Origin of the sequence: Trinickia sp. Y13, from assembly GCF_029522115.1 — a bacterium.
Taxonomy (GTDB): Bacteria; Pseudomonadota; Gammaproteobacteria; order Burkholderiales; family Burkholderiaceae; genus Trinickia.
The window spans coordinates 57,672-115,342 of the sequence record NZ_JAKWFK010000001.1 but is presented as its reverse complement, the minus strand read 5'-3'; the positions used below and the strand labels follow the sequence as shown (position 1 = coordinate 115,342).

The 57,671-nt window shown below is 65.3% G+C and carries 42 protein-coding genes and 1 riboswitch (2 of these 43 cut by a window edge); of the genes, 20 read left to right on the top strand and 22 right to left on the bottom strand.

Annotated features, from left to right (window positions below; genetic code table 11):
- Together MMB74_RS27390 and MMB74_RS00445 are read left to right on the top strand one after the other, a co-directional pair.
- A protein-coding gene (locus tag MMB74_RS27390; protein ID WP_346780656.1) for an ABC transporter ATP-binding protein crosses the window boundary here: on the top strand, positions 1-477 show its 3' portion. The gene continues 567 nt to the left of window position 1, outside the view; the window shows 477 of its 1,044 coding nt (coding positions 568-1,044); its start codon lies beyond the left edge, outside the window; its stop codon occupies positions 475-477.
- Positions 478-519: 42 nt separating this feature from the next.
- A complete protein-coding gene (locus MMB74_RS00445) occupies positions 520-1,347 on the top strand; it encodes a phosphodiesterase (RefSeq protein ID WP_277426626.1) in 828 nt (275 codons plus the stop codon).
- 8 nt (positions 1,348-1,355) lie between these two features.
- Here MMB74_RS00445 and MMB74_RS00440 read toward each other — a convergent pair whose 3' ends face one another.
- Positions 1,356-2,180, bottom strand: a complete 825-nt coding sequence (locus MMB74_RS00440; RefSeq protein WP_277426625.1) for a DUF4397 domain-containing protein — start codon at positions 2,178-2,180, stop codon at positions 1,356-1,358.
- A gap of 218 nt (positions 2,181-2,398) precedes the next feature.
- Between MMB74_RS00440 and MMB74_RS00435 the strand changes: the two genes are divergently transcribed.
- Entirely contained in the window at positions 2,399-4,423 is a 2,025-nt protein-coding gene (locus tag MMB74_RS00435) for an NADPH-dependent 2,4-dienoyl-CoA reductase (protein ID WP_277426624.1), read from the top strand.
- 6 nt (positions 4,424-4,429) lie between these two features.
- Here MMB74_RS00435 and MMB74_RS00430 read toward each other — a convergent pair whose 3' ends face one another.
- A complete protein-coding gene (locus MMB74_RS00430) occupies positions 4,430-5,344 on the bottom strand; it encodes an EamA family transporter (protein WP_277426623.1) in 915 nt (304 codons plus the stop codon).
- A gap of 343 nt (positions 5,345-5,687) precedes the next feature.
- Positions 5,688-5,801: riboswitch (TPP riboswitch) on the top strand.
- 65 nt (positions 5,802-5,866) lie between these two features.
- On the opposite strand from MMB74_RS00430, the gene thiC reads away from it, so the two are divergent.
- The 3 genes from thiC (at position 5,867) to MMB74_RS00415 (ending at position 10,649) form a co-directional block, all read left to right on the top strand.
- A complete protein-coding gene (gene thiC, locus MMB74_RS00425; RefSeq protein WP_277426622.1) occupies positions 5,867-7,798 on the top strand; it encodes a phosphomethylpyrimidine synthase ThiC in 1,932 nt (643 codons plus the stop codon).
- Positions 7,799-8,035: 237 nt separating this feature from the next.
- A complete protein-coding gene (locus MMB74_RS00420; RefSeq protein ID WP_277426621.1) occupies positions 8,036-8,959 on the top strand; it encodes a DMT family transporter in 924 nt (307 codons plus the stop codon).
- A gap of 415 nt (positions 8,960-9,374) precedes the next feature.
- Positions 9,375-10,649 (top strand): EAL domain-containing protein, encoded by a 1,275-nt coding sequence (locus MMB74_RS00415; RefSeq protein ID WP_277427106.1) that lies wholly within the window; start codon positions 9,375-9,377, stop codon positions 10,647-10,649.
- Between the two features lie 99 nt (positions 10,650-10,748).
- Here the strand turns inward: MMB74_RS00415 and arfB are convergent, their stop codons facing one another.
- From arfB to recC, 4 genes are read right to left on the bottom strand one after another with little or no spacing between them, the layout of a single operon-like run.
- Positions 10,749-11,153: an alternative ribosome rescue aminoacyl-tRNA hydrolase ArfB gene (gene arfB, locus MMB74_RS00410; RefSeq protein WP_277426620.1), complete on the bottom strand. Its 405-nt coding sequence runs from the start codon at positions 11,151-11,153 to the stop codon at positions 10,749-10,751.
- Entirely contained in the window at positions 11,150-13,414 is a 2,265-nt protein-coding gene (locus tag MMB74_RS00405; protein WP_277426619.1) for an AAA family ATPase, read from the bottom strand. The genes arfB and MMB74_RS00405 overlap by 4 nt, the downstream gene beginning before the upstream one ends.
- 25 nt (positions 13,415-13,439) lie before the next feature.
- On the bottom strand, positions 13,440-17,210 hold the full coding sequence (recB, locus tag MMB74_RS00400; protein ID WP_277426618.1) for an exodeoxyribonuclease V subunit beta: 3,771 nt from the start codon (positions 17,208-17,210) through the stop codon (positions 13,440-13,442).
- On the bottom strand, positions 17,207-20,710 hold the full coding sequence (gene recC, locus MMB74_RS00395) for an exodeoxyribonuclease V subunit gamma (protein WP_277426617.1): 3,504 nt from the start codon (positions 20,708-20,710) through the stop codon (positions 17,207-17,209). The genes recB and recC overlap by 4 nt, the downstream gene beginning before the upstream one ends.
- 234 nt (positions 20,711-20,944) lie before the next feature.
- Here recC and MMB74_RS00390 point away from each other — a divergent pair, with 234 nt between their 5' ends.
- The gene (locus tag MMB74_RS00390) at positions 20,945-23,248 is read left to right on the top strand and encodes an FUSC family membrane protein (RefSeq protein WP_277426616.1); all 2,304 of its coding nucleotides are present in this window, start codon (positions 20,945-20,947) and stop codon (positions 23,246-23,248) included.
- An 85-nt stretch (positions 23,249-23,333) separates the two neighbouring features.
- On the opposite strand, the gene MMB74_RS00385 is transcribed toward MMB74_RS00390, so the two are convergent.
- A complete protein-coding gene (locus tag MMB74_RS00385) occupies positions 23,334-23,555 on the bottom strand; it encodes a hypothetical protein (RefSeq protein ID WP_277426615.1) in 222 nt (73 codons plus the stop codon).
- 116 nt (positions 23,556-23,671) lie between these two features.
- Positions 23,672-24,124, bottom strand: coding sequence for an Lrp/AsnC family transcriptional regulator (locus MMB74_RS00380; protein WP_277427105.1), 453 nt, complete (start codon positions 24,122-24,124; stop codon positions 23,672-23,674).
- 235 nt (positions 24,125-24,359) lie between these two features.
- Here MMB74_RS00380 and MMB74_RS00375 point away from each other — a divergent pair, with 235 nt between their 5' ends.
- Complete coding sequence (locus MMB74_RS00375; protein WP_277426614.1) at positions 24,360-24,938, top strand: cysteine dioxygenase family protein; 579 nt, start codon at positions 24,360-24,362, stop codon at positions 24,936-24,938.
- Positions 24,939-24,975: 37 nt separating this feature from the next.
- Here the strand turns inward: MMB74_RS00375 and MMB74_RS00370 are convergent, their stop codons facing one another.
- Together MMB74_RS00370 and MMB74_RS00365 are read right to left on the bottom strand one after the other, a co-directional pair.
- Positions 24,976-25,623, bottom strand: coding sequence for an NAD(P)H-binding protein (locus MMB74_RS00370; RefSeq protein WP_277426613.1), 648 nt, complete (start codon positions 25,621-25,623; stop codon positions 24,976-24,978).
- A gap of 150 nt (positions 25,624-25,773) precedes the next feature.
- Positions 25,774-26,214 (bottom strand): Rrf2 family transcriptional regulator, encoded by a 441-nt coding sequence (locus MMB74_RS00365; protein WP_277426612.1) that lies wholly within the window; start codon positions 26,212-26,214, stop codon positions 25,774-25,776.
- Between the two features lie 242 nt (positions 26,215-26,456).
- Between MMB74_RS00365 and MMB74_RS00360 the strand changes: the two genes are divergently transcribed.
- Positions 26,457-27,038: a DJ-1/PfpI family protein gene (locus MMB74_RS00360; protein ID WP_277426611.1), complete on the top strand. Its 582-nt coding sequence runs from the start codon at positions 26,457-26,459 to the stop codon at positions 27,036-27,038.
- 78 nt (positions 27,039-27,116) lie between these two features.
- Here MMB74_RS00360 and MMB74_RS00355 read toward each other — a convergent pair whose 3' ends face one another.
- From MMB74_RS00355 to MMB74_RS00340, 4 genes are all read right to left on the bottom strand, one after another.
- Entirely contained in the window at positions 27,117-27,563 is a 447-nt protein-coding gene (locus tag MMB74_RS00355) for a response regulator (RefSeq protein ID WP_277427104.1), read from the bottom strand.
- A 56-nt stretch (positions 27,564-27,619) separates the two neighbouring features.
- On the bottom strand, positions 27,620-29,221 hold the full coding sequence (locus MMB74_RS00350) for a sensor histidine kinase (protein WP_277426610.1): 1,602 nt from the start codon (positions 29,219-29,221) through the stop codon (positions 27,620-27,622).
- A gap of 90 nt (positions 29,222-29,311) precedes the next feature.
- Entirely contained in the window at positions 29,312-30,073 is a 762-nt protein-coding gene (locus tag MMB74_RS00345) for an ABC transporter permease (protein WP_277426609.1), read from the bottom strand.
- Entirely contained in the window at positions 30,070-31,011 is a 942-nt protein-coding gene (locus MMB74_RS00340) for an ABC transporter ATP-binding protein (protein WP_277426608.1), read from the bottom strand. The genes MMB74_RS00345 and MMB74_RS00340 overlap by 4 nt, the downstream gene beginning before the upstream one ends.
- A gap of 512 nt (positions 31,012-31,523) precedes the next feature.
- On the opposite strand from MMB74_RS00340, the gene MMB74_RS00335 reads away from it, so the two are divergent.
- The 6 genes from MMB74_RS00335 to MMB74_RS00310 all read left to right on the top strand — a co-directional run bounded on the left by MMB74_RS00335 (position 31,524) and on the right by MMB74_RS00310 (position 41,474).
- Complete coding sequence (locus MMB74_RS00335) at positions 31,524-32,360, top strand: IclR family transcriptional regulator (RefSeq protein WP_277426607.1); 837 nt, start codon at positions 31,524-31,526, stop codon at positions 32,358-32,360.
- 245 nt (positions 32,361-32,605) lie between these two features.
- Positions 32,606-33,988 (top strand): MdtA/MuxA family multidrug efflux RND transporter periplasmic adaptor subunit, encoded by a 1,383-nt coding sequence (locus tag MMB74_RS00330; RefSeq protein WP_277426606.1) that lies wholly within the window; start codon positions 32,606-32,608, stop codon positions 33,986-33,988.
- Between the two features lie 18 nt (positions 33,989-34,006).
- On the top strand, positions 34,007-37,141 hold the full coding sequence (locus MMB74_RS00325; protein WP_277426605.1) for an MdtB/MuxB family multidrug efflux RND transporter permease subunit: 3,135 nt from the start codon (positions 34,007-34,009) through the stop codon (positions 37,139-37,141).
- Between the two features lie 52 nt (positions 37,142-37,193).
- Entirely contained in the window at positions 37,194-40,466 is a 3,273-nt protein-coding gene (locus MMB74_RS00320; protein ID WP_277426604.1) for an efflux RND transporter permease subunit, read from the top strand.
- Positions 40,467-40,630: 164 nt separating this feature from the next.
- Entirely contained in the window at positions 40,631-40,954 is a 324-nt protein-coding gene (locus MMB74_RS00315) for a hypothetical protein (RefSeq protein ID WP_277427103.1), read from the top strand.
- 91 nt (positions 40,955-41,045) lie between these two features.
- On the top strand, positions 41,046-41,474 hold the full coding sequence (locus MMB74_RS00310) for a hypothetical protein (protein ID WP_277427102.1): 429 nt from the start codon (positions 41,046-41,048) through the stop codon (positions 41,472-41,474).
- 25 nt (positions 41,475-41,499) lie between these two features.
- Here MMB74_RS00310 and MMB74_RS00305 read toward each other — a convergent pair whose 3' ends face one another.
- Positions 41,500-42,063, bottom strand: a complete 564-nt coding sequence (locus tag MMB74_RS00305; RefSeq protein WP_277426603.1) for a peroxiredoxin — start codon at positions 42,061-42,063, stop codon at positions 41,500-41,502.
- Positions 42,064-42,185: 122 nt separating this feature from the next.
- Positions 42,186-43,505: an EAL domain-containing protein gene (locus MMB74_RS00300; protein WP_277426602.1), complete on the bottom strand. Its 1,320-nt coding sequence runs from the start codon at positions 43,503-43,505 to the stop codon at positions 42,186-42,188.
- A gap of 293 nt (positions 43,506-43,798) precedes the next feature.
- Here MMB74_RS00300 and MMB74_RS00295 point away from each other — a divergent pair, with 293 nt between their 5' ends.
- Positions 43,799-45,640 carry a sensor domain-containing phosphodiesterase gene (locus tag MMB74_RS00295; protein WP_277426601.1) on the top strand — a complete coding sequence of 614 codons (1,842 nt, stop codon included), beginning with the start codon at positions 43,799-43,801 and terminating at the stop codon, positions 45,638-45,640.
- Positions 45,641-45,703: 63 nt separating this feature from the next.
- Entirely contained in the window at positions 45,704-47,164 is a 1,461-nt protein-coding gene (locus MMB74_RS00290) for an HDOD domain-containing protein (RefSeq protein WP_277426600.1), read from the top strand.
- A 74-nt stretch (positions 47,165-47,238) separates the two neighbouring features.
- Here the strand turns inward: MMB74_RS00290 and MMB74_RS00285 are convergent, their stop codons facing one another.
- The 3 genes from MMB74_RS00285 to MMB74_RS00275 all read right to left on the bottom strand — a co-directional run bounded on the left by MMB74_RS00285 (position 47,239) and on the right by MMB74_RS00275 (position 50,525).
- Entirely contained in the window at positions 47,239-48,624 is a 1,386-nt protein-coding gene (locus MMB74_RS00285; RefSeq protein ID WP_277426599.1) for an EAL domain-containing protein, read from the bottom strand.
- A gap of 176 nt (positions 48,625-48,800) precedes the next feature.
- Positions 48,801-49,601, bottom strand: coding sequence for an ABC transporter substrate-binding protein (locus tag MMB74_RS00280; protein WP_277426598.1), 801 nt, complete (start codon positions 49,599-49,601; stop codon positions 48,801-48,803).
- 288 nt (positions 49,602-49,889) lie between these two features.
- Positions 49,890-50,525: an NAD(P)H-dependent oxidoreductase gene (locus MMB74_RS00275; RefSeq protein WP_277426597.1), complete on the bottom strand. Its 636-nt coding sequence runs from the start codon at positions 50,523-50,525 to the stop codon at positions 49,890-49,892.
- A gap of 125 nt (positions 50,526-50,650) precedes the next feature.
- Here MMB74_RS00275 and MMB74_RS00270 point away from each other — a divergent pair, with 125 nt between their 5' ends.
- The 3 genes from MMB74_RS00270 (at position 50,651) to MMB74_RS00255 (ending at position 54,278) form a co-directional block, all read left to right on the top strand.
- Positions 50,651-51,490, top strand: a complete 840-nt coding sequence (locus MMB74_RS00270) for a LysR family transcriptional regulator (RefSeq protein WP_277426596.1) — start codon at positions 50,651-50,653, stop codon at positions 51,488-51,490.
- Between the two features lie 145 nt (positions 51,491-51,635).
- Positions 51,636-52,841 (top strand): MFS transporter, encoded by a 1,206-nt coding sequence (locus MMB74_RS00265; protein WP_277427101.1) that lies wholly within the window; start codon positions 51,636-51,638, stop codon positions 52,839-52,841.
- A gap of 612 nt (positions 52,842-53,453) precedes the next feature.
- Entirely contained in the window at positions 53,454-54,278 is an 825-nt protein-coding gene (locus MMB74_RS00255; protein ID WP_277426594.1) for a hypothetical protein, read from the top strand.
- Positions 54,279-54,377: 99 nt separating this feature from the next.
- Here MMB74_RS00255 and astE read toward each other — a convergent pair whose 3' ends face one another.
- The 3 genes in view from astE to astD are tightly spaced (at most 20 nt apart) and all read right to left on the bottom strand, a layout consistent with a single transcriptional unit that may run on beyond the window.
- Complete coding sequence (gene astE / locus MMB74_RS00250; RefSeq protein WP_277426593.1) at positions 54,378-55,433, bottom strand: succinylglutamate desuccinylase; 1,056 nt, start codon at positions 55,431-55,433, stop codon at positions 54,378-54,380.
- Entirely contained in the window at positions 55,417-56,757 is a 1,341-nt protein-coding gene (gene astB, locus MMB74_RS00245) for an N-succinylarginine dihydrolase (RefSeq protein WP_277426592.1), read from the bottom strand. Before astB ends, astE begins: the two co-directional genes overlap by 17 nt.
- Positions 56,758-56,777: 20 nt before the next feature.
- Positions 56,778-57,671: the 3' portion of a succinylglutamate-semialdehyde dehydrogenase gene (gene astD / locus MMB74_RS00240; RefSeq protein WP_277427100.1), read on the bottom strand. The gene runs 570 nt beyond the window's last position; 894 of the gene's 1,464 nt are visible here — the last part of the coding sequence; its start codon lies beyond the right edge, outside the window; it ends in the stop codon at positions 56,778-56,780.

The window sequence follows — 57,671 nt, the reverse complement described above, 5'->3', positions numbered from 1 at the left end:
ATCACGACGGTCTACGTGACGCACGACCAAGCCGAAGCGATGGAGCTGGGCGATCGAATCGTCGTGATGAGCGCGGGCCGTATCGAGCAGATCGGCACGCCACGCGAGATCTACTACCGGCCAGCGAACCGCGCCGTCGCGCAATTCGTCGGCACGATCAACCGGCTCGCGGGACAATGGCAAGAGAACGCGCTCGCCACGGCAGGAGGATGCATCCACACGCCTGAGGGGTTCGCGCACGACGGCCCGCCCGAGTTGTTCTTCCGCCCAGAGGATGCACGGCTAGTCGCGCCCGAGCGCGCCTCGCTGCGCGGCGTGGTCGAAACGGTTTCGTTTTTGGGCGAGCGCACCCGCGTGACGGTGACGGGGGCAGCCCCCGAAGCGCTCGTCATCGACGTGGCGGGACGCAGTCAATGGGCGCCCGGCTCGGCAGTCGGCATCGAGATCGCGGCGGAGGGTCTAATCGCACTGCCGTAAAGAAACGCGGTGCCGCTGCGCAAAAAATAGGAGGAACCCCACATGCTGCTCGCCCAAATCAGCGATTTGCACATCAAACGCCCCGGTGCGCTGGCGTATCGCCGTGTCGACACATCGGCCTATCTGCAACGCTGCGTCGCACGCTTGAACGCGATGGAGCCCCGACCGGACGCCGTGGTCGTGACGGGAGATCTCGTCGATTTAGGCAGCCTAGTGGAGTACGAGGCGCTCAAAAGGCTACTGGCCCCGCTCACCATGCCGGTCTATTTGCTCGTCGGCAATCACGACGATCGGGCTGCGCTGCGCGAAGTGTTCGACGGACATGCCTACCTGCGCGGCGAGGGCGAATTCGTCCAATACGCGGTGGACGTCGGCGCACTGCGTCTCATCGCGCTCGATTCGCAAACGCCGCGGCAAAGCGGCGGGCAGTTGTGCGACGCGCGTCTCGCTTGGCTCGAAGCGCAACTGACCGCTTGCGCAGGCAAACCGGTCGTCGTCGCGCTGCATCATCCGCCATTCGTGTGCGGCATCGGCCATATGGATCGTCAGCGGCTCGAGCCCGAATCCGCGCGGCGGCTGGCCGAGGTCATCGGCCGCTTCCCGAACGTCGAACGCGTGATCTGCGGCCACGTGCACCGGCCGATTTTCACGCGTTTCGCGGGCACCATCGCGTCGGCCGTGCCCGCTCCCGCGCATCAGGTCGCGCTCGATCTGCGGCCCAATGCGCCCTCGGCGTTCCGGCTCGAGCCCCCCGCCTTCGCTGTGCATCAGTACGCGGCCGACACGGGTGTCGTCACGCACCACGCTTACGTCGACGAAGGCGAAGGGCCCTATCCTTTCCACGAAACGGACGGCACGCTCATCGATTGAGCCGCGCGTCAGTGGCCTGTCAGCGCATTGGACAATTCGAGCGCCGGTTGCGTCGTGTTGCCGCCTTGCGCGACCAGCAAGTGGATCTGCCCCGGTTGCAAGGCGCTCGCCACGCCGCCCGCGGGAACGACCGAGATCAGCCAGTCGGCGTTGTTGTCGAGGTTAAATTGTGCCGATTCGTAGATCGGCGTCGCGGTGCCCGCCGGCGTCACGATCGCCATATAGCTGCCACCCGAAAGATAGAGCGAATCTTGCCCCGAGGCCGGTACCGCATTGCCGTACGAGATGCCTGCCATCGTCGGGCTCCTGCCGGACAGGCTCGTCGTGCCGGGAGGCACGATGTAGAGGTCGACGTCGCTCGCATTCGGCGCGGCGTTGAACGCGCGCACACGCGCATCGTTGGACAGCAGGCCCTTGTCGAAGGGATCGTCGATCAAGCCTATGCCGTAGCCGTTGCTGGCCGTGATGCTCGGCAACGCGATGACGGTGTACTCATGCCCGCTCGCGACATTCGGAAACGTTCCGCTTGCCAGCGCCGAGCTCGCGCTCGTGCCGGTTAGGCCATAGCCGACCGACGTGCTACCCGTGTTGATGTTGGCGAAATTGGTCACGCCTTTGTACGGGACGTTCGTTTGCCCCGACAAAGTCGAACCGTTGACGAAGAGGTCGAGGTTCGGCGCCGCGGACCCGTTCGGTGCGATCGGCACCGCGTTGACGAAATGAATCTCGGGGTTCTGCAGGCCCACTTCCTTGCCCACGTCGCCCGAGCCGCCGCAAGCGGCCAATAGCAACGCAGCGCTCGCGCACGCAGCGAATTGACGAACTGTTTTCATCACGACCTCCCATCCAAACCTCTGATAAATACGAGCTGCGAGACTCGCGCTCGCGCCTTTCGGGGAGCAAAGGGTATGCCGTTCGCATTCGCCGCGATGGGCTGCGCTGCGCACGGCCGCGGCAAGGCAGCCCATCGCGGTTAGAGCCAAACCTCCAGCGCATAACGGACGACGCGCGCTATCGTTCGCTCGCACTGACTTTTACAAAACGCGCCCTCATGCCCTACCGACATTTGCTCTCCGAACTGGATCTCGGCTTCACGAAGCTTAGGAATCGCGTCGTCATGGGCTCGATGCATACGGGCCTCGAGGACCGCTTTTGGCACTATCCGGCGCTCGCCGAGTACTACCGCGAGCGTGCAAAAGGCGGCGTGGGTCTGATCATCACGGGCGGCATTTCGCCGAACCGCGAAGGATGGCTGCTGCCATTCGGCGGCACGCTCAATAGCGTCTTCGATCTGCACAATCATCGCCGTCTGACGAAAGCCGTGCATGACGAAGGCGGCAAGATTGCCTTGCAGATCCTGCATGCGGGCCGCTACGGTTACCACCCGTTCGTGGTTTCGGCATCGGCCATTCGCTCGCCCATTTCGAAGTTCACACCGAAAGCGCTGACCGAAGCGGGCATCGAGCGCACCGTGGGCGCTTACGCGAAGACCGCGCGGCTCGCTCAGCGCGCCGGCTACGACGGCGTCGAGATCATGGGCAGCGAAGGCTATCTGCTCAACCAGTTCCTTTGTTTGCGCACGAACCATCGCACCGATCGCTACGGCGGCAGCATCGCTAACCGGATGCGCTTGGCGCTCGCCGTGGTGCGCCGCGTGCGCGAGGCCTGCGGCGATCGGTTCATCGTCATCTATCGCCTTTCGCTGATCGATCTCGTCGAAGGCGGCAATACCTGGGACGAAACCATCCAAGTCGCCGGCGCGCTCGAAGCCGCGGGCGTCACACTGATCAACACCGGCATCGGCTGGCACGAGGCGCGCGTGCCGACGATCGTGACTTCCGTGCCACGCGCCGCGTTCGCCCCGCTGACGGCGCGTTTGCGCGCCGCCGTGACGATTCCCGTGATCGCATCGAACCGGATCAACACGCCGGAGTTGGCCGAGACGCTCATAGCGCAAGGCAGCGCGGATCTCGTGTCAATGGCGCGGCCCCTCTTGGCCGACCCGCAGTTCGTCGTCAAAGCCAGCGAAGGGCGCGCCGACGAGATCAATACATGCATCGCCTGCAACCAGGCCTGTCTCGATCACACCTTCCGCAACGAACGCGCGAGCTGCCTCGTCAATCCTCGCGCGGCGCGCGAAACGGAACTCGTCTATCGGCCCACGCGCCGCGCGCTTGCGCTCGCCGTCGTCGGCGCGGGACCGGCCGGACTGTCGGCCGCGTGCGTGGCGGCCGCACGCGGTCATCGCGTCACGCTGTTCGATGCGAACTCAACGATCGGCGGCCAATTCAATCTCGCCAAGCGCATCCCGGGGAAAGAGGAATTCGCCGAAACGCTGCGCTATTTCAGCGCGCAGTTGCGCAAATACGGCGTCGACGTTCGCCTTTGCACACGTGTCGACGCAGCGCGGCTCGACAAGGAACGCTTCGACGAAATCATCGTAGCCACGGGCATCGTCCCGCGGCGGCCGTCGATCCCAGGCATCGACGGCGCCAACGTCCTCTCTTACGTCGACGTGTTGCACGGGGCGCCGGTCGGCCGCACCGTCGCGGTCATCGGCGCGGGCGGCATCGGCTTCGACATCAGCGAGTTTTTGCTGCACCGCGCAGGCGATCCGCTGCCGCAACCGCGCGACGCGTGGCTCGATGCGTGGCGCGTCGACTTAACCGTTGCCGCACCGGGCGGCCTTGCCCCTGCCGCTCCCGCGCCGCAGCCGGAGCGCCGGATTTGGCTGCTGCAGCGCAAGAAGGGCAAGCTCGGGGCGGGGCTGGGCAAGACCTCGGGCTGGGTCCATCGCGCGACGCTCGTGCGTCACGGCGTGAAGATGCTCGACGGCGTCACCTATCTCGAGATCGGACGGGGCGGACTGAAGATCGAACGCGACGGGCTGCAGCAATGGCTCGAGGTCGATACGATCGTCGTGTGCGCGGGGCAGGAATCGCTGCGCGATCTCGTGCCGACGACGCCCCGCTTGGGCGGGCCGCGGTTTCATGTGATCGGCGGCGCGGCCCTCGCGACCGAGCTCGACGCGGAGCGCGCCATTCGCGAAGGCGCCGAACTGGCCGCCAAGCTCTAGCGCTCGTCAAGCGGCGCGCCGCCGGTCGAACCAGAACGACAGCGCGACGCTGGCAAGGATCACGCCGGTCGCGATCAACGTCGAGCCCGTTACCGGTTCGCCCAACATCATCGCGCCGAGCGCCACGGCGACGATGGGGTTCACGTACATGCAGCTACTCGCCACGATCGGACTCGTGTGCCGAATCAAGAAACCGTAGGCGACGTACGCGGCCATCGTCGCGACCACCATCAGGTACACGAACGCGAATAACGAGCCGAAGCTGAGTGCGGCGACGCGCTCGCCGCCTGCCACCGCGATCACCGTCGAAATCGCGCCACCAAGCCCGATCTGCAGCGCAGTCGACAAAAACAGATCGGCAGGCAGCGCGAGACGGCTCGCGAGATGGGCGCCGCCAGCCCAAAACAACGCAGCGCACAGGATGACGATGCTGCCGCTCGTCGACGAATTGGAGGAATCGCCGTGGTTGAGGATGAAAATGCCGGCCAGACCCAGCGCCACGGCGGCCCACTCCCCCTTTGCGATCGGCCGGCCCGCCACGGCCGAGATGATCGTCGCGAACAGCGGCACGGTCGCCACCATGACTGCCGCGGTACCGGTGCCTACGCTGCGCATGCCGAACGCCAGCAAGCCGCTCGAAAAACCCACGAGCATCGTGCCGACGATGCCCGCGTTGCGCGCTTGGATCAGCGTCGGCCACGCGCTCGCACGTCGCACCGCGAATAGGAACAGGCCAATGCCCGCGATCAAGTTGCGCAGACCGGACAACAATAAGGGCGGAAACGCTTCCAGCGCGACGTGCACGGCCAGATAGGCCGAACCCCAAGCGAGGTAAACGACGGCCAGCGCAAGCGCGATGCGCCCCCCGTGACTGCGCGGCGGCCCGATCCACTTGGTGAAGGCAGATAGTGCGAGCGGCATCAACCGGCGCCTCGAGGCAAGGCCCGCCGGCGCACGGCGGCGCCGCACGGCAGGTGCGGCGCGATGCGCAAGCCGCGCAGCGCTGCAAAGTCGATCCGGGCAATGCAGGGCGGCATTCTTGTCGGTACGCTTGGGAGTGAACGGGTGCGCCGGTCGATCGGCGCGCAAACCACGCCATTATGCAACGGCGCGCCATCAAAGCGGCGTAGCCACACGGCGCAGAGGGCCTCCCCGGCGGTGTGCTCCGGCCACGCAGGCCCCCGCCGCCGCGCCAACGAGCGAGCGGCGGCGCGGCCTTGTCATGGCCGGTTGCCAAAGCCCGGCTGCGCGTGTATCTTCTGCGATGCTAACGCGGGGGTCCTGCGTCGTACCGTCGCACTCGGTACGCGCGGGTGAGAAATACCCTTTGAACCTGATCTGGATAATGCCAGCGCAGGGAAGCGTGGGAGCTTCTCGGCTCCGCGCATTTCTCTCATCCGCCCTCTCGTCTCCTGCATTAGCGCCCTAAGTCAGGAGAATCGCATGAGTGCCAATCCGAAATTCATTTCATCCGAAGCGCGCGTGGACGCCGCGGCCGTCGCTCCGCTGCCCAATTCGCAAAAGATCTACGTGACGGGCTCGCGTCCGGATATCCGCGTGCCGATGCGCGAAATCACGCAAGCCGATACGCCTACGGCCTTCGGCGGCGAGAAAAACCCGCCGATCTACGTCTACGATACTTCGGGGCCTTATACCGACCCGCAAGCGGCGATCGACATCCGTTCGGGCCTGCCCGCGTTGCGCCAGCGTTGGATCGAAGAGCGCGGCGACACCGAAGCGCTGCCCGGCCTCACGAGCCAATACGGTCTCGAACGCGCAGCCGATCCGGCCACGGCCTCGCTGCGCTTTCCCGGCCTGCATCGCACGCCGCGCCGCGCCAAAGCCGGCGCGAACGTCACGCAGATGCACTACGCGCGCCGCGGCATCATTACGCCCGAGATGGAGTTCATCGCGATTCGCGAGAACCAGCGCCGCGCCGAATACCTCGAGAGCCTGCGCGCGAGCGGGCCGAACGGCGCGAAGCTGGCCGACATGATGGGCCGCCAGCACCCCGGCCAAGCCTTCGGCGCCGCCGCCTTCGGCGCGAACGCCGCACGCGAAATCACGCCGGAATTCGTGCGCGAGGAAGTAGCGCGCGGCCGCGCGATCATTCCCGCGAACATCAACCACCCGGAAAGCGAGCCGATGATCATCGGCCGCAATTTCCTCGTGAAGATCAATGCGAACATCGGCAACTCGGCCGTGACCTCGTCGATCGGCGAAGAAGTCGACAAGATGACGTGGGCCATCCGCTGGGGCGGCGACACGGTCATGGATCTGTCGACGGGCAAGCATATTCACGAGACGCGCGAGTGGATCATCCGCAACAGCCCGGTGCCGATCGGCACGGTGCCGATCTATCAAGCGCTCGAAAAGGTCAACGGCAAAGCCGAGGATCTGACCTGGGAGATTTTCCGCGACACGCTCATCGAGCAAGCCGAGCAAGGCGTCGATTACTTCACGATCCATGCGGGCGTGCTGCTGCGCTACGTGCCGCTCACGGCCAATCGCATGACGGGCATCGTCTCGCGCGGCGGCTCGATCATGGCCAAGTGGTGCCTCGCGCATCACAAGGAAAGTTTCCTCTACGAACACTTCGAGGAAATCTGCGAAATCATGAAGGCCTATGACGTCAGCTTCTCGCTTGGCGATGGGCTGCGTCCCGGCTCGATCTACGATGCCAACGACGAAGCACAGCTCGGCGAGCTCAAGACGCTCGGCGAACTGACGCAAACGGCGTGGAAGCACGATGTGCAGGTCATGATCGAAGGCCCCGGCCACGTTCCGATGCAGCTCATCAAAGAGAACATGGACCTGCAATTGGAATGGTGCGACGAAGCGCCGTTCTACACGCTCGGACCGCTCACGACCGACATCGCACCGGGCTACGATCACATCACCTCGGGCATCGGCGCGGCCATGATCGGTTGGTTCGGCACCGCGATGCTCTGCTACGTCACGCCGAAAGAGCACCTGGGCCTGCCGAACAAGGACGACGTCAAGGAAGGCATCATCACCTACAAGCTCGCGGCGCACGCGGCCGATCTGGCCAAGGGGCATCCGGGCGCGCAAGTGCGCGACAACGCCTTGTCGAAGGCGCGCTTCGAGTTCCGCTGGGAAGACCAGTTCAACCTCGGTCTCGATCCCGACAAGGCGCGCGAATTCCACGACGAAACGCTGCCGAAGGATTCGGCGAAAGTCGCCCACTTCTGCTCGATGTGCGGCCCCCACTTCTGTTCGATGAAGATCACGCAGGACGTGCGCGACTTCGCCGCCGCCCAAGGCATGTCGGACGAAACGGCGCTCAAGAAGGGGATGGAGGAAAAGGCCGTCGAATTCGTCAAGAGCGGCGCGCAGATCTATCAGCGGCAGTAACGCCGCGAAGCACCTTCTAGCGTTGCCCAAAGGGGCGCAGTCTCTCGACTGCGCCCCTTTTTCGTCTCCAGCGCATTGCATGCACTCGGTCCGCCGCACCTTCTTTTTCTGCCGTTCGGCACGCACTTTTGTCGATTTTTGCTGTTTCATCTCGCGCTGAAATATCGAACGACGGGGCGGTGATACCATGCCTTTCGTTCAGCAGAGACAAGACGAAAACAAGCCTCGAGACCCCTCATGAAACCCAGCCATCTCCTTCAACTGCTCGTGCTCGCCGCCCTATGGGGCGCATCGTTCCTATTCATTCGCGTAGGGGTAGTGGAGTTCGGCGTCGCGCCGCTCATGGCCCTGCGTGTGTCGATCGGCGCCGCTGTGCTCATCGTCATGCTGGCGCTGCGCGGCACGCCGCGCGCTTCGTTTGCGACGCTGCGCTCGCGCGCGCTGCCGTTGTTCGTGGTCGGCGTGCTCAACTCCGCCGCGCCGTTCTGCTTGTTCGCATTTGCCGAACTCACGCTATCGGCGGGCTTGACTTCAGTCATCAACGCCACCACACCGCTGTGGGGCGCGCTCATCGCGTTCGTCTGGCTCAAGGACCGGCTCACCGCCTTGCGCACGCTCGGCATGCTGATCGGTTTTGGAGGCGTGGTATCACTCGTCTGGGGCCAGATTGCGGCGCCCCATGGCGCGCTTGCGCCGTCGGCGTTCGCGACGGCGCTGGCCGCGCTCGCCGCGACCGGCGCCGCGCTCCTCTACGGCATCGCCGCCAATTACACGAAACGCTATTTGACCGGCGTCGATTCCCTGACGATCGCCACCGGCAGCATGATCGGCGGCAGCATCGCGCTGATCCCGTTCGCCATCGCGACGTGGCCCGCGGGTCCGGTCTCGTTGCACGCCTGGGGCGCGGTCCTGAGCCTCGGCGTGGCGTGCACGGGCGTGGCCTACTTGATCTTCTTCCATCTCATCAACGTCGCGGGACCGGCGCGCGCCATCACCGTCACGTTCGTGATTCCGGTATTCGGCATTTTGTGGGGCACGCTGTTCCTCGACGAAGCGCTCACCGCGAACATGGTGCAAGGCTGCGCGATCGTGCTCGTGGGCACCGCGCTCGCCACAGGGGTGATCAAGCGCATCCCCGGCATGCGGCAGCGCCACGCGTAGCCTATCGCTCGGCGCACGACCGCCGCGGGCGCCACTTCGGCGCCCGCCTTTTCGAGCGTCCCCGCCTCCTTCGCGCGCCTGCCTCCTTCGCTTCCCGCCTGTCTCCCTTTCTCGCCAGTGTCGGCTCTCCCGCGTTCGGCGCCGCACGCGCGGCGATGACCGCGTCCGCCTTTCCATGCCAATCGTCTGCAACCGCACGCTCGAAGGCGCCGGGGCCGCCTTAGGCTGGTCGCATTCTTTGGGTTCACGCTTTGCTACACTGCCCGTTGGTTACATGGATACCGTTCGATATGCCAGCTCCTTTCGTCCGCTCCCGCTCGGACGGCTCACTGCGCGCACGCGGCACGAGATCTTCCCGCATCTGGCGCGGCGGCCGTCGCGCGCAGCTACGGCGCGCGGACGCGCGTCGCTCGGCATGTCGTCGCGACGCGAGCTGACGCTTGCGGGCATCCTGCCGCATCTCGCCCGCGATGAGGCCGGTTGGCACATCGCGTTTCAAGGCGTGACGCTGCGCAGCGCCTTCCAAGCGGTCGTGTCGATCACGCACAAGCGCATCGTCGGCTACGAGGCGCTCTTGCGCGCGACCGATGCCAAAGGCCGCACGATCACCCCCGATCAGTTGTTTGCGCGCGCCAAGGCCACGGGCCCTGCGCTCGCGCTCGAACGACTGACACGCTGTGTCCATTTCGCCAACTTCGCGGAGCAGAACGCGCAATCGGGCTGGCTCTTCGTCAACGCGCTGCCCCAGTTGCTGCGTATCGGGCCGAGCCATCAGGCCTTCACCGACGACCTGTGCGCTCACTTCGGCATCGCGCCGCATCGCGTGGTGTTCGAGATGATCGAGCAACCGAGCACGGACGAGCCGCAATTCGAGCGCATCGTCGATGCGCTGCGCGAGCGCGATCTGCTGATCGCCATCGACGATTTCGGCACGGGGTTTTCCAACTTCGATCGCATCTGGCGCATGCGCCCGGACATCGTCAAGCTCGATCGCTCGCTCGTCGCCCGCATCGCCGCGCCGGGCGCCGATCATCAATTCGCCACCCAACTCGTGACGATGCTGCACCGCGCCGGCACCATGGTGCTCGGCGAGGGGATCGAATCCGAGGATGAACTGATGACCTTGATGGAGGCCGATGTCGATTTCGTCCAGGGCTTTTGGCTCGGCACACCGCAGCCGTCGGTCACCCGTGCGGGCGAGGACGCCCCGAGCCGCATCGAATCGATGTGGCAACGCTTTCACGCGCGCGCTTGGGCCTCCCCCGGCAAGCCTGTCGAATTTGCCAGCCTCGAAGAAACCGTCCTCGCAGGCGCACGCGCTTACGCCTCGACCGGCGATCTCGCATTCGCCGCACAGCAGGCGTTCCGCGCACCGTGGGCACGGCGCGTGTTCGTCGTCGACCGGCATGGCGACCAGCACCGGCCGTCGATCGCCTCCCAAACGCAACCGCAGTCCCCTCGTCTGGCGCCACTGTTTCCCGATACCGCGAGCAATTGGTCGCGGCGCGCCTACTTCAAACGCGCATTGGCGTCGCCCGGACGCGTCGCCGTCATGGGGCCGCACTATTCCCTCACCGAAGGCAAGGACTGCTACACGGCCGCCGTCACGGTCGAGACGCACGGGCAAATCGAAGTGTTTTGTGTCGACTTCGTCGCGAGCCTGGAAGCGCCCGCGATCGACCGCGATTGACCGCGACGGAGAAAGCGGCTCGCGATGAAATGGCGAGCGGCCGTAAGCGAGCGGCTCAGGCGCGCCCCCCTCGCCCGCTGAACCGACGGACGAGAGGCCTTATTCTTCAACGCGGCCACGCCCGGCCTTCACACTCGAGCGGCGCGTCTTGCTTTCGAGTCGACGTACGGTGGACGCGCGCGTGGGCCGCGTCGGAATCCGCGGGCGGCGCGTAACGCTGACGCTCGCGATCAGTTCTTCGAGCCGCGCCAGCGCGGCGGCGCGATTCATCTCCTGCGTGCGGTATTCCTGCGCTTTGATGACGATCACCCCTTCGCGCGTGATGCGCCGGTCTTCCAAGGCGAGCAACCGCATCTTCAAGACATCGGGCAGCGAGGAGGCGCGGATATCGAAACGCAGGTGGATCGCGCTCGAGACTTTATTGACGTTCTGGCCACCCGCGCCTTGCGCGCGCACGGCCGTCAACTCGACTTCTTCCGGTACCACGTGAAAACGCAGCGTCATGTTTGCATCTCCTGCATTCGAGCCAGCAGCCCCGAGTCGCGGCGCGTCGGCGCAGCGATCGCCTCGGCCAGCACCTCGCGTGCGCCGACGACACGAACGGTCTTGCGCGCACGCGTCACTGCCGTATAGACGAGTTCGCGCGTGAGGACACGGCTCGTCGATGCCGGCAACACGAGCGCCGCATGATCGAACTCCGAGCCCTGCGACTTGTGGACCGTCAGCGCAAAGGCCGTATCGTGCGGCGGCAACGCGGCTGGCGCAACACCGCGCACGCTGCCGTCGGCCGTGCGGAAGAACACGCGCAGCGGGCCCTCCGGCGTAGGCAGCGCGATGCCGATGTCGCCGTTGAACAGCCCCAGGGCGTAATCGTTGCGCGCCACCATGACCGCGCGGCCCGCGAACCAGCTCGAGCCGATCGCGAGCGGTACGCGCGCGGCGCGCCGCACGTGCTCGGCCATTTGCGCATTCAGGGCTTGCACGCCGCGTGGCCCGAGCCGCGTCGCACACAAAATACGGAATGCGTTGAGCGCGTCGAACAACGATGCGCAATCGGGCCGCGGTGCAGCCAGCGCCGCCGTCAGCGCCTCGACGTACGGCGCGAAGCCCTGTGCCAGGCGCTGCAAGGTGCTCGCGCGCAGCACCGGGCCGTTGTCTTCGTCCAGTTGCGCCGGCGCCGTGCCGTGCTCGCCAAGCGCGTCCGATTGCGCGAACAAGTCGCTCTGGGGCGAAGCGTTCCGAGTCACGCCAAGGGCATCGAACGCGGCCTGCACGTCGCCGCGCCGGATGGCCACCGATAGGCGGCCGATGGCCGAGTCCAGCCCGAAACGGTAGTTGCGCTCGAGCCAAACGACGCAATCGACGAGCGGCGCGCGCTCGGAGAATGCGGCGACCGGCGCGGTGTGAGATGCTGATTGAGCGGCCGCCATCGTCCGCTCGGACGCGGCACCCGGCACTTCGCCCTGCGGCCAATCGGGGGGCGCGTCCGCGGCCGCATCCGCCCCGGCGCCCTCCCCGCCAATCGCGATATCGGGTTCTTCGAGCCCCGTCCACCCCCAACCGTCCTCGAGCGAGCCGAGCGGTTCCAGCAAATCCAAACCATCGTCGCTCGAGAACGTGTCGACTTCGGATCGATCCGCGTCAAGCGCCGCATCGCCGTCCGACTCCCACCGCGGCAGCGCCGCGCGCACGCGCGCTTCATCCACGTCCGTCGCCCGTGCGATACGCGCGATGCCGGCCGCGCTGAAGCTCGGGCGGGCGCTCAATTCGGCGAAGACGGCCCCCGCTTCCACGGCAGCCAGCTGATCCTTATCGCCAAGCAGCACGAGCCGCGTGTGGGGAGCCAGCGCGTCGAACAGTTGCGCTGCGAGCGTCAGGTCGATCATCGACGCTTCGTCGACCACCAGGACATCGTAAGGCAGCGGGTTGTCGCGGCCGTAGCGTGCTCGCATCCCTTGGCTCAAGCCCAGCAGCCGGTGCAGCGTCTGCGAAACGCGCGGCAGCCGCTCGGCGATCGAAGCCGGAAGGCTAGCGGCGCGCGCAAGCAAGGCCTCTTGCATGCGTTGCGCCGCCTTGCCCGTCGGCGCGGCGAGCGCGATCGTCAAAGACGGATCGGCGTCGATCAGGCACGCGAGCATGCCGACGACCGTCGTCGTCTTGCCGGTGCCCGGCCCGCCGCTCACGACCGTCAACCGGCTCGACAAGGACAACGCGGCGCACGCTCGCTGCCAATCGACGTCACTCGAATCCGGCGGGCCGAAAAAGCGCGTGAGCCGCGCCGCCAGCCCCGACTCATCGGTGTCGCGCGCGCTCGCCCCCGCTATGTCCGCGACGGCGGCGCCAGCGTCACGAGCGCCGAGCGCCGGCGCATGCGCGATCACAGCCGCCGCAAGCCGCCGTTCGTCTTCGTAGTAGCGCCCCAGGTAAAGACGGCCCGCCGCATCGAGCACGAGCGGCCGCAGCGCCGCGGCGTCTTGCGTCCCATCCGAAACGATCCCGCTTGCGCGCAGCGCCGCAGCGGCTTCGTCGAGCGTTTCGCCATAGCGTCTTGCGAGGCGTTCGAGCGACAGGCACACATGGCCCGCGCTCGTCGCGCGGCTGACGGCGAATGCCGCGCGACGCGCCCATCGCGCCGCGGCGGGATTCGCCCCCACTCGCCCCGCCAAGGCGCCCATACGGTATGCGAAACCCGCCGCGAGCGCCGCGCCGAACTCGCCGCCCTCGCGCTGCGGCGCCGGTCGAAACGATTGCGCCGTCGAACTCATCCTGCCCCCCGGTCGTTCATTGCGCTCATGACGCAAGCTCCCTGCTCATCGAGGCATCGAGCGCCTCGATCAACTCGCGCGCCGGCAAGCGCGCGCATACCCCGGCCTGGGCCGTTCCGTCGCGCCATTGCGGGCGCATGCCACGCACGAACAAATACGCGTATCCGCCCATATGCAGGTCGTAGTCATAGCGCGGCAGGCGCATCTTCAAGTAACGATGCAGCGCGACCGTGTAAAGGAGCGCCTGCAAATGGTAGGCATGGTGCGCCATCGCGGCTTCGAGCGCGTCGCTCCCGTAATCGGCCGGCGTCGTCCCAAGGTGATTCGACTTCCAGTCGATGATCCAAAAACGACCTTCGCCTTCGACCACCAGATCGACGAACCCTTTGACGTAGCCGGCCAGCGCGGACGGATCGAGCAGCACGTCCGGGTAGCCATGCCGTGCGAGCAATCCTCGCAACTCGCGCGGCTCGAGCGCCGGGGCAGAAAAAACGAACGGCCACTCGGTCAATCGGCGGGCCGGGTTCAGCGCCGCCAGCGTCAGCCCGGGCGCCCATGGCGTGGCCGTGACGTCTTCGATCAACCGCGTCATCATGGCCGGCAGACGCGCTGCCGTCTCGGCGTCGGCCGAGACCGGCCGCTCGATCAGCGCACGTTCGATCGCCGCGGGCCACGTCGCAGGCGCGGAAAAGTCGGCCAGCTCGAACATCCGGTGCAGGCATTCGCCGGCAGCGGCGCCGCGCGGAAACGCAAGGATGTCGTTATCGGCCAGCAGTTCGGCGTGCGTGCGCGCGGGCAGCGCGAGCACAGGCGGCCACGCCGCCTCCACCGCCTGCGCGTCCTGCGGGGCGGGGACCAGGGCGTCGTGATCGGGCCGCGGCTCATCGTCCACCGTCGCGCTCGGCTGGCGCGCACCCGCCGTCAGGGAGCTGAAACTCGCCATGCGCCACGTCTCTTTCAACGCGCGATGCAACACCCGCGCAACGAAATGCCTGCTCGGCCCCGTCTCGCGGGCAAGCGGCACGCGGCGCGCTGGCGCGGGCAGCGGCGCCAGCGCGATCGGGCCGCCCGCCAAGGCCACCCAGGCCAGATCGAGCGCGCTCTGCTCCGGCGGATCGTCGAACCAATCCTCGAACGCACGCCCATCTCCCGCGACGAGCCAATTGAGCACGCTGCGCCGAGCTTCTTTCGTCGAGCGCGCCATGAGATAAGCGCCGCAGACGAGATAGCAACGGTACACCGCGCGGGTCAGCGCCACGTAGACGAGCCGCGCACGCTCGGCGGCCTCCTCGCGCGCAGCCTCGCGTTCGGCGCGCTCGGCTTCGCTTCCCTCGCAACCGTAATGCAGCACCGCGCGCGCGCCTGCTTGCGCATCGTCGTGGTACTCCCGCGCCTCGGGCAGACCGCTCGACGAACTTGCCATACGCGCACCGTCGCCGAGGAACGGACAAAACACGACGGCGTATTCGAGCCCCTTCGATTTATGAACTGTGACGATCTGCACGAGATCGCGATCCGATTCGAGCCGCAACTGCGCTTCCTCGCCGCCGCCTCGCGCACGCTCGGCGGCGAGCCAGCGCAAGGTCGGCGCAATGCCCGGATGGACGGCTGCGCGGGCCGAAGCCAGTTCTGCCAAATGATGCACGTCCGTGAGCCGCCGCTCGCCGTCGCGGCCGGCGAGGAGACGCTCGCCGATCTCGAGTTCGCGCATCATCGTGCGCCACATCGTGGCAAAGCCGCGTTCGAGCCACAGCGAGCGGTAACGCGAAAACCGTTCGACCCAAGCCGTCGCCTCGTCGGCATGCGCCTGCGCCGGCGCATCGGCAAGCTGCGCGAGGCGCGCGAGCGCGCGTGCATCGAGGCCGAACCAATCGGCGGCGAGCGCCGCGCGCAACCGCCTCAGATCGCCCGGCGCTTCGACTGCCCCCATCACGCGCTCGAGTTGCTCGGCATCGAGCGTCGCGAACACCGACGACTGCGCGAGCTCGACACTGCCGACGCCCCAAGCGGCCAGCACGCGTTTCATCAAGCTGCCCTGCTTGTGCGTGCGCACGAGCACGGCGATATCGGCCGGCGCGAGCGTCGCTTCCCCCAGCGCAACGCTGCCCTCGCGCGCGCCGCGCAGCAAGCGCACGATTTCAGCCGCGCATGCTTCGGCGGCTTGCCGCTGCGCCTCTCGCTTGGTCAGCGCCGCCTCGCCCGAAGGCAGCGTCCAGACGCGCAGCGCAGCATCCGCGCGCTGCGGATCGGCGTCGTCGACGAACGGCGCACGCGCACGACCGGCCGCTTGCACCGGCATATAGTCGAGCCCGTCGAGCACGAACGCGTGCGGGTTGGCCCCGAAGATGCGATTGCAGGCTTGCACGAGCGGCGCGGTCGAACGCTGGTTGACGGCCAGCGTATAGCGCGCCGTCGCCGCATGCCGCGCGGCCAAATAAGTGTGCAGATCGGCGGCTCGGAAGCTGTAAATCGCTTGCTTGGGATCGCCGACGAGAAAGAGCGGCCCGACCACGCCGTCCTTGCCCGCCCCCGCGAAAATGCGCTCGAAGATGGCGAACTGCAGCGGGTCCGTATCTTGGAACTCGTCGATGAGCGCAGCCGGATAGCGCGCGCGCAACGTATCGGCGAGCCACGGATGTTCGAGCAACGCGCCGTGGAGATTGGCGAGCAAGTCGTCGAACGAGGCCAAGCGGCGCGTGCGCTTCATCGCCGCGAGCATCTCCGGCGCTTGTTCGAGCCATACCGCGAGCAAGCCGAGCCAGCGGGCCCGATGGATTGCCTCAGCCGTTTCCGACGCCTTGGCGAGCGTGTCGGCCAACGAGAAGAACGGGTGCTCGGGCGCTGGTAACTTGACCTTCGTCGCTTTGCCGAGCGCTGTCGCCGTCAGCTTGAGCGCCTCCCGTGGAGGCGGCGCGTGGCAGTCGCCTTCGGCGAAGTAACGGTCCCACGCAACCAGCGCCGCGCGCACCGCTTCGCCCTTATGAGTGGTTTGCTTCAGCGCGGCCTGCGCCTCGTCGAGCAACCGCGCGATCGTCTCCCGCTGCTCGCGCCAGAGTGCGCAAGCCTCGTCGAAGCGCTCTCTCGCATCGTCCCCGTCCCGCGTGCCGAGCGCGGGCGGCGTTGCCCCCGATGCGCCCCAGCGCAATTGCGCGAGCGGCTTCTTCAGCCGCCGCGCGAGCTGCGCATCGAGCGCAAGCGGCGTTGCGCCTTTGGCCACCAGCCAAGCGGCGAATGCCGGGTAGACGGCGGCGACGGGCTCGACCCGCTCACGCCAAAATTGCGCGGCGAGTTCGAAGCGCAGCGAAGCGTCGTCTGCCTCCATCTCGAACGCGAACGGCATGGCGGCCGCGAAAGGCGCCTCCTGCAGCGCGCGCTGACAAAATGCGTGAATCGTATGAATGGCCGCCTGATCGAACGTCGAGAGCGCGCGCCGAATCCGCTTGCCGGCCAACTCTCGATCGAGCCCGCCGGGACCGAGCGTCGTCGCGAGCAACTGCGCGACGAAAGGATCCCTGCCGTCGTCGTCGATTTCGATGGCCCGTGCGAGCTCGGCAAGCCGACCGCGAATCCGCTCGTGCAACTCCGCCGTGGCCGCTTTCGTGAACGTAACGACGAGAATTTGGTCGGCGTTCAGGTCCCGTTCGAGCAACAACCTCACGTACAGCGCGCAAATGTTCCAGGTCTTGCCCGTGCCCGCCGAGGCCTCGATTTGGTTGACGCCGGCAAGCACACAACTGAAGACGTCTAGGGGCTCGGCCGGCGGCGGATCGAGCGGACGGCGATCGAGTTCGCTCATGCGTCGTCTCCGGTCAGATGAGCAAGCAGCGGCTCGAAAACGATGCGCGAGAGTGCGCCGAAGGATTCATCGAGCGTCAGGTCGACGCCGCGCCAAGCGATCTCGAGCGCCGAGTCGTCGGATTCGCCGCGCACGCGGTCGCTGATCCACACGCCGAGCGCGTCCGAATCGCCGCCGTTCGCCTTGGCCCACGCGCTCTTCGGAAAGAAGCGCAACGGCAAGCGGCGCCCGGCCAGGAAGAGCGCGACGAGCGGCCCGAGGTGCGCGAGCGGCGCATCGACGCGCGAAAACGCAAAGCGCTCGGCGGCGCCGTACCACACCGTGCGGCAAGGCCCGTCCGGTTGCGCCGCACAGTACGCGAGGTGGGTCAACCACGCGCTCAAGTACTCACGTGCATTGGGGCTCGAATAACGATAGAGGACAAGCCCCGCTTCGGTGGCATTGTTCAACGCGCCATACAGTTGCACGGGGGCCGCATCGGACAGCGCCTCGCGCAACGCCGCATCGTGCTCGCCGAAGAGCGCGACGCCGTTCGTGTCGGGCCAGCGCGCAACCACCGGCAGCGCGAATTGCAAGCGCGCGCTGCCAGCCGCGAGCGCCGCGCGCACGTCGCCCGCAAGGCGCGCAAGCGCACCGAGCTCGCGCCGCTTCAACACATCGCCGGTCGCGCCCGAGGGCAACTCGGGGCTCGTCTGCGCGACTCGCCATGCGCGCGCGGCCTCGCCGTCGCGCTCGATCAAACGCGGCAGCAACCGATCGGCCAATGCGTCGCGCCCCGCGAAGTCGAGCTCGAAAGGCTCCACTTCGAGCAACTCGCCTCGCGTCTTTTCGAGCACGACGCCCAAGCGCTCGCGCAACAATGCGCGCGCCGGATGCTGCCAAAACCGTTGGAAGTCGACGAATGCGATCGGCTGCGCAGGCTCCGGCGGCAACGGCCCGGCAAAGAACGCGGGCGCAACGGGATCGGCGTCCTCGGCCAGCCGCTGTGCGAGGCGCGCGCGCTCGGCATCGTAAGTGAAGAGCCGGGACGCACCCTCGAAATAAGCCGCGGCGAACGGCTGCAGCGGATGCTCGACGACGAAGGCGCGGCGCGCCTTATCGAGCGCCGCCGGCGCCGCATCGGGACCGGCCTTCGCGCGCGCCAAATGGTCGAGCAATTCGTCGACGAGCGCAGCCGGGGGCAGCGGCGCATTGTCTCGAATGCTGCGCCCCGTATAGCTGATGAAGAATCGATCGCGCGCCGCCAGCAACAGATCGAGGAACAAGTTGCGTTCGTCGGCGCGCCGTTGACGGTCGCCCAACTGCGGCAACGCCGCCATCAAATCGAACTCGTCTGCGCGCGCAAGACTGGGCAAGACGCCATCGTCCATGCCGATGAGACAGATGGCGCGGTAGGGCAAACCGCGCAGGCTAGTCAGCGACGAGAACGTGACCCCGCCCCAGGGCACGCCGCCATGCGCCGCATCGTCCAAGGCGACGGTGAGCGCCGCGCGCATGACGGCGGCCGGCGCCTGCGCTTCGCGCGCGCCGTCGCGCATCGCCTCCAAAGCCTTTTCGATCGCGTCGCGCACGCTCGCGAGCGCATCGGCGAATGGCGGCGAAGGATCGAACAAGCGCGCGAGCGCGTCGGCCAAAAGCGCTGCCCAGCCGTCGCAGTTCAGCGGCTCGCGCGATCGCCGGACGAATCCGTACAAATCGTCGATGAAGCAAGCGAGCCGCCCGAGCAGTTCCGCATCGGCCCCGCGCGGACCCGCCACCGGCAACCAAGCGTCGAGCGGATCGGCGTCGTCGGGCATGGCGTAGCCCAGAAAAAGCCGCGTCAACGCATCGGCGAAGGTGTGGCGCGAGCCAGCCACGGCCTGCGAGGCAGGCTCGCCCTCGCCCGCTGCCGGCGCCTCGTGCGCAAGGCCGCGCCGCGCGCCCGCTTGCGCGAGCCAGCCTTGCACGATGTCCAGCGATGCGGCGTCGATGCCGTAGCGCGCCGCCACCGCTTCCACGCGCAACCATTCGACCACTTCGGGCGCGGTCACGCCGCGCTCGGCGAGCGCGAGCCAATCGAGCAGCACGCGCGCCACGGGATTCGCTTGCGAGGGCGGCAGGCCCGTGATGCGATACGGGATGCGGCCGCGCGCATCGTTTTGCGTCGTGCCGAACACCGCGTCGATGAGCGGCGCGGCCGCTGCCAGATCGGGACACACGACGAGCACATCGGAGGGCCGCAGCCCCGGCAGCGCATCGTGCGCGCTCGACTGCGCCTCGTCGAACCAACTAAGGAGCCGATCGTGCAACACTTCGAGCTGGCGCGACAAGCTATGGCAGACGTGGACTTCGATGCCGTCGGTCTCGTGCGCACGCTCGGCGAGGGGCCTCTCCGGCGTCAAATCGAGCATCGCGTTTTGCACGCGAGCGAGCCAATTGTCCGCCTCGTTCTCGCCAAAGCGCGTCGCCTCGCCCGCGGCCGCGCCTTCCGTCAGTTCGTGCAGCAGATGCAGGTGCGCCTGCGTTTGCCGGCCCCATTGAGCGAGCAGCGGATGGCCAACCTCGTGATAGTCGAGTGCGTCGGCGGCTTCGAGAGCGAGCGCCCTGCCTTCGGTCACGATGTCGAACCAGAACTCCCGGCACGGATTCACCACGTACAGCCGGACGTCGATCCAGCGCGAGAGCTCGCGCAGCAACGCGATATAGAGCGGCGCGATGGTCGGCAGCGCGAAGATGCTGACCGACGCCGGCCACTCCGCGCGCATGACCGCATCGAGATCGAGCGTGCGCGCGAGTTCGAGAAAGCGGTGGGCGGGCGGCGTCGCATCGGCCGCGCCCCCCACGCCGTCCACGGCGCCAAGCTCAGCCAGCAACTGCCGCCACAGCTCGGCCTGCCAGCGCTCGTCTTCGCGCAGCGTGTCATTGGCGTTCGCTGCGCGCCCCGGTGCGACCGCGCCGGGGCCGGGGCCGGGGCCGGGGCCGGGGCCGGGATCGAAGATCGAAAGCCCCTGCTGCCAGCGCGCCAGCCATTCGGGGCGGTAGGTCAGATAGTGATCGAAGACCGTGGCCACCCGCCGTGACAATTCATAGCGCATCGGCGCATCGGCCGCATCGAGGTAGGTGCGAAGCCGCGGCGACTCGAGCCACGCGGCGGCAGTGCCGGACGCCGAGTGGAGCGTGCGAGCCTGTCCCTCCCCCGCTTGCTCGCCGCCGAATGCGTCAAACGCGCCGAACAAGCGATAGCAGCGCCAAGCGAGCCGTTCGACCGCCAGCGGCGAGTGCGTCGGCACATCGATCACGCCGCCGATCTGCGTCCACAGCCACTGCGCGAGAAAGCTGAAGTTGACGTTCGCGCAGATGCCTCGGCGCGAGGCGAGTTCGAGCTCGAGATGGCGACGCACGGCCGCGCTTGGCACGACGATCTCTTCGCGCGCCCATGGGTCGGACGGCATGGAGGCGAGATCTTCCGTGAGCGCTTGAACGAGCGTTTCGTAGCGATTCGAATAGAAAAGCTGGAGCATGAACCCTTGACGGTTGAGAGCGGCTTCGCGGCCATAGGCAGGCGGCGAAATGCATCAGCATAGCAAACGCATCGGCCGCCGCGACGTTGCGGCCCGGTTGCGGGTATGCGCCATCGGCCATATGCGGGGGGCGCCCAAACACGCGCCGCACGCCGCGCCCGTCGCGTGCGAAATACGTTAGACTCGACGCCAATCCCCTTCCCGACCCCGCTAGGCGCTGCCGCCTCGAGATCGATGCGCTATTCGAAAGAAATCGAAAAATTTCTCTACGGCCAGTATTTTTTCGGGGGACTGCGCATGGCCGTCGGCGTTTCGCTGCCGGCCGTCCTGTGCCTCGTCGTGTTTCACCAGGCCGATCTCGGTTTCACCATCGCGACAGGGGCGCTCGGCGCCTGCGTCGTCGATATGCCCGGCCCGCTCAAATACAAGCACAACGAGATGCTGATTTGCAGCGTGCTCGGCTTCGCGTCCGCGCTCGCGACCGGGCTTGCGACGTTCGACGTGTTCGCACTCTGGGCCACCGTCGTTGCGTTGACGTTCGCGCTGTCGCTCACGGTCGTGTACGGCAATCGCTGGCCGCAAATCAGCTTCGCGACGCTGTTCATGATGGTGATGACGCTCGAGCAGCATTTCACACCGCTGCGTGCGCTCACCAATGCCGCGTGGATTCTGGCGGGCGGCCTTTGGTACACCTACTGGGCGACGTTCGTCTCCCAATGGCAGGCGCATCGGATCGAGAAGCAGGCGCTCGCGGAAAACGTCTTCGCCTGCGTCGATTATCTGCTTGCGCGCGCCGCCTTCTACGACGTCGACGCGAACCTCGACGATTGCTACCGCAACCTCGTCGACAAACAAACGACGGCCGTGGAAATGCAGGACGCCGCGCGTGCGATCGTCTTGCGCAATCTGCCCAAGTTGCGGCGCGGCCAGCTCGACGCGAGCCGCGTGACGCTGTTCAATCTGTTCATCAACACCGTCGATCTGCATGAATTGTTCGTCGGCGCGCACACCGATTACCCGCTCATGCGCGCCACGTTCGGCAACGCCGACGTCATGCTTTTCTTTCGCGATCTGATCCGCAAGGCCGCGAGCGATCTCGAGGAAGTCGGCTTGGCGGTCCTGCAGAACCGGCGGCCCGCGGCGCGCGTCAATATGAAGGCCGAAATGCGCGCAATCGAATACGAGATCGAGCTGATGCGCAAGCAGGGCCTGCCGGAGCGCCAACCCGAGGCGTATGCCGCGGCCTCGGCCACGTTCAGGCGCATCTGGAGCGGCGTGCGGCTCATAGACAAGATGAAGAAGCATTTGGCGAGCGACACGCCCGGCGCGCGCACCGAGTTGCGCATCGACCATACGTTGATGCGCTTCTTGTCGAACCGCCGCGTGCCGCTGCGTCAGATTTTTTCGAATCTGACGATGGCCTCGCCGAGCTTTCGCCACGCGCTGCGCGTGACGCTCGCGGTGGCCGTCGGCTTTTGGCTCGGACGCCTGTTGCCGCTCACGAACGCGTATTGGATCGTGATGACGACGCTCATCATCATGAAGCCCGGCTATTCGCTCACCAAACAGCGCAACACGCAGCGTATCGTCGGCACGACGATCGGCTGTGCAGCCAGCATCGCACTGATCTGGTTCGTGAAGGCACCGGCCGTGCTGCTCGTATTCATGTTCGCATCGATGGTGATGAGCTACAGCCTGCTGCTCTTCAACTACACCGCGAGCGTCGTGTTCACGTCCTCGTACGTCTTGCTGCTGTTTCATCTGCTCGCGCCGGGCAGCATGCGCATCATCGGCGAGCGCGCGATCGACACCGTCATCGGCTGCGCGCTCGCGATCGGGGCGAGCCGTCTATTTCCATACTGGGAATACCGGCTGATGGGCAAGCTCGTCACGGAGATGCTGGGCGCCACACGGCAATACCTGGAAAGCGCCTGGTGGCGAGGCAATGCGCCCGAGGCTGCCGCGGGTCCCCTGCCTGGGGCGGCCGCCGCGGCCGCCGCCACGGTTTCGGCCGTTGCAGGCGGATCGTCCCGCGATGCGGCCGCATCGGACGAGCGCGACTTCCGCTACCGGCTCGCGCGCAAGAACGTCCATATTGCGTTCGCCAACCTGGCGCAAGCGTTCCGCCGCATGATGCTCGAGCCCAAGGCGCATCAACGGTTCGTGCCGGAGTTGAACGACCTGCTCGTGCAAAGCCACGGACTGGCCGCGCACATCACGGCTGCCGCTCCGCTGTTGCGCAGCGTGGCCCAGCACGAGTCCGACGGCGCGCTCGCCTTGCAGCGCGCGCTCTCGGCCGTGCGCGAGAATCTCACGCGCGCTCAGGCGGGCGAGGCGCCGCCAGCGGATCAGGCCGAAACGGCCAAGCTCATCAAGCGCGACCTCGACACGATGGTGGTCGAGATCGAGCGGGCCGGCACGCATACCCCCGAGTTCGTCGGCGAACTGAAGCTACTGGCCCTGCAGTGCAAGCAGATGCTCGCCGCCTCGCAGCTGATTCGCAAAGACGCTGGCGCGATTCGCTTGCCCCAGCCATAAACGAAGCCCCGCGGGGCAGCCCCGGCCGGAACGTCCGCAGTGCGCGGGCGCCCGCACGGGAGAACGGCCGCGAGCGCCGGCTCGCTTACTGCGAAGCCGCGGGTGCACTCGCGGCGGCGACGCCGCTCGTGATCTCAACGGCTGGGGTCGACGCAGCCGACGCGCCGGCGGTCTGCTCGTCGTATTCGCGTTTGCCCTTGATCGCGTTGAAAAAGAACGTGCCGATCACAATCAGCACGAGAACGACGACGAGCACGGCGACGCGCGTCGTCGGATTCGATTTGTTAGGTTGGCGCGGATTGTTCATAGAAAAGGTGTGTACGGCGGGAAAATGCGGGCCGAGGAAAGGGAGAGTCGAGCAGCCGGCATTCTACGCGCATCGCGCCGCGCCCACTGCGCGTGCGCCGTCCGGCCCCGCTGCGATCAACGCACCGGCAGCGCGGTCGAATACTTGATTTGCTCCATCGCGAAGCTCGAGCTCACGTCGAACAAGGGCACCGCGCGGATCAATTGCTTATAGACGCGATCGTAGTCGTCGATATCGGACACGACGACGCGCAGCAAATAGTCTGTCTCGCCACTCATCCGGTACGCCTCCACCACCTCCGGAATGTCGCGCACGGCCGTCACGAACTGGCGCGCCCAATCCTCCGTATGCTGATTCGTGCGCACGGCGACGAACACGGTCGTGCCGACGCCCAGCTTGCGTGGGTCGCACAGCGCCACTTGAGCTCGGATGACGCCTTCCTCCTTGAGCCGCTGCACGCGCTTCCAACACGGCGTTTGCGAAAGGTTGACGCGGCTTGCGAGCTCGGCGATCGGCAGCGTCGCATCGGCTTGAAGGAACTCGACGAGCCTTTTATCGATAGCGTCCATTCCCATAACGACCTCGTATTAGAAAAAAATTCTATGTTTATGCGAAACGAGGAAATTATACGGAAACTCTTTTTATCGATAAAACGATATAAATGGGCCATCGATCACTCCGACGCTCGCCAGGCACGGCGCGTCCCGTCAAAACGCCATGGACCAAATTTCGAAATCGACGCCACTCGCGACCGCAGCACCGTTCAACGCGCCCCGGGTGGTCGGCGCGCAACGCGCGTCGTCAATGTCGAAAAGCGAAAGCGCGGCCGCTGTGGCGCGCTTGCGCGAGGCCCTGGACGCGGCGTTCGCCGCCGTTCCCGCGGATGCGGATCCCTCGGCCGCCGGCAGCGCGCAGTTTGGGCAATTGATGCGCGCGGCGCTTGCGCAAGCGGCGGCCGAGGACGCCCTGCTCACGCCCGCGCAACGCGAGGGCGCGGCCGACTGCTACCGGCGTCATTTGGTCGTTGCCGATCCGCACGGCCGCTATACTGCGGCCGCGCTCGTCTGGCAGCCGGGCCAAGCGAGCCCCGTCCACGGGCATCACACCTGGTGCGGGTACACCGTGCTCGAGGGCGCCCTGCATGAAACCCTCTACGAGTGGGACGGCGACACCCATTGCGCAGCGCCTGTGCGGGAGCATGCGCGCGAAGCGGGCGCCGTTTCGTACGTGCGCGCCGGCTTGACGGCGATCCACCGGCTGGCGAATACGAGCTCTCGGCCCGCCCTATCGCTCCATGTGTATGGCGTGCATGGCGAGCAGATCGCCACGCACGTCAACCGCCTCGTGGCGGCTGCGGCAGAGCCATCGTTGCACGGACGTTGATAGCGGCTCAGGACCGCGCCCGCTGGCCGTCACGCCGTCAATAAGCCACCGTTGCAATGCGTCGCACGAAGCGGCCCGCCTCGATTTCGTCGACGAACGCAATCGCGTAATCCTCAGCCGAAATCTTGCTCTCTCCATTGGCGTCCACGATCAGCGCATCGGCGCCCGTGCGGAAAGCGCCGGTCTCGACGCCCGGCGCGATGATCGCGGCGGGCGCAAAAAAGGTCCAATCGAGGTCGGTCGCCGTTCGATAAATCGACAGCCCCTCGCGATGCGCGAGCGCGACCGCTTTGTAGGCGGCGGGAAAGCCGTCGGTGTCGACCAACTGCTTGCCGGGGGCGACCTCGAGCGAGCCCGCGCCTCCCACGGCCACCAGCCGCTTGACCCCAGCCTCCCGTGCCACGGAAATCAGTGCGCGCGTCGCGTCCGCGACCTTCGAGGCGTCCTCGCGCGCGGGGCCATAGGCGCTGGCGATGACGTCCAAGCCCCTGACCTGCTGCGCGCTCGCCGCCGTGTCGAACAGATCCGCCGCCACCACCCGCAGTGCGGGCAAGCCTTCGATAGGCCGAACCTGGCGCACGAGCGCCGTCACTTCGTGCCCTCGCGCCAGCGCGCGCGCCGCAATGCGCGATCCGATCATGCCGGTCGCCCCGAACAGGGCGATTTTCAAACGTCGTTGCATCATGCCGCTCCAGATGTTTATGTAATCACGTTGATTACATTTTTAGGTTTAAAAAAGAGAGGCAGCGCCTCTCGCTTGGACTTCATGACCGGCGCCGCACGCTCGGCGCGGACACCGCCGCCCGGCGGCCCACAAGCCGCCAGAACGAATGGCTTACGTGCTGCCTGCCGCATTTTCTGCCTCGATCACGCCGGCTGTCACGTCGGCCAGCGTGCGCGAGCCCAGCGAGGCCTCCATGGCCCGCTGCGCGTCGTCGATGATGCCGACGAGCACCTGCTGAATGTGCCGGCCCACGAGGCACGCCGGATTCGGCGCCTCGCGATGAAGCCCGAATAAAGGCGCTTCGTCCACGGCGCGATACACGTCGATCAGCGCGATCGCTTTCGGCGCCCGCGCCAGTAACGCACCGCCGCCCGCGCCAAGCTGGGACGTGGTGAGACCGGCACGCGCGAGCATCGACAGCAACTTGCGAATCAGCGCGGGATTCGTATTGACGCTGCCCGCGATGATCTCCGAGGACAAAGGCTCGCCCCGCTGCAGCGACAGCAACGCCAGGATATGAACGGCATAGGCGAAGCGACTGCTGGTATTCATGGCTATGGGCGGGCCCGACAAAGTGTATCCATCTTAATTACAATTTCGCTCGAATGCAACCGTCGCGCTTCACGGCTCAGCTTCACCGCTCATGCTCGGGTCTCGCCGCCCCGATCGCCGTTCGCCCCGCTCGAGCACATATCGGTCATGGACGAGGAGTACACTGCCTCTTCCCACAGCATCTCGTTCCGATTCACTCAGCTTCATCCACGTTTGTCCGCTCACCTCGAAAGGAGAAGGTCATGGCCGCGAAGAAAATTTTGTTTCTGACGGGCGATTTCGCCGAGGACTACGAGACGATGGTGCCATTCCAAGCGCTGCAGGCGGTCGGTCATACGGTCGATGCAGTGTGCCCCGGCAAGCATGCCGGTCAGAAGGTGAAAACGGCCATCCACGATTTCGAGGGCGATCAGACCTACACCGAAAAACCGGGCCACCAATTCGCACTGAACGCGAGCTTCGACGAAGTGGACGCGAACACCTACGACGCGCTCGCCATCGCAGGGGGACGCGCGCCCGAGTACCTGCGCTTGGACCCGAAGGTCATCGAACTGGTCCGCCATTTCGCCCAAAAGAACAAGCCGATCGCCGCCATCTGCCACGCAGCGCAATTGCTGGCGGCGGCTGACGTGATTCGCGGCAAGCGGATTTCCTGCTATCCGGCTTGTTCGCCCGAAGTGCGCTTGGCTGGCGGCGAATATGCCGACATTCCCGTGGATGCCGCCGTGACCGACGCGCCGTTCGTCACCGCCCCGGCCTGGCCCGCGCATCCCGAGTGGCTGCGACAGTTCTTGGCGTTGCTCGGCACGCGCATCGAGCTATAGCCACTCGGCCGCCTCGCGCAGCCGGTGGCGCCGTTCAGATATCCCTTCGTCGTCCTCGATCGAGAGCGCACGGGGGGGTCATCTCGCCGCCGCGGGGAGCTTCACCACCTGCAGGAAAAACCCGAGGCGCCTCACCGCTTCGATGAACGCATCGTATTCGACGGGCTTGGTGACATACACGTTGCAGCCCAACTCATAACAGCGTTCGATTTCGCGCGGATCGTCGGTCGTCGTCAGCACGATCACGGGCAGCGACGCCGTGCGCCGGTCGGCCTTGAGCCGGCGTAGCACTTCCAAGCCGTCGATGCGCGGCATCTTCAGGTCGAGCAGGATCACGGAAGGCGGCAAGTCCTCGCGCGCGTGCGCCGGCTCGTCGCTGAAGAAATAGTCGAGCGCCTGCTGTCCGTCGGAAAAGCGCGTGAAGCCATTTGTCAACCCCGCTCGCCTCAAGTTGCGCTCGATCAATGTGGCATGTCCGTCGTCGTCTTCGATCAGGATGATGCTGACCGATTGTCCGGGCGGCAGCGTGCCGCTCTGGCCCGCAGGCCCTGTGGTGTTGTGCATGGTGCCTCCCCTGTTCGTTATGCGGCGACAACCTGTTTGGCCGCTTCCGGCAGCGATAGATAGAACGTGGTGCCTTCACCCTCCGTCGACTCGGCCCAAACGCGCCCGCCGTGACGCTCGACCATTCGGCGCACGAGTGCGAGGCCGATGCCCTCGCCTGCGGCGACATTGCCGTGCAGCCGCTGGAACGCGTTGAATAGACGCGGCATCGCGCCGGCCGGGATCCCGAGGCCATTGTCCTTCACGTAGAAGATGCGCAGCGAATGCACGCCGGGGGGCGAAGGTAGCGCGCCGATCTCGATGCGGCCCGATCGCTGTGGATCGAGATAGTTGATCGCGTTGCCGATCAGATTGGCGAAGATCTGCTCGAGCGCCGTGGGATCGCCCCAAACCGGCGGGAGTTCCTCGACGACGATCTGCGCATGGCAATTGCGAATCGATGCCTGCATCGCATCGAGCACGTGACGCACGACCGCGCCGACATCGACTTGCTGGCGCCGGTACTCGACGCGGCCGACGCGAGACAGGCGCAGCAGCGAATCGATGATGTGCGCCGCGCGCAGCACTGCGCTTTGCAGAAAGCGCAAGGCTTCGCCGATGTCTTCGTCGATGAGCCGTTCGATGCGCTCGCGCTCCTCGGGCGCGAGCGAGGAAGCCCGCACGCCCGCGCGCAGATCGTCGCACGCGTGCGTGAGCTCCTTCGAAAAACCTTGCAGGTTCACGAGCGGGGCGCGCAAATCGTGCGACACGCTGTAGATGAACATTTCGTTTTCCTGCGTCTGCTGATGCAGCGTTTCATTGGTGCGCGTGAGCTCGTCGGCGCGCCGTGCCAGATCGTTCTGGAATCGGGCACGCAGCCGCTCGGATTCGAGCAGGCGCCGGCTCGTATCGTGCAGGATCTCGTCGAGCTCGGCGATTTCGTCGTCTCCGGCGGAAGGCGGGCCGAGCGGCGCGCTTTCCGCCAAGCGCTCGGCATTGTCGGACAGCCGGGCGAGCCGCCCGCGCAAGCCGCGCGTAAACAAAAACACGGCGAGCGCGGTCATGACGAGCGCGCCCGCGACGACGGCTGCCGTCAGTTGCTGTTGCTGCGCGAGCGCCTCGGCCGCTTGCGCCGAACGGATCGCATCGGTGCGCAGTTCCTCGTTCTGGAACGCCGCCAGTTGAGCGCGGAAGCGATCGACCACGTCGACACTCGCCTGATTGCGAAACCGATCGAGGACGTCCTCACGCCGGCCCGTGCGCAACAAATCCTGCACGCGATCGGACCATTGCCTATAGGCCTGGACCGTCTGGCGAATCTGCGCCGCGCGCTCGACTTGGACAGGGTTGTCGGCGACCAGATCGACGAGCCGGTCGATGCGGCGGTCCAAGTCGATCCAGAGGGTAACCGGCGTGATCGACGTGCGCTCGTTCTTGAGCACGGCGCCGCGCATGCGCACGGACTCGATCAGCACCGGCTCGAGAATGGCGCTCGTCTGACGCAATACGTCCTTGCTGCGCAGCGACCATTGCTCGGCCTGCTCGGCGTCGTTTTGCGCTTTCACGAGCCCCGAAAGCAGCGCGACTTCGACCAACGTCGGAATAGCGATCAGCAACAGCCCTTTGGTTGTCAGTCTCATGCGCGATCAAAGCGAGTCGGGGAACCGGCCAGTCGAGCGCCGGCAACTGACGCATTATGTCGACGTTTTAAGAGAATGACAAAGAGCGCGTCAGTTCTTCAATCGGTAACCGGTTTTGAATATCCAGGCCAGGATGCCAGTGAAAATCGCCAGAAATACCGCCGTCATGACAAGACTCACGCCCACGTGCACATCGGCGATACCGTAAAAACTCCAACGGAAGCCGCTGATCAAATAGACGACAGGGTTCGCGAGCGCGATCGTGCGCCACAAGGGCGGCAAAATGCCGATCGAATAGAAACTGCCGCCAAGGAATGTGAGCGGGGTGACGATCAAGAGCGGGACCACTTGCAGTTTCTCGAAACCGTCGGCCCAAATTCCGATCACGAATCCGAACAGGCTGAACGTGATCGAAGTGAGCACCAGAAAGAGCAGCATCCAAAATGGGTGCTCGATGCGCAACGGCACGAAAAACGCCGCCGTGATCATGATGATGAGCCCGAGCATGATCGATTTGGTTGCGGCCGCCCCGACGAAGCCCACCACGAGCTCGAAGTACGACACCGGCGCCGTCAGCAGCTCATAGATGGTGCCCGTAAATTTCGGGAAATAGATGCCGAAAGACGCGTTGCTGATGCTTTGCGTGAGCAGCGACAACATGACGAGCCCGGGCACGATGAAAGCGCCGTAGCTGATGCCGTCGATCTCGCGGATGCGCGAGCCGATCGCCGCGCCGAAGACGACGAAATAAAGCGATGTGGAAATCACGGGCGAGATGACGCTTTGCATCAGCGTGCGCCAGGTGCGGGCCATCTCGAAGCGATAGATGGCGCGCATCGCATGGTAGTTCATGGGCGGTCCTTGTCCTTGTTTTTGACCAGATCGACGAAGATATCTTCGAGCGAACTTTGCGTCGTCTGCAGATCCTTGAAGCGCACCTGCGCATCGCCCAGATCCCGCAGCAGCGTGACGATGCCCGCGCGCTCGGATTGCGTATCGTCGTAGGTGTACGTGAGCGAGGCGCCGTCGGCCGACAACTCGAGCCGGTAGCCGGCCAGCGCGGCCGGCACTTGCGCGAGCGGCGCCTCCAGTTGCAACGTCAGTTGTTTTTTGCCGAGCTTGCGCAACAGGTGCGTCTTTTCCTCCACAAGAACGATTTCACCGCGATTGATGATGCCGATGCGATCGGCCATTTCTTCGGCTTCGTCGATGTAGTGCGTGGTGAGGATGATCGTGACGCCCGTATCCTTCAAGCCACGCATGAGTTGCCACATGTCGCGGCGCAACTCCACGTCCACCCCTGCAGTGGGCTCGTCGAGAAACAGCACGGCCGGTTCATGCCCGAGCGCCTTGGCGATGAGCACGCGCCGCTTCATGCCGCCCGAGAGCGTCATGATCGGATTGTTGCGCTTGTCCCACAACGATAAAGCGCGCAACACCTTTTCCAAATGTACCGGGTCGGGCGATTTGCCGAATAGGCCCCGCGTGAACGAAACGGTGTCCCATACCGTTTCGAACGCGTTGGTCGTCAATTCTTGCGGCACGAGCCCGATGACCGAGCGCGCGCGGCGGTAGTCCTTGACGATGTCGTGACCGTCGACGCTGATCTGTCCTTCGCTCGGGTTGACGAGACCGCAGACGGTGCCGATCAAGGTCGTTTTGCCCGCCCCGTTCGGGCCGAGCAGCGCGAAGATCTCGCCGCGCCGGATTTCGAGATTGACGCGTTTGAGCGCCTGGAAGCCCGACGCGTAGGTCTTCGACAGATTTGAGATGGTGAGGATCGTTTGCATCGGGCGACGATAGCAGAAGCGCGCCGACATTGCCGTCAAACCGCGCGAAATGCATAGCTGCGAGGAACCGGAGGCCCGCGGCGCGATTCGTCGTCCCACGCCGATCGCCGCGCCGGCCCCCGCGCGCCAGGAGCGCGCCCTGCCGGGCGCACAAAAAAAAAGGCGCCACGTTGCCGTGGCGCCTTAAAGAAGTTCTAGCCATTCCGAGGGCCGTGCTAGAACCTGAGAGACGGTATTCCGGGGTACAGAACCGGTGCAGCGGCTGAGCCGCCACAGCGATCTGCGCATCGCTCGCGACGCGCCGTTCCGAAATCAGATTCCATTCTTTAGCTTTCCGCTGACGAAGTCAAGATAATTTTTTCCGAAAAGTTAACAGGTAGGGCGGAAACGGAAACGATTTCACAATAAGAGATAGGTATTTTTTACCTGATTCGGTGCTCGCGCCAGTGGAGTAGACTGGTGGCAAACTTCATACTTGAAATCTCATTTCAAAAAACTGTCACGAGCGCCCCGTGCCGAATTCCACCCGCCCTCCCGCCCGAAGCCGCGCCGACAAGCCCAAGGACAGCTCCGGCGACGAAATCATCGCCCTGGCACGCGGCTTGACGCTGCTGCGGCGCGTGGCGTCCGCCGACGCTCCCATCAGCAATCGCGAGTTGGCCGAACTGACCGGAATCCCGAAGCCGACCGTCTCGCGCATCACCGCTACCCTCGTGGGCGCCGGATTTCTGTTTCAGTTGCCTGACAGCGAACGGTTCGTCCTGACCGCTTCGGTGTTGGAACTGAGCAACGGCTTCCTGCGCAATTTCGATATCCGCGCGCGCGCCCGGCCGTTCTTGACCGACTTGGCCGAACGCACTTCTCTGTCCGTCCACCTTGGTGCACGCGACCGGCTCGATATGGTGGTGATCGACGCGATCCGCCCGCGCTCGGCCATCCTCGTTTCCCGGCTCGAGGTCGGTTCACGCATGGATCTGACCCGCACCGCGGTGGGCCGAGCCTATCTGGCCGTACTCGCCGAGCCCGAGCGCGCCGCCCTGATGGCCGGGTTGCAAGCGGCCTCGGGCGATGACTGGCCGCACATTCATGCGCGGCTTGCAGCCTCGCTCGAAGAAACGCGCGCCCTCGGTTTCGCGATCGCCACGGGCGAGTGGTACGCCGACCTCAATGCCATAGCGGCAGGGTTCATCGGCCCGTCGGGCGAACGCTACGCGATCAATTGCGGAGGCGCGGCCCATCTTTGCCCGCGCGAATGGCTCATCGAGCACGCCGCGCCGGCGCTGACCGAATGCGTCGCGCGCATCGTCCGCGAAATCGGCGGCGCGCCCAATCAACGGCTGCGCGATTGACGCTCGAGTCGGCACACCGCACGCGGCGCGTGCGCATGCGTGCCGTATGCCAGTCCCTCGGTATGTAACCCGCGTAAACAACCGAAAGATGCAAAACTGGACTGGCCGGGACACCGGGACGTAGCATCATGCATCTTTGCGCCCGGCCCATGGGGCCGCCCGGACAGCGCAGGCTATGCCGCCCGGCGCTTGCGCCGCGCAGCGCTTGCCCTTCTCCGATTTCGCACCGCCGCTTACCTATATCGATGGCCGAACAAGAACACCGCTCCCCCACGACTGAAAACGGCGCGCCTGCTACGCCCCCTAGCGCCGACGCCGGGTCGCGCGAGGGCCGACGCGCGCGCGCCCGGCCCCGCGTGATCGCGGCCCTGATCGTGGTTGCTCTGGCGCTGGCCGCGCTGCTGTGGTGGCATCCATGGCGCGGCGCGGGTCCGGCCGCGGGCTCGCCGCACACCGCGGGAGGCCGCCGCGCGCTGGCCAACATGCCGCAGCCCGTCCATGTCGCCACTGCGACGAGTGGCGAGATGCCGATCGTGTTGACGGCGCTCGGCACCGTCACCCCGCTCGCCACGGTCACGGTCAAAACCCAACTATCGGGCACGCTGCAAAGCGTCGCCTTCCGCGAAGGTCAACTCGTCAAAGCCGGCGACGTCCTGGCGCAGATCGATCCTCGGCCCTATCAAATTTCGCTTCAGAACGCCGAAGGCGCGCTCGCCAAGGACAGCGCGCTCCTGCAAACGGCGCGCCTGGACTTGCAGCGCTACCAGGCCCTGCTCGCGCAAGATTCCATCGCGCGCCAGCAAGTCGACACGCAAGCTTCGCTCGTCAAGCAGTACGAGGGCCAGGTGCAATCGGATCGCGCGAATGTCGATACCTACAAGCTCGATCTCACCTATGCGCGCATCACGGCGCCCGTGTCGGGGCGTGTCGGCCTGCGCCAGGTCGATCCCGGCAACTACGTGACGCCTTCTGATGCGAACGGCATCGTCGTGATCACGCAACTGCAACCGATCAGCGTGGTGTTCACGACGTCGGAAGACAATCTCCCGGCCATCCTCGCGCGCATGCATGCAGGCGCGAAATTGTCGACGACCGCTTACGACCGCAACAACACGATCGTGCTCGAATCGGGGTATCTCGAGACGCTCGACAATCAAATCGATACGGCGACTGGCACCGTCAAGCTGCGCGCGATGTTCGCAAACGCGAACCAAATGCTGTTTCCGAATCAGTTCGTCAACGCGCGCCTGTTGATCGACACGTTGCGCAATGCCGTCATCGTGCCGAGCTCGGCTGTCCTGAACGGCGCCAACGGGCCGTTCGTCTATGTCGTCAAGGCCGACAACACCGTCACCGTGCGCCAAGTCAAGGTCGGACCGGTCGACGCCGAGCGCACGAGCATCGCCTCCGGGCTGGCGGTGGGCGAGCGCGTCGTGGTCGACGGCTCCGACCGTCTGCGCGAGGGTGCCAAGATCACGGTCGCGCCCGACGCGGCAAGCGTCATGCATGGCGCGTCGGGTTCGCATGCCCGCGGCGCTTCGGGCGCCTCCGCTGGCCCGGCCGCTTCCGGCGCGCACGCTCACCATCGTCGAGCCGCCTCCGGCGCCGCCAGCGACGGCGCGCAATAACGGCGCGCGGCCACTCGCATGAACCCGTCTCGCGCCTTTATCCTGCGCCCCGTCGGCACGGCCTTGCTGATGGCGGCCATCATGCTCGTCGGCCTGGTCGCGCTGCGTTTCTTGCCGATCTCGGCGCTGCCCGAGGTCGACTACCCGACGATCCAAGTCCAAACGTTCTACCCGGGCGCCAGCCCCGAGGTCATGACCTCGTCGGTCACCGCCCCGCTCGAGCGGCAGTTCGGGCAGATGCCCTCGCTCAATCAGATGGCCTCGCAAAGCTCGGCCGGCGCATCGGTGATCACGCTGCAGTTCAGCCTCGATCTGCCGCTCGACATTGCGGAGCAGGAGGTGCAGGCCGCGATCAACGCGGCGGGCAATTTGTTGCCTGCCGATCTGCCCGCGCCGCCGATCTATGCCAAGGTCAATCCGGCCGACGCGCCGATCCTCACGCTCGCGATCACGTCGAAGACCACCCCGCTCACCGATATCGAGGATCTGGCCGACACGCGCCTTGCCGAAAAGATTTCTCAAGTGGCGGGCGTCGGCCTCGTGAGCATCGGCGGCGGGCAGAGGCCCGCGGTGCGGATTCAAGCGAACCCGCTCGCCCTGGCTTCCTACGGGCTCAACCTCGACGATCTGCGCACGACCGTCTCGAACCTGAACGTCAATACGCCAAAGGGCAACTTCGACGGCCCGACGCGCAACTTCACGATCAATGCCAACGATCAGCTCACCGATGCCCGCGCCTACAACGACGCGATCGTCGCCTACAAGAACGGGCGGCCCGTGATGCTGACCGACGTCGCCACGGTCGTGGCCGGCGCGCAGAACACCAAGCTCGGCGCGTGGGTGGGTGCGCACGGCACGGTAACCCCGGCAATCCTGCTCAACATCCAGCGTCAACCGGGCGCGAACGTGATCCAGGTCGTCGATAGCGTCAAAGCGCTGTTGCCGCAGTTGCAAGCGTCCCTGCCGGCTTCGATCGACGTCGCGGTCGTCACCGACCGCACGACCACGATCCGCGCCTCCGTGCGCGACGTCCAGTTCGAGCTGGCGATGTCGGTCGTGCTCGTCGTGCTCGTGATGTATCTATTTCTGGCCAACGTCTATGCGACCGTAATCCCGAGCCTATCGGTGCCGCTCTCGCTGATCGGCACGCTGGCCGTGATGTATCTGTGCGGCTTCTCGCTCGACAACCTATCGCTGATGGCGCTGACGATCGCAACGGGCTTCGTGGTCGACGACGCCATCGTCATGATCGAAAACATCGCGCGCTACGTCGAGCAAGGCGACACGGCCCTCGACGCGGCCCTCAAAGGCTCCCGGCAGATCGGCTTCACGATCATTTCGCTGACGGTGTCCCTGATCGCCGTGCTGATCCCGCTGCTGTTCATGGGCGATGTGGTCGGCCGGCTGTTCCATGAATTCGCGATCACGCTCGCCGTCACGATCGTGATTTCAGCGGTCGTCTCGCTCACGCTCGTGCCGATGATGTGCGCCAAGCTGCTCCGGCACTCGCCGCCGCCCGAGAGTCATCGTTTCGAGGCCAAAGCGCACGCCGCCATCGACGCCGTGATCGCCCGCTATGCCGTGGCCTTGCGCTGGGTGCTCGAACGCGAGCGCGCCACGCTCGTCGTCGCCGTCCTGACACTCGCGCTCACGGCGCTGCTCTACGTGCTGATCCCGAAGGGTTTCTTCCCCGTGCAGGACACCGGCGTCGTTCAGGCCATCACGCAGGCGCCGCAGTCGATCTCTTACGGCGCGATGGCCGCGCGCCAAGAAGCGCTCGCCGCCGCGATCCTGAAGGATCCGAATGTGGAAAGCCTGACCTCGTTCATCGGCGTGGACGGCACCAACATCACGCTCAACAGCGGCCGCATGCTGATCAACTTGAAGCCGCACAGCGAGCGCGACAAGAGCGCGACCGAGATCATTCGCGATTTGACGAGCGAAACGGCGAACGTGGCAGGCATTTCGCTGTATCTGCAGCCCGTGCAGGATTTGACTATCAATTCGACCGTCAGCGCGACGCAATATCAATTCATGCTGACCGATCCGAATCCCGACGAATTCTCGACTTGGGTTCCGAAGCTCGTCGACCGGCTCAAGCAAGCGCCGCAATTGGCCGACGTCGCCACTGATCTGCAAGAAAGCGGCGCATCGGTCTTCGTGCAGATCGACCGTGCGACGGCCGCGCGCTTCGGCATCACGCCCGCCACCGTCGACAACGCGCTTTACGACGCGTTCGGCCAGCGCATCATTTCGACGATCTTCACGCAGTCGAACCAGTACCGCGTGATTCTCGAAACCGACCCGCGCATGCAGCACTACAGCGACGCCTTGAAGTCGATTTATTTGCCGTCCTCCCAAGGCACGGGCCAACAAGTGCCTTTGAGTTCGATCGCGAAATTCATCGAGCGGCCCGCGCCGCTGCTCGTCTCGCATCTTGGGCAGTTTCCATCGACGACCGTCTCGTTCAACCTCGCTCCGGGCGCATCGCTCGGCGCGGCGGTCAAGGCGATCGAGCAAGCACAGCGCGAGGTCGGCCTGCCCGCCTCGTTCCAGACTCGCTTCCAAGGCGCGGCGCTCGCGTTCCAAGCCTCGCTGTCGAACGAGCTGTTTTTGATCCTCGCGGCCGTCGTGACGATGTATATCGTGCTGGGCGTGCTCTACGAGAGCTTCATCCATCCGATCACGATCCTCTCGACGCTGCCCTCCGCCGGCGTCGGCGCATTGCTTGCGCTGATGTTGTCGGGGCACGACCTCGACATCATCGGCATCATCGGCATCGTGCTGTTGATCGGCATCGTCAAGAAGAACGCGATCATGATGATCGACTTCGCGCTCGAAGCCGAACGCGAGCAAGGCAAGAGCCCGCGCGATGCGATTTATCAAGCGTGCCTGCTGCGCTTCAGGCCGATTCTGATGACGACGCTCGCGGCGTTGCTCGGCGCGTTGCCGCTGATGCTCGGCACGGGTGTGGGCTCGGAGCTGCGTCATCCGCTCGGCATCGCGATCGCCGGCGGGCTCATCGTCAGCCAGTTGCTGACGCTGTTCACGACGCCGGTCATCTATCTGGGCTTCGATTCGCTCGCGCGCCGCGTGCGGGCGCGCTTCGGCCACGGTAGCCGCGAAGCCGGCGCCGGCGACGCGGGAGCATGACGATGGCGCAGCGCTGCCTTGCCATGGCTTCGCCGCACGCGGGAGCGGCGCCGTGAATCCGTCGCGCCCTTTCATCTCGCGCCCCGTCGCGACCACACTGCTCGCGATCGGTGTGGCGCTGGCCGGCATCTTCGCCTTCGTCAGGCTGCCCGTCGCGCCGCTGCCGCAAGTCGACTTTCCGACGATTTCCGTGCAGGCTCAATTGCCCGGCGCGAGCCCCGAGACGGTGGCGACGAGCGTCGCGAGCCCGCTCGAGCGCCATCTCGGTCAGATCGCCGACGTCACCGAGATGACGTCGATGAGCGGCGTCGGCCAGACGCGCATTACGCTGCAGTTCGGCCTGAACCGCGACATCGACGGCGCGGCGCGCGACGTCCAAGCCGCGATCAACGCCGCGCGCGCCGATCTGCCGACGAGCCTGCGCAGCAACCCGACCTACCATAAGGTCAATCCGGCCGACGCTCCGATCCTCGTGCTCTCGCTGACATCGAAGACGATGCGGCCGGGCCAGTTGTACGACGCGGCATCCACCGTCTTGCAACAAGCGCTTTCGCAAGTCAAAGGCATCGGCGAAGTCGATGTAAGCGGTTCGGCCAATCCCGCCGTGCGCGTCGAACTCGAACCGCAGGCGCTGTTCCACTACGGCATCGGCCTCGAGGACGTGCGCGCCGCGCTCGCGGCGGCCAACGCCAACAGCCCCAAGGGCTCGATCGACTTCGGCGAGAACCGCGTTCAACTCTATACGAACGATCAGGCCAAGGCGGCCTCGCAATACAAGGATCTGGTCATCGCCTATCGCAACGGCGCGGCCGTGAAGCTGTCCGACGTCGCCCAGGTCGAGGATTCCGTGGAAGACCTGCGCAACCTCGGCTTGATGAACGGGCAACGCTCGGTGCTCGTGATCCTCTACCGGCAGCCCGGCGCGAACATCGTCGCAACCATCGATCGGGTGTTGGCGATGCTGCCGCAATTGCAGGCGTCGGTGCCGGCAGCGATCGACATCACGCCCGTGGCCGATCGCTCGACGACGATCCGCGCCTCGCTCAGGGATACGGAGCGCACGCTGATCGTTGCCGTGCTGCTCGTCGTCACGGTGGTATTCCTGTTCCTACGCAATTGGCGGGCAACGCTGATTCCGAGCGTGGCGGTGCCGATTTCGATCGTCGGCACGTTCGCGGCGATGTATCTGCTGCACTACTCGATCGACAATCTTTCGCTGATGGCGCTGATCGTGGCGACCGGATTCGTCGTGGACGATGCGATCGTCGTGCTCGAAAACATTTCCCGCCATATCGAGGAAGGCGTGCCGCGCATGCAGGCCGCGATCATCGGGGCGCGCGAAGTGGGCTTCACCGTCACCTCGATCAGCCTCTCGCTCGTCGCGGTATTTTTGCCGATCCTGCTGATGGGCGGCATCGTCGGCCGGCTCTTTCGCGAGTTCGCCGTCACGCTCTCGCTTGCAATCGCGGTCTCGCTCGCCGTTTCGCTGACGGTCACGCCGATGATGTGCTCGCGCTTGCTCGCCGATGCGGCGCACAAGCCCAAGGAGGGACCGCTCGGAAAGTGGCTCGAGCGAGGGTTCGCGAGGCTGCAGGGCGGCTACGCGCGCACGCTCGGCTGGGCGTTGTCGCATCCGCTCATCATCGTCGCGACCCTCGTCGCGACGATCGCCCTGAACGGCTATCTCTACTTCGTCATCCCGAAGGGCTTCTTTCCGCAACAGGACACGGGGCGCTTGGTCGGCGGCATTCGGGCCGATCAGGCGACGTCGTTCCAGGCGATGAAGATCAAGTTCTCGGAAATGATGTCGATCGTGCAGCACAACCCGAACGTGCAGAATGTCATCGGCTTCACGGGCGGGCGCCAGACGAATTCGGGCTTCATGTTCGTCACGCTCAAGCCCAAAACCACGCGCAAGGCGTCGGCCGACCAAGTCATCGCGCAGTTGCGCGGACCGCTGTCGCACGTCGCAGGCGCGCAGACTTTCTTGCAGGCCGTACAGGACATCCGCATGGGCGGACGGCAATCGAATGCGCAGTATCAGTACACGCTGCTCGGCGATTCGAGCGCCGAAGTGTACAAGTGGGCGCCGCTGCTGGCCGAAGCGCTCAAGCGCCGTCCCGAGCTCGCCGACGTCAACTCCGATCAACAGCAGGGCGGGCTCGAAGCGTATGTGACGGTCAACCGCCAAAGCGCCGCGCGACTCAAAATCACGCCGTCGCAGATCGACAACACGCTCTACGATGCGTTCGGGCAACGACAGGTGTCGACGATCTACAACCCGCTCAATCAATACCACGTGATCATGGAAGTCGCGCCGCGCTACTGGCAAGACCCCGCGATGCTCAATCAGATTTACGTGAGCACATCGGGCGGCAGCGCAGGCGGCTCGCAATCGACGAACGCCGTGGCCGGCACCTTCACGATGCCGGCCGCGGCTACGAGCGCCGCGGCGATCGCCACGGACGCCGCACGCAATCTGGCGACCAACTCGATCGCGCAACGCGGCAAAACGAGCACATCGACGGGGGCCGCCGTCTCGACCGCGAAGGAGACGATGATCCCCTTGTCGGCCATCGCCTCGTTCGGACCGGGCAGCACGCCGATCGCGGTCAATCACCAAGGCCCGTTCGTCGCATCGACGATCTCGTTTAACTTGCCGCTCGGCCGATCGCTGTCGGATGCGACGCGCGCGATCAACGAGACGACGGCCGAGATCGGCATGCCCGCGACCATTCACGGCAACTTCTCCGGCACCGCGCAAGCGTTCCAGCAATCGAATCGCGACATACCGCTCTTGATTCTGGCGGCGCTTGCGGCCGTCTACATCGTGCTCGGCATCCTCTACGAGAGCTACATCCACCCCGTGACGATCCTCTCGACGCTGCCTTCGGCCGGTGTCGGCGCACTGCTGGCGCTGCTGCTGTTCCGCTCGGAGTTCAGCATCATCGCCTTCATCGCGGTCATCTTGTTGATCGGCATCGTCAAAAAGAACGCGATCATGATGGTCGACTTCGCCATCGAAGCGTCGCGACAAGGCATGTCCTCGCTCGAGGCAATCCGCCGCGCCTGCTTGCTGCGTTTTCGTCCGATCATGATGACTACCTGCGCGGCGATGCTCGGCGCGCTGCCGCTCGCCTTCGGTCACGGGGAAGGAGCGGAGTTGCGCTCGCCGCTCGGCATTTCGATCGTCGGGGGCCTGCTCGTCAGTCAGGTCCTGACGCTATATACGACGCCCGTCGTTTATCTGTACATGGACCGCCTGCGCCTCTGGCGGGAAAGACGCCGCCGCCCGCTTGGTGGGACGCCGACCGGCGCGGGGTAAGGCACGGAAACAATTGTGACGGGAGCCGTTATGGCATGCGCCGCATCGATCGCCTAGCCTTATAGGATGCGCGCCGTGGTGGCGGCGCATCGAACCACAAGAAAAAGGAGCGTATCGTGCGGTGGCTCAATGCTACTTTCCTCGCCTTCGCCGGCGCCGCCTGCCTGACTGCCGGCAGCGCCGCTCAGGCGCATTGGCGCGTCGGCGTCTACATGGGCGGGCCCGCTTACCCGTACTACTATCCCGCGCCGGTCGTGCCGGCGCCCTACTACTACGCGCCCTATCCGCCGCCCGTCGTCATCGCCCCCGGCGAGCCCGACGTGACCTACGTCGAGCGCTCGCAAGAAAACGATGCGCAGGCCGGCGACCAGCCGCCGCAAGGCACCTGGTGGTACTGCGACAAGACGAAGACCTACTACCCCTACGTCAAACAATGCGCGAGCGGCTGGCGCGAAGTGCCGGCCACTCCGCCCGCACCGAGGCGGTGACGATATGAATGCTTCCACGCTCCAACCGGCCAAGCGGCGCGCGATATGGCTGCCGCTTGCGGCGATTCTCGGGCTCGGCGCCTGCACCGTGATGCCGACCGGTCCCAGCGTCATGGCGCTGCCCGGCACCGGCAAAAGCTTCGATCAGTTCCGCGTCGACGATTACAACTGCCGCCAATACGCGCTCGGCCAGGTAGGCGGCGTCAGCGCGAGCCAGGCCGCGACGACGGCCGGGGTCGGCAGCGCGGCGCTGGGCACCGCGGTCGGCGCAGCGGCGGGCGCTGCGTTCGGCGGCGGCCGGGGCGCGGCCGTGGGCGCGGGCGCCGGCCTCTTGACGGGCGGGGCGATCGGCATGGGCGCCGCGCAAGGTTCGGCCTACGACATCCAGCGGCGCTACGATTACGCCTATCTGCAATGCATGTACGCGGCGGGCGAGCGCGTGCCGATGCCGGCCGGCACCATGGAGAACCGGCGGCCGCGGTACTACACGCCGCCGCCACCGCCGCCGCCCGGGTATTGACCGTTCAATCATGGCCGGCGCGCGCCTAGCGCCGAGGATGCTGCTCGGCCCAGGCTTTGACGGCGTTCAGCGTGTTTTGCACGTGCTTGTCGGGCGAAAGGCTCGTGTATTCGTAGACGATCGTGCCATCGGGCGCGATCACGTACGAAACGCGATTGGCCATCGTCCTAACGAGCGGCAAAGCAGCGTCGTACGCATCGATGATGCGGCGCTGCGGGTCGGCCGCCACCGGGAACTTGCTGCGGCACTCGCTGACGGAAAACTTCTTGAGCGTGTCGATATCGTCGTACGAGACGCCGATCACGGTCGCGCCGTATTGCTTGTACCGGTCCACGGCGTCGGCGAATTCGTGCGCCTCGATCGTGCATCCCTTCGTGAAGGCAGCCGGATAGAAGTAGAGCACGACGGGGCCGTGCTTCAACGCATCGGCCAGCGAATACGAATAGGCGTTGCCGCCGAGCGACGCTTGCGTGGTGAAATCGGGCGCTTTCTCGCCAGCCTTGAGCACGGCCGACGCATCGAGCGATACGACGGACAACGTTGCGCAGATAGCCGCCGCGCATAGGGCGCGATTTCCCTTCACTGTCATCGGACTCTCCTTCAAACGCGGAACGCGGGGGATCGACCGATGGTGCAAGATCCGGCGCGTCGAGGCGCTTATTGAACCACGCCGGCACGATCGGCGCTCGGGGCCCATTCAAGCGGGTCGCGTCACGCCGGCTCGTGGGCCCGGCTCCAAAGCGCGGCCTGAAAATTGATCTCGGCCAACGTGGCCGAAGTGAGGGCCGCCAGTTGCGGAAAACCATGACACGCCGCCTGAGCGGCCCGGTCGGCTTGGTCGAGCGCGCCGGCCTCGGCGGCTTCGGCGATGGCGAGCATCGCGCCGAGCGGGCCAGCACGGTGCACGATCGCATCGGCGATCTCGGGAACGAGCCCGATGTGTGCGAGCGCATCGCCGGGCGTCGCTTCACCGAGCAGAACATGGACGAGCGAGAACACGCCGGTCATGAAAGCGGCGTCGGCAAACCGTTCGTCATGTGGCCGTACGCGGCTTGCGGCCAGCTCCATGAAGCGCGAGCGCGCGCCGGCCAATTCCGCGAGCGGATCGCTGCGCCGCAACGTCTCGTCGCTCGACGCATACAGCAGCAGTTGCGCCCAGCGCGCGATCTGCCGCGTGCCGGCCGCGAGGATCGCCTCGCGGACCGAGGCGATGCGTCGCCCGAAACCATACGCGCTCGAGTTCACGAGCCGCAGCAGTTGCATCACCACGTCAGGGCCGTGTTTGAGCTCGGCCTCGAGAACGTTCAAAGGCGCCTCCGATGCGATCAGCGCGAGGATGCGCAGCAAAGACCGGCGCGACGGATCGCCGCGTCGAGCGGAGAGCACCTGCGGCCGCGCGAAGAAATACCCCTGGAACAAGTCGAAGCCGAGCTCGTGCGCGAGCACGTAGTCATCGCGCGTTTCGATCTTTTCCGCGACGAGCGTCTTGCCCTGCAAGCGCACGGCGTTGGCCAGCGCCGGCAACCGCTCGCGCGACGCATGCAAGAAATCGACCTTGACGATGTCCACGTGCGGGAGCAACTGCAGCAGGTCCTCGGACAGCTCGGCGATGTCGTCGAGCGCGATCTGGAATCCCGCGCGACGCAGCGCGCCGATGCGCGCGATCAGCGCCTCGTCGACGCTGACCGTCTCGAGCACTTCGAGCACGAAGCGCTCGGGCGGCAACAACATGACTGCGTCGTCGAACAACATCGCGCGGCACATGTTGACGTAGCCTTGATGGGCGCCCAAGGCAGCTGCGACGCCGATGTTGCACATCGCATTGACCAAGACGCGGGCCGTCGCGCGCGCATCGTCGTCGATGCGCGCGCGGTTGACCGTGCTGCCGCGAAAGAGCAGCTCGTATGCTGCCAAAGACCGGGCCCGAGTGAGAATCGGCTGACGTCCGAGGTAGAGACACTCGAGGTCGCACTGGTCGCGCGCTTCGCAAGCGGGCGATGCGCCCGTGCGTGCGGTCGTAATTTCGGCCATGGATAATGTGGTCCAACAGGGTGTGGAACGCCTCGCGGCCTAATGGGGCATTCGGTGAGCCGAACACGACACCAAGGCCATTGTCCACAAAACCAGGCGCTCGTGCTGCTCGGGTCGATCCTGAGGGCCATTGTGCATAAATTCGTAGGATCGACCCTAAAGAATTGTCGCGCCGTGCCGATATTCACCGTGATGGAAGGTATGGCGGCGCAACGACCAGGGGTCGCCGAGCGCAGCGGCGCGCCTGACCGGGACGCAGGCCGCCCATCGACTTCAGTCGGCAACGAGAACGAATGCAAGCAAAATCAATCGGCGCACCGCGCCGCAGCGCCTGGCGCGCGGCTCTGGACCTGTTGCGCGGCCGCACGGGGCAAGTGCAACCGCCGGCCGTCCGCCAGCCGGCGGACGGCGAGCACGACGCTTGGCGGCTGCAGCTCGAACAGACGCTTGGCGCAGTCGACTTCCTAGCTCACGTCGATGACGACCAGCGCTTTCTCTATGTGTCGGAGGCAAGCCTGCGCTTCATCGGCTACCGGCGCGAATACCTGCAAACCGTAACGCTGCATGAACTCGTGCCCAGCGGCGAGACGGCGGCGCTCGATACGCTGCTCGCGCGGGCCAGAGCCAGCGGCCGGGTCGAGCGGGCCTGTCTGCACCTCATGAAATCGCTGACTTACCCGATTCCCGTGGAATTGCGCATCGTCGCCAGCCATCACCGCGGCACGGCAGGCTTCGCGGTGAGCGCCTTCGACGTCTCGCCCTGGCGGGCCAACGAAGAGCGTCTCACCTACGAATTGCACAGGGATCCGCTCACGGGCCTGGCCAACGGGCTCGCCTTGAAGGCTGCCGTCAAGCGCGCTCAGGACGATGCCGATGTCGACGGCAGCGGCGCCGCACTGCTCCTGCTGGACCTGGACGACTATCAGCGCGTCAACCGCGCGCTCGGCTACGATGCCGGCGACGATTTGCTGCGAGACACCGCGCAGCGCCTCGAAGGGCTCGTCACGCCAGCCGAGATCCTCGCGCGCGTGACGAGCGACGAGTTCGCGGTGCTACTGCGCGCCGATACGCGCGAAAACGCCGCGGCCGCCGCGGAAGCCCTCGGCCGCCGTTTCATGACCGCCGTGCAGCAACCGTACGCGGTGGACGGCCAGCCGGTCCACCTTTCCGCCAGCGTGGGCGTGGCGCTCTACCCCGATCCGGCACACGATACCGGCGCCTCGGGTTATCACGACCAATTGCTGCGCCGCGCCGATCAAGCGCTGTCGCAGGCCAAGGCCTCGGGCAGCAACACCCTCGCGTTTCACACGGCGCATGCCGACCCAGCCGACGCCGAGCGCCTGAAGCTCGAGGCCGATCTCTACGACGGCGTGCGCAACGGCGAGTTTTCCTTGCATTTTCAACCGATTACGAGCAGCCAAACGGGGGGCGTCGTGGGCGTGGAAGCGTTGATTCGCTGGCACCACCCCGTGCATGGCTTCGTGCCGCCGTCGACCTTCATTCCGCTTGCGGAATCGATCGGCCTCATCAATTACCTCGGCAATTGGGTCCTCAAGATCGCCTGCATGCAGCTCGTGCAGTGGGATGCGCAGGGCATCGAGCTGCAGTACGTGGCCGTGAACGTGTCGCCGCAGCAGTTCCGCGATCCGCGTTTCATCCGGAACGTGCGCGATGCGCTGGCCTTGACCGGCGTCAAGGCCGAGCGGCTCGTGTTCGAAATCACCGAGTCGCTATTGATGCAGGACCCGGCCCACGCCAAGGTGCTGCTCGAACAGTTGACGGCGATCGGGATCCGCTTCGCTATCGACGATTTCGGCACGGGTTACTCGTCACTGGCGTATCTGCAACGTTTTCCGCTCGCCAAATTGAAGATCGACCGCAGTTTCGTCGAGAACCTGCTAACCTCTCGCAACGATCAAGCGATCGTATCGGCGGTGGTCGGGCTCGCCCAAACGCTCGAGCTCGAACTCGTGGCGGAAGGCGTGGAAACGGAAGCCCAGCGGGAACTGCTGACGGCGATGGGCTGCGATCACATCCAGGGTTGGCTGGTGTGCAAAGCGCTGCCGTCCGACGAGTTGGCGAAACGGTTCGAGGATCGCGTGCTGCGCCTGCACGAGGTGGTACCGGGATTATAGGCGCGCGCCGGCACGACGCGCGGCACTCAAAACAGACATGCGTATGGTTCGAACGGGATTCACATGGTAAAGGCGGCGCTGCTCGATAAGCTTTGGGCGCGTATGAGCGAGCGTGGCGACTTCCCGATGCTGTCGCAGGCGCTTCGCACGACGATGGCCGCCATGAAAAACGACGACCTCGACTTCACGGGCCTCGTGCAGGTCGTGCTGTCCGACTTCGCCCTGACCCAGAAGGTGCTGCGCCTGGCAAACTCGGCCATGTACATGGCCTTCGGCGGCAATATCACGACGGTAACGCGCGCGCTGATGGTGCTCGGCATGGATGCGGTCGGCCATCTCGTCGTCGGGCTCAAGCTCGTCGATCACTTCCAGCACAGCGCGCCGCACCGCATCGACGCCAAGCTCGAGCTCAACCGCACGATGCTCTCAGGCTGCGTCGCCCGCAAGCTCACGGAACGCGGCGATCTGCGCGAGGGCGAGGAAGCCGTCGTCTGCACGTTGATGCGGCAGGTGGGCAAGCTGCTCGTCGTCTTTTACCTCGAGGCCGAGTGGGAGCAGATTCGTCAGAAGATACGCAGCGGCGGCCTCGATGAAGCCGCCGCATGCGCGGCCGTGCTCGGCGTCACGTACGAAGAGCTCGGCGAAGAGGCCGCCACGCGCTGGCGCTTGCCCGAGACGATCCGCGCGGGCATGGGCGCCTACGAAGCCGACGCCAAGGACGCCCACTCGGGGCAAACCCAGTGGCTGCGCGCCGTGACCAACTTCTCCACCGAAGTGGCCGACACGCTGAGCGCCGCGGGCGTGTCCGAGCATGCGCGCGAAGCGCGCCTGGCCGAGCTGGCGCACCGCTACAGCCGCGCATTGTCCACGGACGCCGAAGAACTCGCCGCGATGAGCGTCGCGCTTGCAAGCGGTGAGGCAGGCGAAGGTTTCATGCGCGAAATCTACGAGTTGCGGGCAAACGCGGACGCCATCGCCCGCGCCAGCGTCGATGCCGAAACTCGTATCGAAGCCGGGCTCGAAGATCTACGCGCCCTGCCATCGGAAAATGCCCTGGCGCCGGTGCTGGCGCTCGCATCCGAAACCGTGCTCGCGGGGTTGAGCTTCACGCGCACGATCGTGTTCGTGCGCCAGGCGTCGGCCGTCTACAAGGCGCGCTTGGGATTCGGCCGCGACGTCGAACGGGCGCTGCCTTCGTTATCGTTCAAGGAAGCCTTCGAGCCCGACGTGTTTCACCTGGCGATCGCCAATTCGGTCGGCATCTTCATCGAGAACGCACGCGATCCGAAGATGATCGCTAGGCTACCGTCGTGGTACCGGCACGCATTCGACGATGTCCGTTCGTTCGTGCTGCTACCTGTCGTCGCGCATCAATCGGCCGTCGCCCTGCTGTACGGCGATTGGTCGCTCGAGCAAGCGCCGCGCAAGATTTCGCAGACGCAGATGAGCGCGCTCAACGAACTCGCGCGCGAACTCGGGCGCTTCTTCGCCCACGCGCCGGCGAAGGAACTCGAAACGCTTTAAGCATCGATTCTTTAGGCATCGATTCTTTAGGCATCGATTCGTTGGTCCCCGTTCCTTCGCCTTCGGCTTCAGAGCTACTCCTCGAAACGCTCTAAGCCCTCGTTGTCCTTGCTTTGATCGGCGGTGCTGGCCCATGCCGCCGCCGTGATCGCAAGTTGCGCCAGCTCGCCCGCGGTGAGCGGCGCAAGCGCCGCGCTCGCACGGTCGAGCGCATCCCAATCGCCGTGTTCGAGCGCTTCGATGGCGCTCAGCAAGGTGCCCAACTGCCCTTCCCGATGCAAGATCGCCGCGCGAATGTGGCTCGCGAGCGTCAGCGCATCGAGCGTGTTTTCCAGCGTGTCGCCGAACACCGCATCGACGAGCGAAAACACGCCCGTCAAAAAAGCGCCGTCGATCACTTTGCGGTTCGCGTGTGAAAGCCGAGCCGAAGCGAGCTCCATGAAGCGCGCCCGCGTGGCGGCGAGCTGCACGAGCGGATCTTCTTCGAGGCGAACTTTGCGCCCGTCCGCGTAAAGCAGCAATTGCGTCCAGCGGGCGATGCGGTTCGTCCCGGTCGCGTTGATCGCGTCGCGCAACGTGGCCACTTTGCGGCCGATGCTAGCTTCGCCCGAATTGGCAAGACGCATCAAGTGCATGACGAGCACAGGATTGAGCTTGAGTTCGGCCTCGAGTTGCGCGACGCTCGGATCGGACGAGAGCAGCCGCAACAGGCCGAGCAGCGCCTGACGCGGCGCATTGATGCGGCGGGCGCCTTGCTTGTTGCCGCGCGCGAAGAAGTAGCCCTGAAACAGATCGAACTGCAACGCTTTGGCCCGTTCGAACGCCTCGTGCGTGTGAATGTTTTGCGCGATCAGCAACTTGCCTGCGGACTTGAGCGCGCCCGTGAGTCGCTGCAGCAACTCGGGGGCGAGCCGGGCCGGGTCGATCTTGATCGCGCACACATAAGGCAGCAGCTTCGCGAACCCTTCATCGGGCTGGCGCAGATCGTCGATGACGAAGCGGTAGCGCTTCGCATGCAACAGCACCAAGCGCGCGATCAGTTCGGGATCGACGCGTTGCTGCGCCGAGATTTCGAGGTAAAAGCGATCGGGGGCAAGGCGCGCGATGGCGTCGGAGAACAATAACGGGCGGCTGACGTTCAGGTAGCCGTGATGCCCGGCGAGCGCGGTGCGCACATCGCTCGCGCCCAATGTCGCGAGCAATTGCGCGGCTTCGGCGTCGGCCTGGCGTTGCGAATGAAGTTTATTCTCTGGCTCGGACGCATCGGGCGCGTCGCTTTCGGCAGGTGCATCGACTTCGGCGCTGGGCGCTTCGCGCACCAGCAGTTCGAAGCCTCGCAGCAGCGCTTCGCCATCGACGATGGGCGCTCTCGCGGGGTATTGCACGTGATGGGTTTGGCCGGGATTCGTTCGGCCATCGGCACAGGCCGGGCGCTGCGCCTCGTCGGTGGTCGTCCCCATCGCCCCTCTCCTTTTTTCTTCTTACGATTAGCGGCGCGACGTTGGTCCGACGTCTTTAGTGCGCGCAATAAATTGCGGCGATTATAACCGTAAAGCGGAGCTTGAAAACGAGCGGCAAAGGGGCTGCGCGACGCGAATCTGACTGCGCCGCGCATCCACCGCTTGGGATGTTCGAACTACTTCAGGACCACCTTGACGTCGAAATACTTGGCGGCCAGTTTGTCGATCGTCCCGTCTTCCTTGAGCGCCTTGAGCGCGCCATTGAGCTTGTCCAGCAGCGCTTTGTCGCCCTTGCGCACGCCGTAACCGACGCCCGAGCCGAGCAGCTTCTGATCGGAAACGGTGGGACCGGCGAAATCGAAGCCGGCGCCTTGGGGACGCTTCAGAAAGCCTTTGGACGCCGCTTCCGAATCTTGGAACGCCGCATCGAGCCGGCTCGATGCGAGGTCGGCATAGACTTGGTCCTGCGTTTGATACGAAACCACATCGACGCCGGCATTCGCCCACTTGGCCTTCGCGTACGTTTCTTGAATCGTGCCTTGGAGCACGCCGACGTGCTTGCCCTTGAGCGAGGCGGCGTCAGGCTGCAAACCGCTGCCCTTCTTGGCGATCAGTTGATTGGGGATCGTATAGATCGGATCGGTGAAATCGATGGCCTGCTTGCGCTGTTCGGTGATCGTCATGTCCGAGTTGATCGCATCGAACTTGCGCGCCTGCAGCGCCGGGATGAGACCGTCGAAATCGTTCTCCACCCACACGCACTTGACGTTCAATTTTGCACAGACCGCGTTGCCCACATCGATGTCGAAGCCTTGCAATTGGCCGGAGGCCGTCTTCGATTCGAACGGCGCATATGATGCCTCGACGCCGAAACGAAGCACTTTCAAATCGGCAGCGCAGACATTCGCGGCCATGCCGATCGACGTTGCGGCCGCGACGAGCGCGAGCGCCACCTGATTGCGCAAGTTCACTTTCATTGCATTGATCCTAAACAGTGGTCAGTGTTGGAAAACCCCTGGCGCGCATCGTGGCCGCGCCAAAAATGGCATTCAAATCGCCGCCGCGCGCTTGATGCGACGCACAACGCGCGAGCCCGGCATTGTACGGCGAGCCACTGCGCTCGCACGCACGCGTGGGCGCCGGCTCATCGGCAATCGGGGGTTGGGGTATCCAAATCTGTCCGGTCCGCACGAACACGCAATTGCGTGTCGCGCGGCGGCAAGTCTCAATGCAAGCTTCGATGCTTCGCTCTATCCGCTCGCGCCCTACACGGTGCGGGCAAGCTCGGCTGCCTCGCGGCATGCCGCCTCGCGTGCGGCGGCGTCCACTTCGGCGCCGAACAACGTCTTCTCGACGACGATCGATTCGATGTCCTCGATGCCGACGAAGCGCAGCCACGCTTCGAAGTACGGCTGCTGAAAATCGAAGGAGTGTGCCGGCGTGATCGATTGCTTGCCATAGTCAAGGCCTCGCGCGTAGACGACGACGGCTCGCTTGCCCGCAAGCAATCCACCGAAGCCGACTTGCGGATCGAACGAAAACAACACGTCCTTTTGAGATACGACGTCGATGAAGTGCTTGAGCTTGTAGGGAATCGCGAAATTCCAGAGCGGCACGGAGAAGAGCAGCGTGCTCGCCTCGTGCAGCGGTTTCGCGAGCGCATGGATTTGGTCCCACGCCGCCTGCTGCGACGGTGTCAACGGGGTACCGCTGAGCCCCGCGTACTTTGCGTCGAGCGCATCGCTATCGAACTCGGGCAACGACACGCGCCACACGTCGAGCGTCTCGACCGACGCGCGGGGGCGCGAGAGGCGAAAGGCGTCGATGAACGCGCGGGCAGCTTCGAGCGAGGCCGACCGCTGCTTACGCGGAGATGCCTCGATGTGCAGCAAGTCGGCCATGCTCTCTTCTCCTGAGTCAGTTGGCAATACATGACGGCGTGGGATAGGCGCTATCTGAACATATTCTGATTTCAAATCAAAACGAAGTATTATTCTGCCATTCAACTCATTTCTCACTGAATCTCGTGTTCGATACGATCCTGCTCCGCTCCTTCGTCACGGTGGCCCAGGAGGGCAGCTTTACGCGGGCCGCCACGCGTCTGCATTTGACGCAATCGGCCGTCAGCGCGCACCTGCGCCGGCTCGAGGAGCAGGCGGGAACGCCGCTCGTCACGCGCACGACGCGCTCGCTGGCGCTAACGCCCGACGGCGAAGTGCTGCTGGGCTACGCGCGCGCGATCCTTGCGTTGAATCGCGACGCGCGCGCCCGCTTGCACCGCTCGGCGGGCGAGGGTCTCGTGCGCATCGGGTTGTCGGATGATTTCGCGCAACCGCGGGTGATGGAGCGGCTGCATGCGTTTGGGCTGCGGCATCCCGGCCTTGCCGTGAACCTGGCGGTGGGCATTCCCGGTCCGTTGTTGCAGGCGATGGATCGCGGCGAACTCGACTTCGTCATGGCGGGGCGGTGTCACGATGATCGTCCTGGGCGCGGGCTGTGGCGCGAGCCGCTCGTATGGGCCGGCGCGCCGTGGCTGACGATCGACGCAGCCCTGCCCTTGCCGCTGGCCGTTTTCCCCGAGCCGTGTCCCTATCGCGATGCCGCGCTCGCCGCACTGGCGCATGCGGGCATCGATTACCGCATCGACGTGGTGTGCCCGAGCAGCGCGGGCGTGCATGCGGCCGTTCAGGCGGGGCTCGGGGTTACGCCGATGCCCAAGAGCCGAGTCGACGGCACGCTGGCGATCATGGAAGAACGATGGGGCTTGCCGCCGTTGCCTCACGTCGAGTTCGCGCTATTTGGCGCGGCGAACCCAGGGGCGCTGGTGGATGAGTTGTGCGAGGCGGCTCAGCGGGATTTGGGGTGAAGCGAAGGGAACGGTCGATCGTCTCGGTTCCCGCCCCTATCCAGGTGGATAGGATTTCTTTCGTTTCGTTTACACACAAAGAATTCGCCGCTACATTTTGTCCGACGGCAATTCGCTGTCGCCCCTCCGACATCAGGGATGTCTCGTGCCGCCATCGGGGTTCGCGCTATTGATCGGCTTGGTCGCTGCAAATTTCTTCCGTGTCGGATGCCAACTCGTATTGACCGCTTGGTCCGCGGTTCAAATTACAGGGCGCCCCGAATCGGTCGGACACGTGTTGCTGATTTCAAGCGCAACAAATTTAGCCCTTTCGCCGTTCATTGGAGCATTCGTCGATCGATGCCCGCGTAAGAAGCCCCTAATACTCCTCGGTCACTGCGGCGTCGCGATGTGCGGCGTCGCACCGCACGCGCTAGGCCTATTACTGCCGCAAGCCGCGCCATTTTCCACCTTGGTCGCCACCGCACTGGTGTCGAGCATCTCAGGCATCGTCCTCGCCTGCGCGATGGATTACTTCGTCAAGCATGCCATCGCTTCCAACGAAAGAACCCGCAAACTTGCCCTCGTCAACACCGTCTCCCAATTCACGCTCATCGTCGGGACCGGTTTTGGCGGATACCTTGTCGCCCATGCGCCTTGGCGGGATGCATTCCTTTTGATTAGCTACTGCGGCATAGGGCTCGCAATGCTCTGCGCCTGCCATCTTCCTGCTTTGACCTACGAGCCGCGCACGAGACAGGGTTTGTATCGCGCGGGCCCCGCCCTCTATCTCAAACATCATCGACTCTTTGCAATCGCGTCATGCTCTGCGCTGGCATTCGCTATCGGACAAGTGACCAACACTTTGTTGCCCGCCTTCCTGAGCCTAGATCTGAAGTTTTCCAGCGAGCGCTATTCGTTCGTGGAGGCTGCATGGTCCATTGGCGCGCTCGCGGCAAGCGCTGTGCTCGCCAAGGTTGCGAAGGATCGGTTGAGCCCCCTTCACCAAGACCTTTGCATCGTTTTCGTGATCGCAGGGCTTTTATTCCTCGTCCCTCGCCTTTCGGCGTTGACCGCGTTGCTCGCCGTCCACCTCGCGCTCGGCATCGGCTTTGCAGTCGTGCGTGTGCGCACTGAGGCTCGCTTTATAACCGAATGTCCCACGCATTTGCTGGCGCGATTCCGCGCAAACAGTCTTTTTCTCAGCAGCGCTGTCAGTGCGATCGTGTTCATCACACCCACCGTCTATCGCAATGTCGGCGTTCCCGCCCTCTATCAGTTGCTCTCTGCCGCGATCGCGCTTTCAGCCCTCGTGCTTTTCGGGTTCACGCGGCCCTGGCGAGCAGAACCATCGTCTCTCAGCAGTCGGTAGGCAACGTGTCCGCCTAGCTATTCATGGCGGGGACGAGGTGGAAGAACCTGCCTACCGTTGCAGTCGCAACTCATAACTTCAGCCTCAAACTCACCCTCGACCAACACGCGCACAACACATCGCCGGACGCGCCTCGGTGGGCGGAAAGACGCACCACGAACCATCGCCGTGGCGAAACAGGAAGATCGAACGCGGGCCGCTAGACGCTTGCATTTCGACGAAGACGAACCGCGTGTGGTTACTGCTCATCCGCCCCGTGCGCAGCACGCGCGCAGGCGCGGCGGCAGTAGGTGCGAGCCATTTGTCGACTATTGCGCGCAGAGAAGTCTTTTTCGCACTCATCGCTCACCTCCTGAACCATTCGCGAACCGCCACCGTCGATCCGTAGGCTGAGTCCTTGAATACAGTATCGGCACCAACGCAGACGATATAAATCAGCGGCGTCCGAGAATCGCGTCAAGCGTTGCCACAGCATGTCGGAGATGGACTACATGCGCCGGCGACGAGGGCGAAATCGCGGCGCACCCGGCGAACCCCATTGAGGCCAGTCAATCGTTGTCGACGCTGAGCGCCTATGCTGAAAGAGAGAACGACGTATCGAGGGAGATGGCTATGAACGCAAGAACCGTCATTGCACTCGCCGTGGCCGGCATGACCGGCCTATCGTCAGTTACAGGGCTTGCGCAGGAACGCGAACGCGGCCACGAATCGGCGCGAGGACCCGCGGCAGCGCCGGTGCAAGGCCCCGGCGAAGCGCACCCCGGCGGCCGCCAAGGCGCGCTCCCAGGAGCAGCCGGAGGACACATGGGAGGAGCCCCTGCGCCCCGGGGCCCAGGCCCCGCTGTCGGTATCGCCCCTGGCCAAGCGGCCCACAACCCCGCGTTCGGGCAACGGCCGATGCCGCACGCTCCCGCCCCGGCGCACGCTCCGGCTCCAGCCCCCGCGCCTAAACCGGCCATGCGGCAGCCGGGCGGTCCGGCTCATACGCCCGAATACGGGCACCATCCCATGGGCCAATCTCCGGCGCTACGCCAACCTAACCACGGCCCGGCAGCCACGCAAGAATTCCGGCATCAGCCTGGCCCCGATCGTCGAGCCCCGCTGGCGCGGGCGCCGCGCCCCTACGGGCACGTTCCCGCGCCGTATCGCGGCGACATCCACCGTTTCGTCGATCTCGACGCGCGTGTCTGGCGCGGAGGCAATTGGCACCATTCGCACCATCGCGGACGCTACGGTTGGTGGTGGGTCGTCGGGGGCCTGTGGTACTTCTATCCGCGACCGGTTTACCCCTATCCAGATCCATTCGCGCCCGGCGACGTGATTTACGAATACGGCAGCTCCGGCGATTACTGGTACTACTGCGAATCGGCCGGCCAGTACTACCCGTATGTGACGGAATGTCCCGAAGGGTGGCAGGCCGTGATCCCCGAGCAATAGCCGCGGTTGCACAGCGGCAGCGAACACACGGCGAAAGCGGTTATGCCGTTGCCGCCTCGAACGACGCCGGCAACATCGACGACATCGCCGGCCCGCCCGTCAGCGTGCCAATCCGGCCAACGTCTCGGCCGTAGTTTCCACGACGGTGAGCCCCGCACGCAAGCCGGGTTTCACCGTGCGATTCGGAAACACGATCCTTTCCTCGGCGTGCGTCACCGCGTAGCAATAGTTTGCATCGCGCGCGAGCACCGTCCCTTTGGCGAACGGGGTGAAGTTCGCCACGTCGTCCGCCATCAAAAGTTCGAAGGCGTCGGTGTGCTTCGTGATCTGCCCGATGACGGTGAACACGCGCGGCATCGGTGCGGCGTCGGCGCGCGCCCGGCCGGAGACCAGCGCGCGCACCGCGTCATCCACCCCCGCGTAACGGGACAGGTCGTTTTCGCCGAAGGGCCGCACCTTGCCCAATTCCAAAGTGCAAGCCTTCGCGCCGAAAGATTCGGCCGTGAAATGGGTGTAGGTATTGCCTTTGGCCGTGTGCAACAGGACCGCCTCGATCTGCGCATCGGCAAGCCACGCGAACATCTCGCGCGAAAGCGCGGCGCCCGTATAAGGCAACAAGGCGAAACGCTCGAACACCGAGGCGCGAATGGCCGTATGCATGTCGATGTGCCAACGCTCGCGTTCGCCCCCGGCGCGCTCGAACAAGCGCGCAGCGGCCGCTTCGAGCGCGCGTGCGCGCGGCGCTTCGCGGCTTTGCGTCAGTTGCGCATGACGCCCGCAGAAGAGCCGGTTCAAATCGTCGTCGAGATAACGATTGCCCGCGCACATGGCCGCGACGTTGCCCAGCACGATGCAAAGCTCGCAAGCGAGCGGCACTTCGCCGCGCGCAATATCGGCAATCATGCGCGACACGAGTTCGAGCGGCGCGGTCTCGTCGCCGTGGATGCCGGCCGATACGAGCACGACGGGCATCGCATGCCGACCGGACCGCGCCGCCGGCGTCAGTTCGATCACGCCTTCATCGAGCCACGCATAACTCACGCCCTCGGCGCACGCCCCAAGAGCCTCGGCCGGCCCGGGCCGCGCCCCGCTCAACGTGTATGCGAGAAAATCGGCCAGCATCGCGGGCACGGCCGCTTCAACGTTGGAAGTCATAGAGCGAACCGAGCCCCAGGATTTGCGTGAGTTCGTCCAGCGCCGTGCGCGACTCCATCAGCAGATGAGGATCGGCGAGATCGGCCGGTGCCAGGCGATCGCGATAGTGCTTGCCGATCCATGCGTCCAGCCGCGCAAACAACGCATCGTCGATCCAAACGCCCGCGCTCACCGCCTCGCGCTCAGCTTCTGTCAAGACGACGCGCAAACGCAGGCAAGCTGGGCCGCCGCCGTTCTTCATGCTTTCTCGCAACTCGAACACCAACACTTCGCCGATAGGCCCCGCACTGCCGACCAGATCGTCCAGATACGCGGCCACGCGCGGGTTTTCACGGCACTCCTGCGGCACCACCAGCACGTCCCGGCCGTCCGGACGCGTCAACAATTGACTGTTGAATAGATACGAAGTGACGGCGTCGGAAACGCTCACGCGCGCATCGGGCACTTCGATCACGTTCAGTTGGGCGCCCGTGCGCAATAGTTGCGCGCGCAACTGATCGTAGACGGCGCTCTGATCGACGAACGCTCGCTCATGACAAAACAGCGTCTGCCGATTTCCCACCGCGATGACGTCGTTGTGGAATACGCCCGCGTCGACGACTTCGGGGCTCTGCTGCGCGTAGACGGTCGCGTCCTCGCTCAAGCCATGGCGTTGCGCCACGGCGCGGCTCGCCTCGAATGTTTGGCGCGCCGGATAGCGCACGGGCTCGGGGCCGCGCCGGTATTCGCTGCGTCCATAGACGAAGAACTCGACGCCGCGCTCGCCGTATTGCGCGCAAAACCGCGTATGGTTGGCCGCGCCTTCATCGCCGAGCGCGGGCGTGCCGGGCAACGCCTCGTGCACGGCGAAGCGCGCCGGATCGGAGAAGATGGCCTGCAGCGTGCGCCGCGTCGCCTCGTGTTCGATCGCGCGATGCAGCTTGCTCGTTAGATTGGCGGGCGTGAAATGGACGCGGCCGTCTTGCGTGTCGGCCGACGGACTCACGGTCGCCGCATTGGCCGTCCACATCGCCGAAGCCGAACTGGCGGCCGCCAACAACTCGGGGGCATCCTTGGCCGCGCGCGCGATCACCGCCGCATCGGAACCCGAAAACCCGAGCTCGCGCAGCAGGCGCAACGAAGGCCGCTCCTGCGGCGGCAGCACGCCCTGCAAGAAGCCGAGATCGGCCAGTTGCTTCATCTTGCGCAGACCCTGCTTGGCGGCGGCGAGCGGATTGGCGATCGACTTTTCGTTCGTCTGCGACGCGACGTTGCCGAACGACAGCCCCGCGTAGTTGTGCGTCGGACCTACGAGTCCATCGAAATTGGCTTCCCGTGCTTGCATCGTCGATCCTTGCTCGATCGTTAGAAGTGAAGGCCCGGCGATACGCTCGCGGGCATCGTGAGGTGCGTGCTTTCCACCGACGCCATCGGGTAGGCGCAGTAGTCCGCCGCGTAATACGCGCTTGGCCGATGGTTGCCCGAGCGCCCGGTGCCGCCGAACGGCGCAGCGGACGAAGCGCCGTTCGTCGGCCGATTCCAATTGACGATGCCTGCGCGAATCGTGCGGTGAAAACGCGTCCAGAGCGCTTCGTCGTCGGCGAGCAGCCCCGCCGACAAACCGTACACGGTATCGTTCGCGCGTGCGATCGCTTCGTCGAAATCCGTATAGCGCACGACCTGCGCGAGCGGGCCGAAGTGCTCCTCGTCGGGCAACTGCGCGAGGTCGGTCACGTCGAGGATGGCCGGGCTCACGTAGCCCAAGCGCTCGTCGCGCTGCTCCATCGCCAGCAACGGGCGAGCCCCAGCGGCGAGCAGGCGCGTTTGCGCCGCGACGAGCCGCGCGGCCGCCCGTGCGGACACCACCGCGCCCATGAACGGCTGCGGATCGGCATCGTATGCGCCGTAGGCAATGCGCGAGGCGACTTCGGCGAAGCGCGCGAGGAAGCGATCGCCGAATGCATCGCGCGGCACGAAGATGCGCCGTGCGCAAGTGCAGCGCTGTCCCGCCGACAGGTAGGCCGATTGAATCGTGTGATGAACGGCCGCATCGAGATCCTCGACGCCGGCCACGACGAGCGGATTGTTGCCGCCCATCTCGAGCGCCAAGACGATTTCCGGCCGCCCCCCGAACTGCTTATGGAGCAGCGTGCCCGTATCCGAGCTGCCGGTGAAGAAGAGCCCGTCGATCTGGCGATGGTTCGCGAGCGCGACGCCCGTGTCCTTTTCGCCTTGAACGAGGTTGAGCACGCCCGCGGG

Bases quoted from the DNA above. Each gene is read 5' to 3' on its own strand.
- MMB74_RS00365 (WP_277426612.1), bottom strand. From the start codon at position 26,214: ATGAATACCAGCAGTCGCTTCGCCTATGCCGTTCATATCCTGGCGTTG.
- MMB74_RS00445 (WP_277426626.1), top strand. From the start codon at position 520: ATGCTGCTCGCCCAAATCAGCGATTTGCACATCAAACGCCCCGGTGCG.
- MMB74_RS00380 (WP_277427105.1), bottom strand. From the start codon at position 24,124: ATGGACGCTATCGATAAAAGGCTCGTCGAGTTCCTTCAAGCCGATGCG.
- MMB74_RS00415 (WP_277427106.1), top strand. From the start codon at position 9,375: ATGTCGTCGCGACGCGAGCTGACGCTTGCGGGCATCCTGCCGCATCTC.
- MMB74_RS00350 (WP_277426610.1), bottom strand. From the start codon at position 29,221: ATGAGACTGACAACCAAAGGGCTGTTGCTGATCGCTATTCCGACGTTG.
- MMB74_RS00420 (WP_277426621.1), top strand. From the start codon at position 8,036: ATGAAACCCAGCCATCTCCTTCAACTGCTCGTGCTCGCCGCCCTATGG.
- MMB74_RS00330 (WP_277426606.1), top strand. From the start codon at position 32,606: ATGGCCGAACAAGAACACCGCTCCCCCACGACTGAAAACGGCGCGCCT.
- recB (WP_277426618.1), bottom strand. From the start codon at position 17,210: ATGAGCGAACTCGATCGCCGTCCGCTCGATCCGCCGCCGGCCGAGCCC.
- MMB74_RS00390 (WP_277426616.1), top strand. From the start codon at position 20,945: ATGCGCTATTCGAAAGAAATCGAAAAATTTCTCTACGGCCAGTATTTT.
- MMB74_RS00305 (WP_277426603.1), bottom strand. From the start codon at position 42,063: ATGACAGTGAAGGGAAATCGCGCCCTATGCGCGGCGGCTATCTGCGCA.
- MMB74_RS00360 (WP_277426611.1), top strand. From the start codon at position 26,457: ATGGCCGCGAAGAAAATTTTGTTTCTGACGGGCGATTTCGCCGAGGAC.
- MMB74_RS00310 (WP_277427102.1), top strand. From the start codon at position 41,046: ATGCCGACCGGTCCCAGCGTCATGGCGCTGCCCGGCACCGGCAAAAGC.
- MMB74_RS00325 (WP_277426605.1), top strand. From the start codon at position 34,007: ATGAACCCGTCTCGCGCCTTTATCCTGCGCCCCGTCGGCACGGCCTTG.
- recC (WP_277426617.1), bottom strand. From the start codon at position 20,710: ATGCTCCAGCTTTTCTATTCGAATCGCTACGAAACGCTCGTTCAAGCG.
- MMB74_RS00385 (WP_277426615.1), bottom strand. From the start codon at position 23,555: ATGAACAATCCGCGCCAACCTAACAAATCGAATCCGACGACGCGCGTC.
- MMB74_RS00345 (WP_277426609.1), bottom strand. From the start codon at position 30,073: ATGAACTACCATGCGATGCGCGCCATCTATCGCTTCGAGATGGCCCGC.
- MMB74_RS00405 (WP_277426619.1), bottom strand. From the start codon at position 13,414: ATGAGTTCGACGGCGCAATCGTTTCGACCGGCGCCGCAGCGCGAGGGC.
- MMB74_RS00375 (WP_277426614.1), top strand. From the start codon at position 24,360: ATGTCGAAAAGCGAAAGCGCGGCCGCTGTGGCGCGCTTGCGCGAGGCC.
- MMB74_RS00285 (WP_277426599.1), bottom strand. From the start codon at position 48,624: ATGGGGACGACCACCGACGAGGCGCAGCGCCCGGCCTGTGCCGATGGC.
- MMB74_RS00430 (WP_277426623.1), bottom strand. From the start codon at position 5,344: ATGCCGCTCGCACTATCTGCCTTCACCAAGTGGATCGGGCCGCCGCGC.
- MMB74_RS00255 (WP_277426594.1), top strand. From the start codon at position 53,454: ATGAACGCAAGAACCGTCATTGCACTCGCCGTGGCCGGCATGACCGGC.
- MMB74_RS00435 (WP_277426624.1), top strand. From the start codon at position 2,399: ATGCCCTACCGACATTTGCTCTCCGAACTGGATCTCGGCTTCACGAAG.
- MMB74_RS00290 (WP_277426600.1), top strand. From the start codon at position 45,704: ATGGTAAAGGCGGCGCTGCTCGATAAGCTTTGGGCGCGTATGAGCGAG.
- MMB74_RS00275 (WP_277426597.1), bottom strand. From the start codon at position 50,525: ATGGCCGACTTGCTGCACATCGAGGCATCTCCGCGTAAGCAGCGGTCG.
- thiC (WP_277426622.1), top strand. From the start codon at position 5,867: ATGAGTGCCAATCCGAAATTCATTTCATCCGAAGCGCGCGTGGACGCC.
- MMB74_RS00295 (WP_277426601.1), top strand. From the start codon at position 43,799: ATGCAAGCAAAATCAATCGGCGCACCGCGCCGCAGCGCCTGGCGCGCG.
- arfB (WP_277426620.1), bottom strand. From the start codon at position 11,153: ATGACGCTGCGTTTTCACGTGGTACCGGAAGAAGTCGAGTTGACGGCC.
- MMB74_RS00300 (WP_277426602.1), bottom strand. From the start codon at position 43,505: ATGGCCGAAATTACGACCGCACGCACGGGCGCATCGCCCGCTTGCGAA.
- MMB74_RS00280 (WP_277426598.1), bottom strand. From the start codon at position 49,601: ATGAAAGTGAACTTGCGCAATCAGGTGGCGCTCGCGCTCGTCGCGGCC.
- MMB74_RS00340 (WP_277426608.1), bottom strand. From the start codon at position 31,011: ATGCAAACGATCCTCACCATCTCAAATCTGTCGAAGACCTACGCGTCG.
- astB (WP_277426592.1), bottom strand. From the start codon at position 56,757: ATGCAAGCACGGGAAGCCAATTTCGATGGACTCGTAGGTCCGACGCAC.
- astE (WP_277426593.1), bottom strand. From the start codon at position 55,433: ATGACTTCCAACGTTGAAGCGGCCGTGCCCGCGATGCTGGCCGATTTT.
- MMB74_RS00370 (WP_277426613.1), bottom strand. From the start codon at position 25,623: ATGATGCAACGACGTTTGAAAATCGCCCTGTTCGGGGCGACCGGCATG.
- MMB74_RS00440 (WP_277426625.1), bottom strand. From the start codon at position 2,180: ATGAAAACAGTTCGTCAATTCGCTGCGTGCGCGAGCGCTGCGTTGCTA.